At 59.4% G+C, this 56842-nt stretch carries 52 protein-coding genes and 3 pseudogenes; 32 read left to right on the top strand and 23 right to left on the bottom strand.

The features are described from left to right. Positions 1–18: 18 nt before the first annotated feature. The 3 genes from C8K58_RS31345 to C8K58_RS31335 form a co-directional block, all read right to left on the bottom strand. On the bottom strand, positions 19–1827 hold the full coding sequence (locus C8K58_RS31345; protein WP_098480080.1) for an aminopeptidase P family protein: 1809 nt from the start codon (positions 1825–1827) through the stop codon (positions 19–21). A gap of 39 nt (positions 1828–1866) precedes the next feature. Continuing rightward, positions 1867–3027, bottom strand: a complete 1161-nt coding sequence (locus C8K58_RS31340) for a cysteine desulfurase family protein (protein WP_108574874.1) — start codon at positions 3025–3027, stop codon at positions 1867–1869. A 234-nt stretch (positions 3028–3261) separates the two neighbouring features. Continuing rightward, positions 3262–3531 carry a hypothetical protein gene (locus tag C8K58_RS31335; RefSeq protein ID WP_027607135.1) on the bottom strand — a complete coding sequence of 90 codons (270 nt, stop codon included), beginning with the start codon at positions 3529–3531 and terminating at the stop codon, positions 3262–3264. 399 nt (positions 3532–3930) lie between these two features. Between C8K58_RS31335 and msuE the strand changes: the two genes are divergently transcribed. From msuE to C8K58_RS31315, 4 genes are read left to right on the top strand one after another with little or no spacing between them, the layout of a single operon-like run. Continuing rightward, positions 3931–4494 (top strand): FMN reductase, encoded by a 564-nt coding sequence (gene msuE / locus C8K58_RS31330; protein ID WP_027607134.1) that lies wholly within the window; start codon positions 3931–3933, stop codon positions 4492–4494. A gap of 9 nt (positions 4495–4503) precedes the next feature. Beyond that, entirely contained in the window at positions 4504–5643 is a 1140-nt protein-coding gene (ssuD, locus tag C8K58_RS31325; protein WP_027607133.1) for an FMNH2-dependent alkanesulfonate monooxygenase, read from the top strand. A 55-nt stretch (positions 5644–5698) separates the two neighbouring features. Next, complete coding sequence (locus C8K58_RS31320) at positions 5699–6886, top strand: acyl-CoA dehydrogenase family protein (RefSeq protein WP_065924542.1); 1188 nt, start codon at positions 5699–5701, stop codon at positions 6884–6886. A gap of 12 nt (positions 6887–6898) precedes the next feature. Next, entirely contained in the window at positions 6899–8002 is a 1104-nt protein-coding gene (locus tag C8K58_RS31315; protein WP_092358583.1) for a sigma-54-dependent Fis family transcriptional regulator, read from the top strand. On the opposite strand, the gene C8K58_RS31310 is transcribed toward C8K58_RS31315, so the two are convergent. After that, positions 7991–8356 carry an antibiotic biosynthesis monooxygenase gene (locus C8K58_RS31310; protein WP_065924540.1) on the bottom strand — a complete coding sequence of 122 codons (366 nt, stop codon included), beginning with the start codon at positions 8354–8356 and terminating at the stop codon, positions 7991–7993. The two genes, C8K58_RS31315 and C8K58_RS31310, sit on opposite strands and share 12 nt — an antisense overlap. Before the next feature lie 99 nt (positions 8357–8455). Here C8K58_RS31310 and soxR point away from each other — a divergent pair. The 10 genes and pseudogenes from soxR to C8K58_RS31260 form a co-directional block, all read left to right on the top strand. Then, a pseudogene (soxR, locus tag C8K58_RS31305) lies at positions 8456–8890 on the top strand (redox-sensitive transcriptional activator SoxR); the annotation flags it as partial. Positions 8891–8985: 95 nt separating this feature from the next. Then, the gene (locus tag C8K58_RS31300) at positions 8986–9444 is read left to right on the top strand and encodes a VOC family protein (protein ID WP_098480076.1); all 459 of its coding nucleotides are present in this window, start codon (positions 8986–8988) and stop codon (positions 9442–9444) included. A gap of 220 nt (positions 9445–9664) precedes the next feature. Continuing rightward, entirely contained in the window at positions 9665–10867 is a 1203-nt protein-coding gene (locus C8K58_RS31295) for a PepSY domain-containing protein (RefSeq protein ID WP_027607127.1), read from the top strand. Further along, the gene (locus C8K58_RS31290) at positions 10864–11403 is read left to right on the top strand and encodes a hypothetical protein (protein ID WP_027607126.1); all 540 of its coding nucleotides are present in this window, start codon (positions 10864–10866) and stop codon (positions 11401–11403) included. Before C8K58_RS31295 ends, C8K58_RS31290 begins: the two co-directional genes overlap by 4 nt. Further along, positions 11400–11723, top strand: a complete 324-nt coding sequence (locus C8K58_RS31285) for a hypothetical protein (protein WP_027607125.1) — start codon at positions 11400–11402, stop codon at positions 11721–11723. The genes C8K58_RS31290 and C8K58_RS31285 overlap by 4 nt, the downstream gene beginning before the upstream one ends. After that, positions 11720–12280, top strand: coding sequence for a DUF6162 family protein (locus tag C8K58_RS31280; protein ID WP_092358577.1), 561 nt, complete (start codon positions 11720–11722; stop codon positions 12278–12280). The genes C8K58_RS31285 and C8K58_RS31280 overlap by 4 nt, the downstream gene beginning before the upstream one ends. A gap of 19 nt (positions 12281–12299) precedes the next feature. Then, on the top strand, positions 12300–13220 hold the full coding sequence (locus C8K58_RS31275) for a metal ABC transporter substrate-binding protein (protein WP_027607123.1): 921 nt from the start codon (positions 12300–12302) through the stop codon (positions 13218–13220). Next, positions 13217–13963, top strand: coding sequence for a metal ABC transporter ATP-binding protein (locus C8K58_RS31270; RefSeq protein ID WP_027607122.1), 747 nt, complete (start codon positions 13217–13219; stop codon positions 13961–13963). Before C8K58_RS31275 ends, C8K58_RS31270 begins: the two co-directional genes overlap by 4 nt. Then, the gene (locus C8K58_RS31265; protein ID WP_092358575.1) at positions 13960–14859 is read left to right on the top strand and encodes a metal ABC transporter permease; all 900 of its coding nucleotides are present in this window, start codon (positions 13960–13962) and stop codon (positions 14857–14859) included. Before C8K58_RS31270 ends, C8K58_RS31265 begins: the two co-directional genes overlap by 4 nt. Beyond that, on the top strand, positions 14859–15779 hold the full coding sequence (locus C8K58_RS31260; RefSeq protein WP_092358573.1) for a metal ABC transporter solute-binding protein, Zn/Mn family: 921 nt from the start codon (positions 14859–14861) through the stop codon (positions 15777–15779). The genes C8K58_RS31265 and C8K58_RS31260 overlap by 1 nt, the downstream gene beginning before the upstream one ends. Before the next feature lie 19 nt (positions 15780–15798). Here C8K58_RS31260 and C8K58_RS31255 read toward each other — a convergent pair whose 3' ends face one another. After that, entirely contained in the window at positions 15799–16512 is a 714-nt protein-coding gene (locus tag C8K58_RS31255; RefSeq protein WP_092358571.1) for a UTRA domain-containing protein, read from the bottom strand. 347 nt (positions 16513–16859) lie between these two features. On the opposite strand from C8K58_RS31255, the gene C8K58_RS31250 reads away from it, so the two are divergent. The 6 genes from C8K58_RS31250 (at position 16860) to C8K58_RS31225 (ending at position 22231) form a co-directional block, all read left to right on the top strand. Beyond that, a complete protein-coding gene (locus C8K58_RS31250; RefSeq protein ID WP_027607118.1) occupies positions 16860–17936 on the top strand; it encodes an ABC transporter substrate-binding protein in 1077 nt (358 codons plus the stop codon). Between the two features lie 189 nt (positions 17937–18125). Beyond that, complete coding sequence (locus C8K58_RS31245; protein ID WP_027607117.1) at positions 18126–18932, top strand: alkaline phosphatase family protein; 807 nt, start codon at positions 18126–18128, stop codon at positions 18930–18932. After that, positions 18929–19774 (top strand): ABC transporter permease subunit, encoded by an 846-nt coding sequence (locus C8K58_RS31240; RefSeq protein WP_098480072.1) that lies wholly within the window; start codon positions 18929–18931, stop codon positions 19772–19774. The genes C8K58_RS31245 and C8K58_RS31240 overlap by 4 nt, the downstream gene beginning before the upstream one ends. Then, positions 19761–20561 (top strand): ABC transporter permease, encoded by an 801-nt coding sequence (locus tag C8K58_RS31235; protein WP_027607115.1) that lies wholly within the window; start codon positions 19761–19763, stop codon positions 20559–20561. The genes C8K58_RS31240 and C8K58_RS31235 overlap by 14 nt, the downstream gene beginning before the upstream one ends. After that, on the top strand, positions 20558–21547 hold the full coding sequence (locus C8K58_RS31230; protein ID WP_108574873.1) for an ABC transporter ATP-binding protein: 990 nt from the start codon (positions 20558–20560) through the stop codon (positions 21545–21547). Before C8K58_RS31235 ends, C8K58_RS31230 begins: the two co-directional genes overlap by 4 nt. A 30-nt stretch (positions 21548–21577) precedes the next feature. Continuing rightward, positions 21578–22231 carry an HAD family phosphatase gene (locus C8K58_RS31225; protein ID WP_108574872.1) on the top strand — a complete coding sequence of 218 codons (654 nt, stop codon included), beginning with the start codon at positions 21578–21580 and terminating at the stop codon, positions 22229–22231. Positions 22232–22327: 96 nt separating this feature from the next. Here the strand turns inward: C8K58_RS31225 and C8K58_RS31220 are convergent, their stop codons facing one another. Then, positions 22328–23290: a zinc-binding dehydrogenase gene (locus C8K58_RS31220; protein WP_027607112.1), complete on the bottom strand. Its 963-nt coding sequence runs from the start codon at positions 23288–23290 to the stop codon at positions 22328–22330. Between the two features lie 138 nt (positions 23291–23428). Between C8K58_RS31220 and C8K58_RS31215 the strand changes: the two genes are divergently transcribed. Further along, positions 23429–25510 carry a carboxy terminal-processing peptidase gene (locus C8K58_RS31215; protein WP_169898467.1) on the top strand — a complete coding sequence of 694 codons (2082 nt, stop codon included), beginning with the start codon at positions 23429–23431 and terminating at the stop codon, positions 25508–25510. Between the two features lie 118 nt (positions 25511–25628). After that, positions 25629–27398, top strand: coding sequence for a bifunctional diguanylate cyclase/phosphodiesterase (locus C8K58_RS31210; RefSeq protein WP_043293707.1), 1770 nt, complete (start codon positions 25629–25631; stop codon positions 27396–27398). Here the strand turns inward: C8K58_RS31210 and C8K58_RS31205 are convergent. From C8K58_RS31205 to C8K58_RS31190, 4 genes are all read right to left on the bottom strand, one after another. Beyond that, positions 27395–27766, bottom strand: coding sequence for a hypothetical protein (locus C8K58_RS31205; protein ID WP_005786715.1), 372 nt, complete (start codon positions 27764–27766; stop codon positions 27395–27397). The genes C8K58_RS31210 and C8K58_RS31205 overlap by 4 nt on opposite strands. Next, entirely contained in the window at positions 27763–28101 is a 339-nt protein-coding gene (locus tag C8K58_RS31200) for a helix-turn-helix transcriptional regulator (protein WP_027607109.1), read from the bottom strand. Before C8K58_RS31200 ends, C8K58_RS31205 begins: the two co-directional genes overlap by 4 nt. A gap of 93 nt (positions 28102–28194) precedes the next feature. Next, entirely contained in the window at positions 28195–28653 is a 459-nt protein-coding gene (locus tag C8K58_RS31195) for a YkvA family protein (protein WP_027607108.1), read from the bottom strand. 312 nt (positions 28654–28965) lie between these two features. Next, positions 28966–29697, bottom strand: coding sequence for an FKBP-type peptidyl-prolyl cis-trans isomerase (locus tag C8K58_RS31190; protein WP_012723274.1), 732 nt, complete (start codon positions 29695–29697; stop codon positions 28966–28968). 258 nt (positions 29698–29955) lie between these two features. Between C8K58_RS31190 and C8K58_RS31185 the strand changes: the two genes are divergently transcribed. Continuing rightward, a complete protein-coding gene (locus C8K58_RS31185; RefSeq protein ID WP_108574871.1) occupies positions 29956–31764 on the top strand; it encodes a di-heme-cytochrome C peroxidase in 1809 nt (602 codons plus the stop codon). Beyond that, the gene (locus C8K58_RS31180; protein ID WP_108574870.1) at positions 31761–32927 is read left to right on the top strand and encodes a catalase family protein; all 1167 of its coding nucleotides are present in this window, start codon (positions 31761–31763) and stop codon (positions 32925–32927) included. Before C8K58_RS31185 ends, C8K58_RS31180 begins: the two co-directional genes overlap by 4 nt. A 563-nt stretch (positions 32928–33490) precedes the next feature. On the opposite strand, the gene C8K58_RS31175 is transcribed toward C8K58_RS31180, so the two are convergent. After that, complete coding sequence (locus C8K58_RS31175; protein ID WP_108574869.1) at positions 33491–34390, bottom strand: LysR substrate-binding domain-containing protein; 900 nt, start codon at positions 34388–34390, stop codon at positions 33491–33493. 117 nt (positions 34391–34507) lie between these two features. Here C8K58_RS31175 and C8K58_RS31170 point away from each other — a divergent pair, with 117 nt between their 5' ends. After that, positions 34508–35380, top strand: coding sequence for a PhzF family phenazine biosynthesis protein (locus tag C8K58_RS31170; protein WP_108574868.1), 873 nt, complete (start codon positions 34508–34510; stop codon positions 35378–35380). Between the two features lie 291 nt (positions 35381–35671). On the opposite strand, the gene C8K58_RS31165 is transcribed toward C8K58_RS31170, so the two are convergent. The 9 genes from C8K58_RS31165 to C8K58_RS31125 form a co-directional block, all read right to left on the bottom strand. Further along, a complete protein-coding gene (locus tag C8K58_RS31165; RefSeq protein WP_108574867.1) occupies positions 35672–37816 on the bottom strand; it encodes a methyl-accepting chemotaxis protein in 2145 nt (714 codons plus the stop codon). 318 nt (positions 37817–38134) lie between these two features. Next, positions 38135–39559: a gamma-aminobutyraldehyde dehydrogenase gene (locus C8K58_RS31160; RefSeq protein ID WP_108574866.1), complete on the bottom strand. Its 1425-nt coding sequence runs from the start codon at positions 39557–39559 to the stop codon at positions 38135–38137. 129 nt (positions 39560–39688) lie between these two features. Further along, entirely contained in the window at positions 39689–40516 is an 828-nt protein-coding gene (locus C8K58_RS31155) for an ABC transporter permease (RefSeq protein ID WP_108574865.1), read from the bottom strand. Next, positions 40506–41453: an ABC transporter permease gene (locus tag C8K58_RS31150; RefSeq protein WP_108574864.1), complete on the bottom strand. Its 948-nt coding sequence runs from the start codon at positions 41451–41453 to the stop codon at positions 40506–40508. The genes C8K58_RS31155 and C8K58_RS31150 overlap by 11 nt, the downstream gene beginning before the upstream one ends. A 1-nt stretch (position 41454) precedes the next feature. Next, positions 41455–42492 (bottom strand): ABC transporter ATP-binding protein, encoded by a 1038-nt coding sequence (locus C8K58_RS31145; protein WP_108574863.1) that lies wholly within the window; start codon positions 42490–42492, stop codon positions 41455–41457. 158 nt (positions 42493–42650) lie between these two features. Beyond that, positions 42651–43802, bottom strand: coding sequence for a putative ABC transporter substrate-binding protein YdcS (gene ydcS, locus C8K58_RS31140; protein ID WP_108574862.1), 1152 nt, complete (start codon positions 43800–43802; stop codon positions 42651–42653). 86 nt (positions 43803–43888) lie between these two features. After that, on the bottom strand, positions 43889–45337 hold the full coding sequence (locus C8K58_RS31135; RefSeq protein ID WP_108574861.1) for a gamma-aminobutyraldehyde dehydrogenase: 1449 nt from the start codon (positions 45335–45337) through the stop codon (positions 43889–43891). Between the two features lie 131 nt (positions 45338–45468). Beyond that, positions 45469–46368, bottom strand: a complete 900-nt coding sequence (locus tag C8K58_RS31130; RefSeq protein ID WP_108574860.1) for a LysR family transcriptional regulator — start codon at positions 46366–46368, stop codon at positions 45469–45471. A 137-nt stretch (positions 46369–46505) separates the two neighbouring features. Further along, complete coding sequence (locus tag C8K58_RS31125) at positions 46506–47336, bottom strand: IclR family transcriptional regulator (protein WP_108574876.1); 831 nt, start codon at positions 47334–47336, stop codon at positions 46506–46508. A 517-nt stretch (positions 47337–47853) separates the two neighbouring features. Between C8K58_RS31125 and C8K58_RS31120 the strand changes: the two genes are divergently transcribed. The 7 genes and pseudogenes from C8K58_RS31120 to C8K58_RS32865 form a co-directional block, all read left to right on the top strand. Then, entirely contained in the window at positions 47854–48759 is a 906-nt protein-coding gene (locus C8K58_RS31120; RefSeq protein WP_218279015.1) for an ABC transporter substrate-binding protein, read from the top strand. Positions 48760–48772: 13 nt separating this feature from the next. After that, on the top strand, positions 48773–49699 hold the full coding sequence (locus C8K58_RS31115) for an amino acid ABC transporter permease (RefSeq protein WP_108574859.1): 927 nt from the start codon (positions 48773–48775) through the stop codon (positions 49697–49699). Beyond that, entirely contained in the window at positions 49696–50460 is a 765-nt protein-coding gene (locus C8K58_RS31110; RefSeq protein ID WP_108574858.1) for an amino acid ABC transporter ATP-binding protein, read from the top strand. The genes C8K58_RS31115 and C8K58_RS31110 overlap by 4 nt, the downstream gene beginning before the upstream one ends. A 143-nt stretch (positions 50461–50603) precedes the next feature. Further along, entirely contained in the window at positions 50604–51932 is a 1329-nt protein-coding gene (locus C8K58_RS31105; protein WP_108574857.1) for an FAD-binding oxidoreductase, read from the top strand. A gap of 98 nt (positions 51933–52030) precedes the next feature. Next, positions 52031–53380 (top strand): MmgE/PrpD family protein, encoded by a 1350-nt coding sequence (locus tag C8K58_RS31100; RefSeq protein ID WP_108574856.1) that lies wholly within the window; start codon positions 52031–52033, stop codon positions 53378–53380. A gap of 290 nt (positions 53381–53670) precedes the next feature. After that, a complete protein-coding gene (locus C8K58_RS32365) occupies positions 53671–53997 on the top strand; it encodes a hypothetical protein (protein WP_133822158.1) in 327 nt (108 codons plus the stop codon). After that, a pseudogene (locus tag C8K58_RS32865) lies at positions 53879–54169 on the top strand (DNA topoisomerase III); the annotation flags it as partial. The gene C8K58_RS32365 and the pseudogene C8K58_RS32865, both read left to right, overlap by 119 nt. Positions 54170–54251: 82 nt before the next feature. On the opposite strand, the gene istB reads toward C8K58_RS32865, so the two are convergent. From istB to C8K58_RS31070, 3 genes and pseudogenes are all read right to left on the bottom strand, one after another. After that, complete coding sequence (gene istB, locus C8K58_RS31080) at positions 54252–55007, bottom strand: IS21-like element ISPsy14 family helper ATPase IstB (RefSeq protein ID WP_108574854.1); 756 nt, start codon at positions 55005–55007, stop codon at positions 54252–54254. Between the two features lie 20 nt (positions 55008–55027). Next, positions 55028–56542: pseudogene (istA, locus tag C8K58_RS31075) on the bottom strand (IS21 family transposase). A gap of 144 nt (positions 56543–56686) precedes the next feature. Next, positions 56687–56842, bottom strand: coding sequence for a TauD/TfdA family dioxygenase (locus tag C8K58_RS31070; protein ID WP_371921661.1), 156 nt, complete (start codon positions 56840–56842; stop codon positions 56687–56689).

Raw genomic sequence — 56842 nt, 5'->3', positions numbered from 1 at the left:
CCTGATTTTTGCACCCGGTCAAATAGCCGTCGTACGCACCTGCAACCACGCCAACGCAGCACCGCTGAGCAGCGGGCTCAGGCGTTCACGCACCTCGGCGTGGTACGCATTGAACCATTCGCGCTCATCCGCGGTGAGCAGCGACGGCTCCAGGCAACGGGTGTCGATCGGGCACAAGGTCAGGGTTTCAAACGAGAGAAACTCACCAAACTCGGTCTTGCCTGCCTCGCGGTTCAATACCAGGTTCTCGATACGCACGCCCCAACGTCCAGGGCGGTAGGTGCCCGGCTCGATGGAGGTGATCATCCCTGGCTGCATCGCGGTTTGCGGCGCAGTGGCGGCCTGGTAGGCAATCACTTGTGGGCCTTCATGCACATTGAGGAAATAACCTACGCCGTGCCCGGTACCGTGGCCGTAGTCCACGCCTTCAGCCCAGATCGGCGCGCGGGCAATGGAATCCAGCAGCGGCGACAAAATCCCCTTGGGGAAATGCGCACGTGACAGTGCAATCACGCCCTTCAGCACACGGGTGCAGTCACGTTTCTGTTCGTCGCTCGGCGTACCGATAGGCACCATCCGCGTGATATCCGTGGTGCCACCCAAATACTGGCCACCCGAGTCGATCAGCAGCAAGCCATCGCCTTCGATCACCGCATGCTCTTCTTCGGTGGCGTGGTAATGCGGCATGGCCCCATTGGCATTGAACGCTGCGATGGTATTGAAACTCAGCGACACATAATCGGGGCGACGGGTGCGCGCAGCCGTCAGGTGTTCATCGATGGTCAATTCAGTGATGCGTTCACGTCCGAGTGCACTGTCCAGCCAGGCGAAGAATTCGCACAGCGCCGCGCCGTCCTGTTCCATGGCGCGGCGGATGTGCTCCGCGTCCGCCAGGCTTTTGCGGGATTTGGCCAGCGTGGTCGGGTTCAGCCCTTCGATCAGCTTGACGCCGGCATTCAGGTTTTCCAGCAGACCGGCAGTAACGCGGGCCGGGTCAACCTGCATGCTGGCGCCCGATGGCACCGCATGCAGTGCATCCGCCACGTCGCTGTAGTCGCGCAACGTCACACCATCCTGCGCAAGCACCGCGCGCAGGTCCGCGTCGACTTTACTCAGCGCCACAAACAACGTGGCCTGTTGTTGATTGATCAACGCAAACGACACAAACACCGGATTAAACGAAACATCGCCGCCACGCAGGTTGAACAGCCAGGCGATGTCATCCAGGGTGGCGATGAAGTGCCAGTCGGCGCCCTTCTCCTTCAAACTGGCGCGCAGCGCAGCAAGTTTATCGCCACGGCTCACGGTCGCTTGCGGTGGCAGATGCTGATAGATCGGCTGGCTCGGCAGGCTCGGACGGTCTTTCCAAACCACATCGAGTACGTCGATATCAGTCCGCAGGCGCGCGCCGCGCTCTGCCAGCCTCGCGCCCAAGGTGCGCGACGACGCGACAGCCATCACCGCACCGTCCACCGCCACCACACCGCCTTCCGGCGTCTGCTCAGCCAGCCACTCCAGCGGCCCGGGTTGGCCCGGTTGCAGCTTGACCAATTCAATGCCACTGCCCTTGAGCTCCTTGGTCGCCTGTTCCCAGTAACGGCTGTCGGCCCAGACACCGGCGAAATCCGCAGTGACAATCAGCGTGCCTACCGAACCATGGAACCCCGACAACCATTGGCGCCCCTGCCAGTAACCCGGCAGGTATTCGGACAAATGCGGATCAGCCGACGGCACCAGCAGGGCGTGAATGCCCTCGCGGCGCATCAGTTCGCGGGTGTGCGCCAGGCGCTGGGGAACCGTTCCATGGGTCAAGGGCTGCGTACTCATTGTGTCTCCTGCTAACCACTAATAATTGTTATGTGAAAATCAGACGGCCCAGAACGCCGGTGCACTGGCCAGTGCGGCCCTGATCAATTGCACGGCCTGGTCGATGTCCTGCTCGGTGGTAAACCGGCCCAGGCTCAAACGTATGGTGCGGCCGGCAGAACGTGCGTCAAGGCCCAACGCAAGCAGCACGTGGGAAGGCGCGTTGCTGGCGGAGTTGCATGCCGAGGTCGCCGAAAAGGCGATGCCCGCGCTCAACGCAGCAGCGTCGAATTCACCTTCGCTGAACGTAAGGCTGAGGGTGTGAGGAATGCGCTGCGCAGGGCTGCCATTGAGGCGCACGCCACCGAGCGTATCCAACTGCTCCAGCAGGCGCTGACGCAAGGTCATAATGACAGCCTTCTCCTGCGCAAAAGACGCCGCCGCCAGAGCGAACGCCGCGCCCATGCCCGCAATCTGATGGGTAGCCAGGGTACCGGAGCGCAAGCCCCCCTCGTGGCCGCCACCATGAATCTGTGCCGACACTTTCTGTTGCGCCCGAGGGCCGACATACAGCGCGCCAATCCCCTTGGGGCCATACAGCTTGTGCGCGGAAAACGACATCAAATCCACCGGCCACTGCGCCAGGTCGATCGCCACCTTGCCCGCGCCCTGCGCCGCGTCGACATGCAACAACGCGCCATGCTCACGCACACGTGCGCCGATGGCGGGGATGTCATTGAGGGTGCCCAGTTCGTTATTCACCAGCATCAGCGATACCAGAAAGGTATCTTCACGCAATGCTTCGCTGACGGCCTCGGCGCTGATCAATCCGTCGGCGTCCGGCACCAGGTAAGTCACGGCCACACCGGCTTCCTGAAGCTGTCGCGCGGTGTCCAGCGTGGCCTTGTGTTCAATCTGGCTGGTGATGATATGCCCGCCCGCCACGCCACGCGCCTGGGCAACGCCCTTGATCGCGAGGTTATTGGACTCAGTAGCGCCGGAGGTCCAGACGATCTGTTCAGGCTCTGCGCCGACCAGTTCGGCCACCTGGCGACGCGCCTGTTCAACCGTTTGCCGGGCCGCCTGGCCGAACGCATGGGAACTGGACGCGGGGTTACCGAAATTGGCATTGAAGCCCAGACACTCGACCATCACCTGGATGACGCGTTCGTCCACCGGGGTGGTAGCGGCGTAGTCGAAATACAGCGGACGTTTATTCATGACAGTCAAGACTCGCAGAGCAGGTTCCCGAGAGCAGCGTCTCAGGGGCATCGGCCGGAACAGAGGTCGTCAGGTTTACCGGATCGAATGCCATTAAAGAAGGACAACTTTAAGTAAATGTGCGTAGGAACGCTCCTGAAATTCAGCTTAACAGGCTGAAGTCGTGCCATGGCAAACAAAAAGCCCGAGGTTCCTTCAAGGGAAGCCTCGGGCTTTTTGCTGCGCAGTGCCAATTCAACTGGGACGACCATGCAAAACCACGTTGCGCTCGGCGTTCATTTCGCCCTGGCGATCAAATCCGAACGGCTTCTGTGGCTGGCCGGTCAGTGCGGCGCGCTGCTGTTGATATTCATCAAACGACAAGCCACGACGGCTCAGCGCTTCCAGGGCCAGTTGCTTGCTCTCTTCGGCCGTGTAGGGACGCAATTCCGGCGATGGATGGTTCGCACACCCGGCGAGTACGGCGCTGACAATCACTAAGCAAACAGCAAGAAATCGGTTCATGGAGGTAGCCCTGGAAAGAAGGTTTCGAGTCAATGAACACAGGCTACTCCCGAGCTCACAGAGGGAAAAATCACCGTCCGTGATAGTCGCTATCAACCGCCAAAGCCCCCTCGATAGCCACCCCCTTATATTTCCTTATGTTCTATAAATATGGAAATACGTTCATTTACGGAATAAATGCAACGTTCTATAAAGGACTTGCACCGCAACTGCACTGTTCGCCACGCAACTGTTTGCCAGGCAACAGCCATTCAACAAATCACCAGTCAGACAACAGCAGCATTTTTCAGCAGTGAACCTGCAACCCACGCCAATCAAGGCCTGCCCCCGTTGGTACAGCTCTTGCTCAACAGGTTGCACTCCACCTGCTATGAACCACTGTTGATAAAGGAACTGTTCATGACCCGTCCCCTGAATGTCGTTGCCCTCTCCGGCGGAACCTGGCGCCCGTCCCGGACCCTCGTGCTGACCCAAGCCGTACTGGCTGAATTGGCGACCTTGCTGCCGATCCAGACCACCCTGATCGAGCTGGGCGACATTGCCCGGCCACTCGGTGGTGCGCTGTCACGGGATGAGTTGCCCGCCGAGGTCGAAGCCCAACTGGTGGCCATCGAACAGGCCGACCTGCTGATCGTCGCCGCACCGGTCTATCGCGGTTCCTACCCTGGCCTGCTCAAGCATCTGTTTGACCTGGTTGGCCTCAACGCCCTGATCGACACACCGGTATTACTCGCAGCCACCGGCGGCAGCGAGCGCCACGCGCTGGTTCTCGATCACCAACTGCGGCCGCTGTTCAGCTTCTTCCAGGCCCTGACCCTGCCGATCGGGGTGTACGCCACCGAGGCCGACTTCACCGATTACCAAATAACCAGTGAGCCCTTGAAGGGCCGTATACGCCTTGCGGCAGAACGCGCAGCGCCGTTGTTTGCAGCGCACTCCCCCTCTCTGCTGAAAATCGCTTAAGGATTGGTCATGGATGTTTTCTGGTTTCTGCCAACACATGGCGACGGTCATTACCTGGGCACCACCCAAGGTGCACGGCCGGTCACCCTCAATTATCTGAAGCAAGTCGCGCAGGCGGCTGACAGCCTGGGTTACCACGGCGTGTTGATTCCTACCGGCCGCTCGTGCGAAGACTCCTGGGTCATCGCCTCGGCACTGGTGCCGCTGACCGAGCGCCTGCGTTACCTGGTGGCGATTCGCCCGGGCATCATCTCGCCGACCGTTTCTGCGCGCATGGCGGCGACCCTGGATCGCCTGTCCAACGGTCGCTTGCTGATCAATGTGGTCACCGGCGGTGATCCCGACGAGAACCGCGGCGACGGCAGCTTCCTCGACCACAGCGAACGCTACGAAGTCTCCGACGAATTCCTGCAAATTTGGCGCCGCGTATTGCAGGGCGAATCAGTGGACTTCGAAGGCAAACACCTGCGCGTACAGAACGCCAAGGCGCTTTACCCACCGGTGCAAAAGCCTTATCCACCGTTGTATTTCGGCGGTTCCTCGGATGCCGCCCACGACCTCGCCGCCGAACAGGTGGATGTGTACCTGACCTGGGGCGAACCGCCCGCCGCCGTCGCCGAAAAACTCGCGGATGTGCGTGAACGCGCTGCCCGCCATGGGCGTACGGTGAAGTTCGGCATTCGTCTGCACGTGATCGTGCGCGAGACCGAAGAGGACGCGTGGAAAGCCGCCGACAAGCTGATCGAGCACATCAGCGACGAAACCATTGCCGCCGCACAAAAATCCTTCTCGCGCTTCGACTCCGAAGGCCAGCGCCGCATGGCCGCCCTGCATGACGGGCGCCGCGACAACCTGGAAATCGCCCCCAACCTATGGGCCGGTGTCGGCCTGGTACGCGGCGGTGCCGGTACCGCGCTGGTGGGCAACCCCCGGCAAGTGGCCGAACGCATCAAGGAATACGCCGACCTGGGCATCGAAAGCTTCATCTTCTCCGGCTACCCGCACCTGGAAGAAGCCTATCGCTTTGCCGAGCTGGTGTTCCCGCTGCTGCCGGAACCCTATGCCAGCCTGGCCGGACGCGGCATCACCAACCTCACTGGCCCGTTCGGCGAAATGATTGCCAACGATGTTCTGCCAGCCAAGGCCTGATCGGCGCAGCGGCGGGAGCGGCATTGGTCGTTCCCGCTTATAAAGAGGAAACCCTGTGACAGCCAAACCCCATAGCGTCCTGCCATCACCGTTGCAGACCGCCAGACTGCTGGCCGCCGAATTCGCCCTCACTGCCGTCGAGCGCGACGAGCGCGGTGGCACCCCCAAGACCGAACGTGACGCCCTGCGCCAAAGCGGCCTGCTGGCCCTGAGCATTCCCACCCAATACGGCGGCCTCGGCGCCCGCTGGAGTGACACCCTGGCCATCGTGCGCGAGTTCGCCAAGGTCGACAGCTCCATTGCCCACGTCTTCGGCTTCCACCACCTGATGCTGGCCACCGTGCGCCTGTTCTCGCGGCCGGACCAATGGCAACCCTGGTTCGAACAGACCGCGCGCAAAAACTGGTTCTGGGGTAACGCCCTCAACCCATTGGACACACGCACCGTGGTCAAGGACTTCGGCGGCTGGCGCGAGTTCTCCGGCAAGAAGAGCTTCTGCTCCGGCGCCAGCGACTCGGAAATGCTGATTGCCTCGGCGGTGGATGAAAGCGCCGGCGGCAAGCTGCTGATCGCCGCCATTCCCAGCGGGCGCAGCGGCATCACCCTGCACAACGACTGGAACAATATCGGCCAGCGCCAGACCGACAGCGGCAGCGCCAGCTTCGAACGGGTGCGCGTCGAGGAGTCGGAATTGCTGCTCGACCCGGGCCCGCTGAGCACGCCTTTTGCCTGCCTGCGCCCGCTGATCGCCCAGTTGACCTTCACCCATATGTTCCTCGGCATCGCCGAAGGTGCCTTCGAAGAAGCGCGCAACTACACGCTCACCGAGACCCGTTCCTGGCACAAGTCCTCAACCGAAGACGTGCGCCAGGACCCTTACGTACTGCATCACTACGGCGAATTCTGGGTGGCCCTGGAGGGTGTGCGCCTGTTGGTGGAACGCGCTGCCGAGCTGCTCGACCAGGCATGGGCAAAAGGCCCCAACCTCAGCGAAAACGAACGCGGTCAACTGGCGATTGCCATTGCGACCGCCAAGGTCGCCGCCACCCGCCAAGGCCTGGACCTGTGCAGCCGCCTGTTTGAAGTCACCGGCGCGCGCTCCACCCACGCATCCCTGCGCCTGGATCGTCATTGGCGCAACCTGCGCACGCAAACCCTGCACGACCCGGTGGATTACAAGCTCCACGAACTGGGGGACTGGGCGTTGAACCAATCCCTGCCGATTCCGACGTTCTACTCATAAAAAGAGGTGCCCATGCAGCTTCTAACCTTACCGCCCTCGCCCGCCCTTGCGACGTCGATCCGCGCCACGGCCCAGGTCTTCGAAGACCCGAAATCCAAGGCGCTGCTCGACCACATCCAGCAAGTGGCACCCAGCGAAGCCAGCGTGCTGATCATCGGCGAGACCGGCACCGGTAAAGAGCTGGTGGCGCGCCACATCCACAACCTCAGCGCGCGGCGCAACCGGCCGTTCGTGGCGGTGAACTGCGGGGCGTTCTCCGAATCCCTGGTGGAAGCCGAGTTGTTCGGCCATGAAAAAGGCGCGTTTACCGGCGCCCTCAGCGCCAAGGCCGGCTGGTTCGAAGAGGCCGATGGTGGCACCTTGTTCCTCGATGAAATCGGCGATTTGCCGATGCCCATCCAGGTCAAGCTGCTGCGCGTCCTACAGGAGCGCGAAGTGGTGCGCCTGGGCTCGCGCAAGAGCATTCCGATCGATGTGCGGGTACTGGCTGCGACCAACGTGCAACTGGAAAAGGCCATCAACGCCGGACATTTCCGCGAAGACCTCTACTACCGCCTCGACGTCGTCAGCCTCGAGCTCAGCCCGCTGCGCGAGCGCCCCGGCGATATCCTGCCGCTGACCCGGCATTTTATCGAAGCCTACAGCCAGCGCCTGGGCTACGGCCCGATCACCATCAGCCGCGAGGCCGAACACAAGCTAAAGAGCTACAGCTGGCCGGGCAACATCCGCGAATTGGAAAACGTGATTCACCACACCCTGCTGATCTGCCGTAACGGCGTGATCGAACGCGACGACCTGCGCCTGTCGAACATGCGCATCGAGCGCCAGGACGACAGCCAGCACGGCACCGACAACAGCGCCGAAGCCTTGCTGGAGCGCGCGTTTCAAAAGCTCTTCGAAGAACAGGCCGGTGCCCTGCACGAAAAGGTTGAAGACGCGCTATTGCGCGCCGCCTACCGCTTCAGCCATTACAACCAGGTGCACACCGCCAACTTGCTGGGCCTGAGCCGCAACGTCACGCGCACGCGCCTGATCAAGATCGGCGAGTTGGCGGTGAACAAGCGTCGCCCTGGAGAAAACGTGCAGGGCGAGCGCATGCTGCACCTATCCATTTAGGCGACAGTGCAACGCGTTGTCATGGCTGCGTTCGAAACTGCGCAGTACCTGGAACGAACCAAAGGTCACGGCCGTGGCCTGATGGGCGCGAATCAGCGTCCAGAAATCTTCCTCGCCGTGCTCAAAGCATTGGAACGCCGCTTCGCCGTCCTCGCGGGAGCGCCATTGCAGGTAATTGAGCACCCGCCGCCCGTCTTCGCTGACCTGCACACTCGCGTTGATAAAGCCGCCATGGCCCTGGGCCAGGCGTTCACTTTGGGTGGACAAGGCCGCCACCAGCGCCACTTGTTGCTGGGGCTCGATGTGAAACTCGATCAGTTGAGTGAAACTGCGATTTTTCTCTGATACCTGCATGAACACTCCCCTTTCTCTGTAGGCAGAATCTTGTGATTCGATACCACGCAGGGTAAAACCTCTAGTTAAGTCAAGGTCAAGCGCTTAATTGGAGTATTCATGGTTACCAAAGAGCTCACCGTCGGCCAACTGGCAGCCCGTAGCGGTGTAGCTGTTACGGCCCTGCACTTCTACGAAACCAAGGGGCTGATCAAGAGTCATCGCAATGCCGGCAATCAACGACGCTATCCACGGGATGTACTGCGCCGGGTGGTGGTGATCAAGATCGCCCAACGCCTGGGAATTCCACTGGCAACGATTGGCGAGGCGTTGCAGACGTTGCCGGAAGGACGCACGCCCAACGCTCAGGATTGGGAGCGGTTGTCCGCGCTGTGGCGGGAAGACCTCGATGAGCGCATCCATAAGCTGATGCTGCTGCGGGACAAACTCACCGGCTGTATTGGGTGTGGATGCTTGTCGCTGGACGCGTGCCCGTTGCGCAACCCGGATGACCAGCTCGGTGGGCGCGGGCCGGGGGCGCAATTGCTGGAGCCCGGCTGCCCCCCCTCGTCGGGGCCCTCGGAGCCCTTGATGGGCGTGGCCTATAGTGAAGAGGCCGTGCCTCCACAACCACAATCAAGGAGAACGAAATGAGCGTTAAACCCATTCCCGAGGGTTATCACAGTGTCACGCCCTATATGGGCATCGACAAAGCCTCAGAGGCTATCGAGTTTTACAAAAAGGCCTTCGGCGCCACCCAGATCATGCGCCTGGACATGCCCGATGGCAGGGTCGGCCATGCCGAGCTGCGCATTGGTGACTCGGCGATCATGCTGGGCACGCCCTGCGATCAGATGTCCCTGAGCAATCCGGCTGAAAGCACCAGTGTCGCCTTGCATCTGTACGTGAACGACGTAGACGCACAGTTCAAACAAGCCGTCGCAGCGGGCGCCAGCGTGGTGTCCGAACCCGAGAACCGATTCTATGGCGACCGTTCGGGCAGCGTGAAGGATCCATACGGTCATCTTTGGTACCTCGCCACCCGCAAGGAAGACCTCAGCGAAGAACAGATCCGTCAGCGCGCCATGGAAATGTTCAAGCAAGGCTGAGCACCGGGGCCGGTCCGCCGGCTCCAACCCCACTTCATGAATACCCCCACGCTGTAAAAAACCGCTGGATGTGAACCTGAAACATTTTCTTTCATATCCACCTTGGGGATTTCTCATTCTCATCCGTCTTAACTTAGATACAGCCAGTCGCGTCAGCAAAAGCTACGACTGGCCTTTTCCGGGCCTCCCTCGCCCTCTCCTGATCAAGACCCTCTTTCACATGTCGAAGAAGTCACGCTCAAAACTCTGGTTTCTCGTCCATAGCTGGCTGGCCTTGCCCATCTGGTTCTTTGTACTGATTGTCTGCGTCACCGGCACCCTGGCGGTGGTCAGCCAGGAAATCGTGTGGCTGGCCAATCCGGACATCCGTGCGAGCAAGCCGTCGGATGATGCCGAGCCGCTGAGCTACGACCAGGTGATCAGCGCCATCAAGCGGGCCGAACCCCAGGTCATCGTGCAGTCTCTCAGTCGTCCGGATGAATCGCACTTTGCCCTGAGTGTCGACCTCAGCTACCCGGACGGGCGCTCGGTAGAGGTCTACGTCAATCCGTACACCGGGGCGATCCAAGGCATCAGCCCGTCGTTCAACTTCCGTCAGTTCACCCGCGCCCTGCACGGCTGGTGGCTGGTGCCGTTTACCAATGGCTTCAGCTGGGGCTGGTACCTGGTGTCGCTGCTCGGCTTGCCGTTGCTGGCCTCACTGGTCACCGGCCTGGTGGTGTACAAGCGCTTCTGGAAAGGCTTTTTCAAGCCGACCCTGCGTATCCGCCACGGTGCGCGGATTTTCTGGGGCGACTTCCACCGCCTGAGCGGTATCTGGTCGATCTGGTTTATTGCGGTGATTTCCATCACTGGCACTTGGTTCCTGATCCAGGCAATCCTGGGTGACAACCAGATCTCCATCTCCAGCGAGCCCATCGTCCCGGTGATCGCCCGCGAAAAAGTCCCAACCTCAGCCCCCGGCGTGCCTGCGCCGATGATTCCGGTGGATGAGGCGATCGCGATCGCCACCCAACGGATCCCGGGGCTGGAGGCGAGTTTCGTGAGCCTGCCGCTCAATGCCTACAGCCACCTGCAAATCGGCGGGCGGGGCTGGTACCCGCTGATGTTCCAGACCGCTCAGATCAACCCGTATGACGGTGAAATCGCCTCGTCGCACCTGCTGTCCGACCGCACCAAGCTGGAGTTCGTCACCGAGTCCATGCGCCCCCTGCACACCGGCGACTTCGGTGGCCTCTGGATCAAGCTGATCTGGGCGTTCTTCGGCCTGGTGCTGAGCATGATGGTCTTGAGCGGCCTGTTGATCTGGACCAAGCGCACGGCCCTGGCCACCCTCAACGCTCTCAAGCGCGAAGCCAAGACACAACGTGCGCCGGCACCCACTCCGGCCATGCAGGCTGAAACCTCGGAGGCCAACCCATGAGCAAGTCCGCCAACGCTACCCCGCCTTCACCGTTGCGGGCCTTCTGGCTGAAATGGCGTTTTCACATCAATGTCCTGCTGTTGCTGGTACCGCTGGGTTTCATGCCCAAGTACTTCGCCGATGCCGCGCTGTTTCGCGGCGACACCGGCATCGGCGAGCGGGTGGCCGGCGACGTACAGGTCGGACCCTGGAGCCTCACGCTGGCCGAATTCCGCAACGAAGGCCCACGCCCCGACCCGGCCGGCCCGATGAAGTTCTTCAACGCCGCCCTCTGCGCCACCTGCGCCGACCAGGTCAAGGCCACCTACCTGCGCATCGGCAAGCCGCGCAGCCTGCGCGCCGCCGGGGTGATCTTCTTCGGCACCCCGTACCGCATGGGTGCCGGCCTGCCCGTGCCGGAACGTACCCCCGTCGATGCCGAACTGTGGGTCACCATGGAAGGCTGGGACGGCACCATGCACCAGGGTTCCATCCCGCTGAGCCAGGCCTCGCCTGCCACCATTGCCTGGCTGAACAAGCAAGGAGTCAAACCATGACGTTCAAGCGCCTGTCCCGCGCCGCGCTGTTGCTGTGCGCCGCTTTCAGTACCACCGTCCTTGCCCACAACCCGATGTGCGAATGCAAGGAAATCCCCGGCGAGCAGATCCAGTGCAAAGGCGGTTTCTCCGACGGCAGCGGTGCCCCCGGCGTGACACTGGATGTGATCGGCTATGACGAAACCATCCTGGTGCCCGGCAAGCTCGGCCAGGACTCCACCCTGACCTTCAAGAAGCCGTCCGCCGAGTTCTACGTGCTGTTTGATGCAGGCCCCGGTCACGTGGTGGAAATCGACCAAGCGGATATCCAGCCTCAATGAGTACGACACAGGTTGTTCGCCCCGCCGGTGCCGGCCACGAAACCCTCTACGTCCTGCTGCTGTGCCTGATCATCCTCGCGGTGGCGGGAACCGTGGTGGCGCTGCACGGTGAAACCCAAGCAGTCGCGGCGCTGCCCCGCCATCAACTGGATGCCCGTCGCGACCTGAGCGCCGCCGAACAAGGCATCTACGCCGACCTGCGGGTCACGCTGGATGAAATCCACTTGCTGCAGCAGGAGCAAAGCGCCCTGCCCACCCCCGAGCAACTGGCCGAAGAAGGCTTCGCGCCGTTTGCCCAGGACGCCAGTTCGGTCAGCCGCGGCGACCATCGCTGGCAGTTGTTGGCGAATTCGGCCTACTTGGGACTGAGCCAGACCCCGACCACCAGCGGTTCACTGCTGATGCGCGTGCAGGGCAGCGAGCCGGATATCTGGCTCAACCGCAGCACACACCTGGCCGCCCCCTCCGACCTCACTGACCAGGCGCTGATCGCAGCCGGCTGGCAGCAGGTGGTCGCGCAATTCGATGCCGGCGTCACCCGCCAGCACCGTCACTGAACGAGAAGACCGATTGCCCATGTCTATTTCATCGCCCCTGTTGCGCGTGTTTCTGGTTGGCCTGTTCAGCCTGATACTCGCTCCCCTCGCGAATGCCGAAGCGGCCAAGCGCCTGCGTATCGGCATCACCCTGCACCCTTATTACAGCTACGTGGCCAATATCGTCGGCGACAAAGCCGACGTCGTGCCGCTGATCCCGGCCGGCTTCAATCCCCACGCCTACGAGCCACGTGCCGAAGACATCAAGCGCATCGGCACCCTGGATGTGATCGTGCTCAACGGCGTCGGCCATGACGATTTCGCCGACCGCATGATCGCCACCAGCGAGCGCCCGGACATCCCGGTGATCGAAGCCAACGCCAACGTGCCGCTGCTGGCGGCCACCGGCAACGCCGCGCGCGGTGCCGGCAAGGTGGTCAACCCGCACACCTTCCTGTCGATCAGTGCGTCGATTGCCCAGGTCAACAACATCGCCCGCGAACTGGGCAAGCTCGACCCGGACAACGCCAAGACCTACACCCAGAACGCCCGCGCCTACGGCAAACGCCTGCGGCAGATGCGTGCCGATGCCCTGGCCAAGTTGACCGGCGCCCCCAACCCGGACCTGCGTGTCGCCACCGTGCACGCGGCCTACGATTACCTGCTGCGCGAGTTCGGCCTGGAAGTCACGGCCGTGGTCGAGCCGGCCCACGGGATCGAGCCGAGCCCCAGCCAGCTGAAGAAGACCATCGACGAACTGCGCGCCCTGGACGTCAAGGTGATCTTCTCGGAGATGGATTTCCCGTCCACTTACGTCGACACCATCCAGCGTGAATCCGGGGTCAAGCTGTACCCGCTGTCGCATATTTCCTACGGCGAATACAGCGCTGAAAAATACGAAGTGGAAATGACCGGCAACCTCAACACCGTGGTACGGGCGATTCAGGAGTCGGGGGCATGACCGCAGCGCAGCAACTTAAGGTCGCGAGCGTCGGCCCGACCCTCGACTTCGACCAGGTGTCCCTCACCCTGGGCCGCACCGTGATCCTCGACGGCGTGAGCTTCCAGGTGCAGCCGGGCAGCATCCATGCGCTGGTGGGGCCGAATGGCGGCGGCAAAAGCTCGCTGATCAAGACCCTGCTGGGGCAAACACCGCACCAGGGGCAACTGAGCCTGCAGTGGCCGGGCACGCCCGGCACCATCGGTTATGTGCCCCAGGCGCTGGAGTTCGACCGGGGCCTGCCGATGACGGTCGACGATTTCATGGCCGCCATGTGCCAGCGGCGCCCGGCGTTCCTGGGGTTGTCCAAACATTACGCCGCCGCGATTGGCGAGGCGCTGGAACGGGTCGGCATGCAGGACAAGCGCAAGCGGCGAATGGGCGCGCTGTCCGGCGGTGAGCGCCAGCGGGTGTTGTTGGCCCAGGGACTGATCCCGGCGCCGCAGTTGCTGGTACTGGATGAACCGATGTCGGCCCTCGATGAAGCGGGTATCCAGGTGTTCGAACGCCTGCTCAATGACTGGCGCCTGGCCGGGATCACCGTGCTGTGGATCGAGCACGACCTGGAAGCCGTGGGCCGCCTGGCCGACCGCGTCACCGGCCTGAACCGCCGCCTGCTGTTTGACGCCACGCCGAAAGAGGCGCTGACCCCGGAGCGCCTGCTGACCCTGTTCTCTACCCACCCTCGGAGCCCGGCGCCATGAGTTATGAAGCGTTTCGCCTGATGGTCCAGGGCTGGGCCTCATCCGGTTACCTGCCGGAGGCACTGGCCTATGGTTTTGTGGTCAACGCCCTGCTCGCCGGTCTGCTGATCGGCCCGGTACTGGGCGGGCTGGGCACGCTGGTGGTGGTCAAGCGCTTTGCGTTTTTCTCCGAAGCGGTCGGCCATGCCGCACTGACCGGCGTGGCCGTGGGCATCCTGCTGGGTGAGCCCTACACCGGGCCCTATGGCAGCCTGTTCGGTTACTGCCTGTTGTTCGGCATCCTGCTCAACTACCTGCGCAACAGTACGGGCCTGGCGCCGGATACCTTGATCGGCGTGTTCCTGTCGGTGTCCCTGGCATTGGGCGCCAGCCTGCTGCTGATCCTGGCGGGCAAGATCAACGTGCACATCCTCGAAAACGTGCTGTTCGGTTCGGTGCTCACGGTCAACGGCAACGACCTGCTGGTACTGGCGATTGTCGGCGCCCTGGTGATGGCCCTGGCGCTGCCGCTGTACAACCGCATCATGCTCGCCAGCTTCAACCCGCAATTGGCGGCAGTGCGTGGTGTGGCGGTGAAGACCCTGGACTACCTGTTCGTGATCCTGGTGACGCTGATCACCGTGGCGGCAGTCAAGGTCATCGGCGCCATCCTGGTGGGCGCGCTGCTGGTGATTCCGGCGGCGGCGGCACGCTTGCTGAGCCAGTCGCTCAAAGGCTTCTTCTGGATCTCGGTGGTGATCGCCACCGTCAGCACCCTGTGCGGGATCCTGTTGCCGATCATCTTCGACCTGCCCATCCCCTCCGGTGCCGCGATCATCCTGATGGCCGGTATCGCTTTCGCCCTTGCCGCCGTCGCGCGGGGCACCGTGCCCAGCCTTAAAGGGAACCTTGGATAATGCGCTCCGTTCTTCAACCTCTGGCCCTGGCCATCGCTTGCCTGATCACCACGCCGCTGATGGCGGCCGACGTGGGCAAACCTGCTGCTCACGCGGCCAAACCGGTGAAAGTCCTGGCCTCGCTGCCGATCACCTATGGCCTGGCGCAGGTGCTGCTCAAGGGCACCGATGTGCAGCTCGAGCGCGCGGCGCCGGCCAACCTGCCGGGCTCGCGGCAGGTGTCGTACTTCACCGGCCGTGGCGCGCCGGCACTGAACACCCTGGCCCAGGACGCCGACGCCGCCATCGGCGTGCGCTCGCTGTGGGCCGATGACCCGCTCTACCCCGTGGCACGGCGCAGCAATATCCGCATCGTCGAAATCGATGCGGCACGCCCGGTGGATGGCGGCCTGCCGGGCATCGCCGTGCAACCTGGCGTCGCCGATGGCTTGAACAGCCAGCCGTGGCAATCGAGCAACAACCTGGGGCGCATGGCCGATGTCCTGGCCGCCGACCTGAGCCGCCTGGCACCGGGCGCCAAGGCGAAGATCGACGCCAACCTGGCCGCCCTCAAGCAACGCCTGCTCAAGCTCAGCGCCGACAGCGAGGCGCGACTGGCCAAGGCGGACAACCTGAGTGTGGTCAGTTTGAGCGATCACTTTGCCTATCTGATCAGCAGTTTGAATCTGGAACTGCTCAGCACCGATGCCCGGCCCGACGCCGATTGGACACCTGAGGCGTTACAGAAGCTCAGTGCCGAGCTGAAGGACAACGACGTGGCCGTGGTGCTGCATCATCGCCAGCCGAGTGACGCAGTGAAAGCCGCCATCACGGCAGGCGGTTCAACGCTGCTGGTGTTGAACGTCGACGGCGCGGACCCGGTATCGGAGCTGGAGAGTAATGTGGACCAGGTGATCAAGGCACTCACGCCGGATAGCTGAGTGACAGAGCCTTGGTGGGTTAAACCACATCCACGCCGACATGAATCGCATCATGCCGCCAGAATTCCAGGTCGCAGTCGATCAAGCGCTGGTGCTGGTCATAATTGACCCGGGCGATCCGCAAGCCCGGGCTGCCCACCGACACGCGCAATGCCGCCGCCGCTTCCACCGGCAATGAGGTCGGCACGATCTCGAAGCGCACCCGCCCGTAGTGCAAGTCGTACTTGCGCGCATACAACTCGGTCATCGACTGATTCAGGTCGCACTCGAGAATCCCCGGGAAATACTGCGGGTTCAGGTAGTGCTCCACATACAACACCAGCCGCCCGTCAATCCGCCGCCCCCGACAGATCTGGATCACCCTGGACAACGCCGGCAGCTGCAACCACGCACACACTGCAGCCGAAGCCGGCTGCAGCCGCGCACTGATCACTTCGGTGGATGCCACCCGCCCCTGGTCGTTGACCATCGCGTGAAAGTGGCTGCGCTGCATCAGGTTGTAGGCCAGCCGAGGCGGCGAGACAAACCAGCCACGACGCTCCTCGCGATAAATCTGCCCTTGGGCCTCCAGTTGTAACAAGGCTTCCCGCACGGTAATTCGAGTGGTACCAAACAACTCGCTGAGCTTGCGCTCGGCGGGCAGCTTGCTTGCAGGCGCCAACAGGCCGTGGTCGATCTGCTCTTGCAGCGCCAGGCCGATGGATGTCACCGCCTTGATTGCCTCATCACGCATCAACGTTACCTATCTGGACTAGACCAGCACTGTTCAGGTGCACAAACCGCTGCATAAATGGGCTTGCACGACTGCTTGCCAGCCTAGGCACTCCTGATGACCGACAGATGACAGTCCCTGCCGCGTCCCTGCACCACACCCTGCAATACATCGGCCAAGTCCAGTCTCTGCGGGCACTTGAGCATGGTCTACGCTAAGTCTGCGCCGAGCGACATCAAGGCTATGAAAACGACATCGACATGAAACTGTCATCCATCGCGTCTAGATTGGCTCAGGTATTGCTCTGACCTAGACCAACAACACCGTAGAAAACACCGCCGCGTTGAAAACGCCCAAAGGAGCTTCGGATGAAACAGCTTTTCCTGGCATCACTGTTAGGCTCGACCATTGCCATGTGCACCGCCGCCATGGCCGCTGATACCGATCTAAAAACCTTGGAGGCCGCCGCGAAGGCGGAAGGTGCCGTCAACAGCGTCGGCATGCCCGATGACTGGGCCAACTGGAAAGGCACCTGGGAAGACCTGGCCAAGACCTACGGCCTCAAGCACATCGACACCGACATGAGCTCGGCCCAGGAAATCGCCAAGTTCAAGGCCGAAAAAGACAACGCCAGCGCCGACATCGGCGACGTAGGCGCCGCCTTCGGCCCGATCGCGGTGAAGCAGGAAGTCACCCAGCCGTACAAGCCGTCCAACTGGGCTTCGGTGCCGGATTGGGCGAAAGACAAGGACGGTCACTGGGCCCTGGCCTACACCGGCACCATCGCGTTCATCGTCAACAAGAAGCTGCTGCACGGCTCCGAAGTCCCTACCAGTTGGGCTGACCTGCAAACCGGCAAATACAAAGTCTCGGTGGGTGACGTGAGCACTGCGGCCCAGGCCTCCAACGCCGTACTCGCCGCCGCCATCGCCAATAAAGGCGATGAAAAGAACATCGCCCCGGGCCTGCAATTCTTCACCAAGATCGCCCAGCAAGGTCGCCTCGGCCTGTCCAACCCGACCATCGCCACCATGGAAAAAGGCGAAGTCGAAGTGGGTATCGTCTGGGATTTCAACGGCCTGAGCTACAAAGCCAAGATGGCCAACCCGGATGACTACGTGGTGCTGATCCCATCGGACGGTTCGGTGAAATCCGGCTACACCACCATCATCAACAAATACGCCAAGCACCCGAACGCCGCCAAGCTGACCCGCGAATACATCTTCAGCGACGCCGGCCAACTCAACCTGGCGCGTGGCAACGCACGTCCGATCCGTGCCGAAACCGACCTGAAACTGCCGGCCGACATCGCCAAGAACCTGATCCCGGGCGAGCAGTACACCAAGGCCAACCCGCAGCCGATCAAGGATGCCGATGCCTGGGAAGCGACCTCCAAGAAGCTGCCGCAACTGTGGAACGAGCAGGTCATCGTAGAGATGAAGTAAGGGTTTATCCCACATTGGAGCTCCAGTGGAGATCCAATGTGGGAGGGGGCTTGCCCCCGATGACGGTGGATCAGCTAACAAATTCGTTGAATGACACACCGCTATCGGGGGCAAGCCCCTTCCCACATTTTTGACCCCGTTCCTCCAGAGGAATTGAGCCAAGTCAATCATTGCGGAGCGTCGCCCCCCATGAAGCACCCCGTCATCCTTGTCGTGCTCGACGGCCTTAACTTCGAGGTTGCCCGGCACGCCATGGGACACTTGCAGGCCTATGTCGGCGCAGGACGCGCAGCCCTCTACAAGCTGGAATGTGAACTGCCCGCCCTGTCCCGCCCGCTGTACGAATGCATCCTTACCGGTGTGCCACCGATCCACAGCGGCATCGTCCACAACAACGTCTCGCGCCTGTCCAACCAGCGCAGCATTTTCCATTACGCCACCGACGCCGGCCTTACCACCGCAGCGGCGGCTTACCATTGGGTCAGCGAGTTGTATAACCGCACGCCCTTTCTCGCCGCACGGGATCGTCATACCGACGACAAGACGCTGGCGATCCAGCACGGGCATTTCTACTGGAATGACCACTACCCCGATTCCCACCTGTTCGCCGACGCCGACAGCCTGCGGCTCAAGCACGCGCCGGACTTCATGGTGGTGCACCCGATGAACATCGACGACGCCGGCCACAAGCACGGCCTCGACACACCGCAGTACCGCAACAGTGCACGCTCGGCCGACATCATCCTGGCCGACTACCTGCAAGCCTGGCTCGATGCCGGTTACCAGGTGCTGGTGACCGCCGACCACGGCATGAACAACGACCGCTCCCACAACGGCCTGCTGCCGGAAGAACGGGAGGTGCCGCTGTTCGTCCTCGGCGATGCCTTCAGCCTGGACACCCACGCCGCACCGAAACAGACCGAGCTGTGCGGCACCGTCTGCGAACTGCTGGGCGTACCCCACGACAAACCTGTGTGCCGGGAGTTACTGAAGTGAGTTCAATATCCCGCGGCAAATGGCTGGCACTCCTGTGCCTGGTGCCTTTCGCGCTGTTCTTTATCGTGTTCGAAATCGCCCCGCTGGTATGGGTGCTGATCAATAGCCTGCAGACCGAAGACACCGGCTGGGGGTTGGACAACTTCACGCGCATCTTCAGTTCGAAGTTCTACCTGCAGGCCATCCAGTTCAGCCTGGAGATCAGCTTCTACTCGAGCATCTTCGGCATCATCATCGCCACGCTGGGCAGTTACTCCCTGCGCCGGGTGGATTCGCCGCTGCGCAACTTCGTCACCGCCTTCGCCAACATGACCAGCAACTTTGCCGGCGTGCCCCTGGCCTTCGCGTTCATCATCCTGCTGGGGTTCAACGGCAGCATCACCATCATGCTCAAGCAAGCCGGGATCATCCAGGACTTCAACCTGTACTCCAAGACCGGCCTGATCATCCTCTATACCTACTTCCAGATCCCCCTCGGCGTGCTGCTGCTCTACCCAGCCTTCGACGCACTGCGTGAAGACTGGCGCGAGTCCGCTGCGTTACTGGGCGCCAATAGCTGGCAGTTCTGGCGGCACATCGGCCTGCCGGTGCTCACGCCGGCGCTGCTGGGCACGTTCGTGATCCTGCTGGCCAATGCCCTGGGTGCCTACGCGACGGTCTACGCCCTGACCACCGGGAACTTCAACGTGCTGCCGATTCGTATCGCCGGCCTGGTGTCGGGGGATGTGTCCCTCGATCCAAACATGGCCAGCGCCCTGGCCGTGGTGCTGGTGGCGCTGATGACCGTGGTCACCGTGGTCCATCAACTGCTGCTCAAGAGGAGCTACCATGTCTCGCGCTGAAGCCGGCCCGGCCTCCCTCTACCACCGCGTGGTGGTGTACCTGTTGTTCGCGATCCTGGTGCTGCCGCTGATTGGCACCTTCGTCTACTCCATTGCCAGCAGTTGGTCAGCAACCATTCTGCCGGCGGGCTTCACGGTGAAGTGGTATGTGCAGCTGTGGAGCGACCCACGCTTCCTGATGGCCTTCGGGCAATCCTTGCTGGTGTGCGTGGGTGCGTTGATCCTGTCGGTGGTGTTGATTCTGCCGCTGTTGTTCGTGGTGCATTACCACTTTCCCAGGCTCGACGCCTTGATGAACATCCTGATCCTGCTGCCCTTCGCGGTACCGCCGGTGGTGTCGTCGGTGGGCCTGCTGCAACTGTACGGCTCCGGGCCGTTGGCGATGGTGGGCACGCCGTGGATCCTGATCGGCTGCTATTTCACCGTGGCGCTGCCATTCATGTACCGGGCGATCACCAACAACCTGCAAGCCATCAACCTGCGCGACTTGATGGACGCCTCGCAACTGCTTGGCGCCAGCACCTGGCAGGCCGCGATCTTCGTGGTGCTGCCCAACCTGCGCAAAGGCCTGATGGTGGCGCTGCTGCTGTCGTTCTCGTTCCTGTTCGGTGAGTTCGTGTTCGCCAATATCCTCGTGGGCACCCGCTACGAAACCCTGCAGGTGTACCTGAACAACATGCGCAACAGTAGCGGCCACTTCACCAGCGCCGTCGTGATTTCCTATTTCTTCTTTGTGCTGGTGCTGACCTGGGCCGCCAATATCTTGAACAAGGACAAAAGCCAATGAGCTTCGTCAGCGTCCAACACCTGCAAAAAGGCTACGCCGGCACCCCGGTGTTCAGTGATATCAACTGCGAAATCGCCAAGGGTGAGTTCGTCACCCTGCTCGGCCCATCCGGTTGCGGCAAGTCCACCCTGCTGCGCTGCATCGCCGGCCTGACCGCGGTGGACAGTGGGAAAATCCTGCTGGACGGCCAGGACATCGTTCCGCTGAGCCCACAGAAACGCAACATCGGCATGGTGTTCCAGAGCTATGCGCTGTTCCCCAACATGACCGTGGAACAGAACGTCGCCTTCGGCCTGCGCATGCAAAAGGTCAACGCCGATGACAGCCACAAGCGCGTGCAGGAAGTGCTGCAACTGGTGGAACTCAAGGACCTGGCCGGCCGCTACCCGCACCAGATGTCCGGCGGCCAGTGCCAGCGGGTGGCCCTGGCCCGCTCCCTGGTCACCCGCCCGCGCCTGTTGCTGCTGGATGAGCCGCTGTCGGCGCTGGATGCACGGATTCGCAAGCACCTGCGCGAACAGATCCGCCAGATCCAGCGCGAACTGGGCCTGACCACGATTTTCGTAACCCATGACCAGGAAGAAGCCCTGACCATGTCGGACCGGATCTTCCTGATGAACCAGGGCAAGATCGTGCAAAGCGGCGATGCCGAGACCCTCTACACCGCACCGGTGGATGTATTCGCTGCCGGTTTCATCGGCAACTACAACCTGCTGGACGCCGACAAGGCCAGCCAACTGTTGCAACGTCCGATCAGCGGGCGCATCGCGATTCGCCCGGAGGCCATCGAGCTGAGCCGCCACGGCGAACTCGACGCGCTGGTACGTAGCCACAGCCTGCTGGGCAACGTGATTCGCTACCGCATCGAAGCCCGTGGCGTGGAATTGGTGGTGGACGTGCTCAACCGCTCGGCGGACGATCTGCACCCGGACGGCCAGCGCCTGGCACTTTCCATCGACCCCAGTGCGCTATGTGAAGTAGCCTGAGCCGCAGTGAATCTTGAGAGAGCGTAACGGATGGCATTGGTAATTTTTGATTTGGACGACACCCTGATCCACGGCGACTGCGCCACCCTCTGGAGCGAACAGATGGGCCGCCTGGGCTGGGTCGACCCGACGTCGTTCATGGGCAGGAACAACGAGCTGATGGACGCCTACAGCCGGGGCGAGCTGGCCATGGAAGACTTCATGGACTTCAGCCTGGAACCGATGATCGGCCGCACCCCGGAGGAAATCGAGCATTTGGTGGAGCCATGGGTCGAGGACGTGATTGAACCGCTGATCTACAGCGACGCCACCAGGACCATCGCCCGCCACCGCGCCAACGGCGACCGGATCCTGGTGATCTCCGCCTCGGGGACTCACCTGGTGAAACCGATCGCCGCGCGCATCGGTATCGATGAAGTGCTGGGGATTGAGCTGGAGGTCAGCCATGGCGTGTACAGCGGCCGTACCGTCGGTGTACTGACCTACCGCGAAGGCAAGATCACACGCTTGCTGGAATGGCTGGAACAGGAAGGTGAATCGCTGGACGGCGCGTATTTCTATTCGGATTCGCGCAATGACTTGCCGTTGTTGCTGAAGGTGGAACACCCGCAGGTGGTGAACCCCGACCCGGTATTGCGCGCCCACGCCGAAAAATCCGGCTGGCCAATCCACCACTGGGTCTGACACCGCCTATCCCGACTTGAAATCCAATCAAAGGTGGGAGGGGTAAGTCGAAGCGTCGCACCGCCCCTCCCACATCGACCCTATTCCAATCCGGGATCAGGTCAGGCTTTCGTCAATCACCAACACCAGCTTCCCGGCAATCTGGTTAGTCGCCAACTCGGCAAACGCCGCCTCGGCATCCTTGATCGGGAACGTCCTGGCCAATTGCGGGCTCAGGCGACCTTCGGCAAACAACGGCCATACATGCTGGCTCAGCTCGCTGAACAGGTCGGCCTTGAACTGATCGTCACGGCTGCGCAGGGTCGAACCCAGCAGTTGCACACGCTTAGCCAGCACCTGGGCCAGGTCCAGTTGCGCCTCGCGGCCGCCCATCAAGCCGATCAACACCCAGCGACCGTCCAGCGCCAGCAGCTTGAGGTCCAGCGCGGCGTAGTTGCCGCCGACCGGATCGAGGATCACATCGAATGGCCCGAAATCCCGCAGCCCTTCGATACCGTCAGTGCGTACTACGCCGCCCTGGGCGCCCAGGTCTTCACAGTAGGCCAGGCGCTGCGCCGAGCCGACGCTGACCCAGCACGGGCTGCCAAATGCCTTGCACAGCTGGATGGCCGCCGAGCCCACGCCACTGGCGCCGGCGTGCAGCAACACTTTCTCACCGGGCTTGAGGCCCGCCAGTTGGAACAGATTGAGCCACGCGGTGCTGTACACCTCCGGCAGCGCCGCCGCTTCGACCAGCGACAGACCTTCCGGTACCGGCAGCACATGACGTGCATCCACCACCACTTCTTCGGCCATGCCGCCACCGGCCAGCAGTGCACAGACGCGATCGCCCACCTGCCAGGACGAACCCGGGCCCACTTCGCTGATCACCCCGGAACACTCCAGGCCCAGCACAGCACTGGCGCCAGGCGGTGGCGGATAGAGCCCTGCACGCTGCAATAAATCGGCGCGATTAAGGCCCGCAGCCGCCACGCGAATGCGAACTTGGCCTACATCACATGTAGGACTGGGTTCGTCCAACCACGCCACATGACCTTCAACGCCTTGCAATGCTTTCACAGTGCCTCCATAGTGAGTCTGGACTGAGCCCGTAGCAGTAGCGCCGGGCTTTTTGCATTATGCGACCGGCCCCTATGGAACCGGCAACTTCAAAGACGGCCTAATATGCGTTATCAATTGCCCCCGCGTCGAATCAGCATGAAGCATCTGTTCCCCAGCACCGCCCTCGCTCTTTTCATTGGTATCGGCTTCGCGTCGATGTCGACCAATACGCTCGCAGCCAACAGCTGGGACAACCTTCAGCCGGACCGCGATGAGGTGATTGCCAGCCTTAACGTCGTCGAGTTGCTCAAGCGTCATCACTACAGCAAGCCGCCGCTGGACGACGCGCGCTCGGTGATCATCTACGACAGCTACCTCAAGCTGCTGGATCCGTCGCGCAGCTACTTCCTGGCCAGCGATATCGCTGAGTTCGACAAGTGGAAGACGCAGTTCGACGACTTCCTCAAGAGCGGCGACCTGCAGCCCGGCTTCACCATCTACAAGCGCTATCTGGATCGCGTGAAAGCGCGTCTGGACTTCGCCTTGGGTGAGTTGGACAAGGGTGTCGACAAGCTCGACTTCACCCAGAAGGAAACCCTTCTGGTGGACCGCAAGGACGCGCCTTGGCTGACCAGCACCGCCGCCCTCGACGACCTCTGGCGCAAACGCGTCAAGGACGAAGTGCTGCGCCTGAAGATCGCCGGCAAAGAGCCCAAGGCCATCCAGGAGCTGTTGACCAAGCGCTACAAGAATCAACTGGCGCGCCTGGACCAGACCCGTGCCGAAGATATCTTCCAGGCCTACATCAACACCTTTGCGATGTCCTACGATCCGCACACCAATTATCTGTCTCCAGATAACGCGGAAAATTTCGATATCAACATGAGTCTGTCCCTGGAAGGCATCGGTGCCGTCCTGCAAAGCGACAATGACCAGGTGAAGATCGTGCGTCTGGTGCCGGCCGGTCCGGCAGACAAGACCAAGCAGGTGGCGCCTGCCGACAAGATCATCGGTGTGGCCCAGGCCGACAAAGAGATGGTCGATGTGGTCGGCTGGCGCCTGGACGAAGTGGTCAAGCTGATCCGCGGGCCGAAAGGCAGCGTGGTGCGCCTGGAAGTGATTCCGCACACCAATGCACCGAACGACCAGACCAGCAAGATCGTGTCCATCACCCGTGAAGCGGTGAAGCTCGAAGACCAGGCCGTGCAGAAGAAAGTCCTCAACCTCAAGCAGGATGGCAAGGACTACAAGCTGGGCGTGATTGAAATCCCGGCCTTCTACCTGGACTTCAAGGCCTTCCGTGCCGGTGACCCGGACTACAAGTCCACCACCCGCGACGTGAAGAAAATCCTTACCGAGCTGCAGAAGGAAAAAGTCGACGGCGTGGTCATCGACCTGCGCAACAACGGCGGCGGTTCCCTGCAGGAAGCCACCGAGCTGACCAGCCTGTTTATCGACAAGGGCCCGACCGTGTTGGTACGCAACGCTGACGGCCGTGTCGACGTGCTCGAAGACGAGAACCCGGGTGCCTTCTACAAAGGCCCGATGGCGTTGCTGGTCAACCGCCTGTCGGCTTCGGCTTCGGAGATTTTCGCCGGCGCCATGCAGGACTATCACCGTGCATTGATCATCGGCGGCCAGACCTTCGGCAAAGGCACCGTGCAGACCATCCAGCCGCTGAACCATGGCGAGCTCAAGCTGACGCTGGCCAAGTTCTACCGGGTGTCCGGGCAGAGCACCCAGCATCAGGGCGTACTGCCGGACATCGATTTCCCGTCGATCATCGACACCAAGGAAATCGGCGAAAGCGCCCTGCCGGAAGCCATGCCGTGGGACACCATCCGTCCTGCAATCAAGCCGGCCTCGGACCCGTTCAAGCCATTCCTCGCGCAGTTGAAGGCTGACCACGATACCCGCTCCGCCAAGGATGCCGAGTTTGTGTTCATCCGCGACAAGCTGGCCCTGGCCAAGAAGTTGATGGAAGAAAAAACCGTCAGCCTCAATGAAGTGGACCGTCGTGCACAGCACTCCGACATCGAAAACAAGCAACTCGCCTTGGAAAACATCCGCCGCAAGGCCAAGGGCGAAGAACCCCTCAAGGAGCTGAAGAAAGAAGACGAGGATGCGCTGCCGACCGAAGCGGATAAAACCAAGCCGGAAGACGACGCTTACCTGGCCGAGAGCGGCCGGATCCTGCTGGACTACCTGAAAATCACCAAACAGGTGGCCAAGCAGTAAATGATGGCGATTTAATGTGATCGCTCCCTGGAGTGTCATCATATAGACATCATTCTGTCGTGAAATGAAGGACCGTCGGCGTAACGCCCACGGTCCTTTTTTTTCGATCGAGATCGCCATGACCATGACCGAACAGCTGAGTGCATTGGGCTCTATCCTGGCTCAAGGCAGTTTGCACAGCCTGTTCCAACCGATCATCTGTCTGTCGGAACGGCGCATCCTCGGCTACGAGGCCCTCAGCCGCGGCCCGTCGAACAGCCCGCTGCACTCCCCCATCGCGCTGTTCTCGGTGGCGCGCCATGCCGGACGCCTCAGCGAACTGGAAATGGCCTGCCGCGAAAGCGCATGCCGCCGCTTCAGCGAGCAAAAGCTGCCGGGCAAGCTGTTCCTGAATGTCTCGCCCGAATCCTTGATGGAGACCGCTCATCAACCGGGCCGCACCCTGCAATTGCTGCGCGACTTCGGCATTCCGCCGAGCCAGGTGGTGATCGAACTCACCGAGCAGACCCCCACCGACGATTTCGACCTGCTGCAAACCGCCCTGCACCATTACCGCAACATGGGCTTTTCGATTGCCTTGGATGACTTGGGTGCCGGCTATTCCAGCCTGCGCTTGTGGTCGGAGCTGCGCCCGGATTACGTGAAGATCGACCGGCACTTTATCGACGGTATCCATCAGGATGCGCTCAAGCGTGAGTTTGTCGGCTCTATCCTGCAGATCGCCAGGGCCTCACGGGCCCAGGTGATCGCCGAGGGCATCGAATTGCCGGAAGAGCTGGCGGTATTGACCGAGATGGGCGTCGACCTGGTCCAGGGTTACCTGCTCTGCCGTCCACAGGAGCAGCCGCCACAGGAAGCGCGCCAGATGCTGCCCAAGCCCGACCAGGCCAATGTGGCCCTCAGCGAAGAAGCCGGCGACCTCAGCGCCCTGCTCAGCGAACAACCGGCGGTCGATCAGGACACCGCCACCGCCCAGGTGTTGGAGGCGTTCCGCCGCCAGGCTAACCTTAACTCCCTGGCGGTGCTGGATGGACGCGGCCACCCGGTAGGGATCGTGCACCGGCATTCACTCTCCGATGCGCTGCTCAAGCCGTTTGCCACCGACCTGTTTGCGCGCAAGCCCATCAGCCGGCTGATGAGTACGGATTTTCTGGCGGTGGAGTTGAGCCAGTCGCTGCAACAGGTCAGCCGCCTGCTGACCAGCCGCGCACGGCAACGTATCGAAGAAGATTTCATCATCACCCTCAATGGCGATTACCTCGGCCTGGGCCGGGTAATCGATGTACTCAAGCTGATCACCGAACTGAAAATCCAGCAGGCGCGCTATGCCAACCCGCTGACCCTGCTGCCCGGCAACGTGCCGATCCAGCAGTGCCTGACGCGACTGTTGCAGCAACAGCGGGAATCGGTGATTTGCTACGTGGATATCGACAGCTTCAAGCCGTTCAACGACATCTACGGCTACGGACGTGGGGATGAGGTGTTGCTGTGCCTGGCGCAGTGCCTGAACGACCGGGTCGACCCCAGCCGCGACTTTGTCGGGCACATCGGTGGCGATGACTTCCTGCTGGTATTGGGGCCACAGGATTGGCGCAAGCGGCTCAACCAGCTGCTGGACGATTTCCATACCCAGTGCCGGCGCTTCTACCGCGCCGAGCACCTCGACGCCGGCTGCTTCGTGGCGCTGAACCGCCAGGGCGTACGCCAGGAGTTTGCGTTGCTGTCATTGTCGATCGGGGTGGTGCATTTGTATCCACAGGCCTGTGGACAACTCGATGCCAGCCAGTTGGCGGAACTGGCCTCGCAGGCCAAGCACCATGCCAAGGATATGACCGGCTACAGTATCCACGTGATCGACAGCATGGACATGTTGCCCCAGGCACTTTAAGCCTCGGCAGACTCCGGATACTCGTATTCGAACACCCGCACCACTTCCGAGGCATGCCAGGAGGCGGCGGCCACACCATCGGACGGCCCGCTGAAACGCCCCAGGCGCTCCACACATTCAAAGAACCCGGTACGCGGCAGGCGACTGGCGCCCTGGCTGATCACCAGGGAGCTGCGCAACGGTTGCTCGGCCTTGGCGTCCAGCGCCGCCAGGTGCTCCAGGGCAGCGGCCAGGGTTTGCATCGCCGGCGTCGGAAACTGCAGGCGCTCCAACAGTGCCCGGTAGGTCAGCAGATGGCGCTGGCGGCGCGCCTGGTCCAGTTCGTTAAGTAACCCATCCCAATGTTGACGACTGATACGTAGGCTCAAGATTCATCCCTCCACCCTGTAACGCCCAATTCCCAGGCCAGGCTGCGGCGGATTGCGGCATCCGGCTGACGTTCACCACTTTCGATCAATCCGAGATACGAGGGGCTGATGCCCACGGTGCGGGCCAACGCTTCAATCGCCAGGCCCTTGGCTTCACGCAAGCCGCGCAGGTCTGCGAGCGGGCGCAAATCCTGGTCAGGTGCGGCGTGTGCAGTAGGAGAAGGCGTCGGTGAAGGCTGTTGCTGACCGGCGGCTTTTAGCAGCGCCTGGTACTGATCCCATGGCAACACCGCGTACTCGGGTTCGCCATTGCGTGAAATTATCTGAATATCCATGACCGCCCCGTAGGATAACTGCACTTACTGAGTAAGCTCTTTCCTTAGGAGTGTAATCCTAACAGCCACAAAGGTCGCAGGGGGATAGCCACGTCATCCGTTTTTTTGCGGGTTTTCCTTGGCCAGCAAGGCCGGGGTGGCAGGCAAACGCTCAACCACCGCGAGTTTTTCCGGGCGCTGTGCGTCACGCCAGGCGCGAAACGCGCTCAGTTCGCCTTCCAGGGTCTTCATGACCCACGCCAGTACCGCGATGTCGTCGAGCATGCCGAACATGGGGATAAAGTCCGGGATCGCATCAATCGGGCTGAGGAAATACATCAACCCCGCCACCACAGAGATCAGTGCCTTGGGGCTGATGGCCCGGTACTCGCCACGCCAGTAGGCCAGGCACAGGGATTGAAGCAACTTGAGATCATCCTTGAGCTTACCCAGGCGGTTGCCCTGGCTGGAGCCTTTGGCGGCGACAGCGAACAGCAGGGTCGGCAAACGTCCACGGCCCAGCAAGCGTGCAGCCATGGGCAGGAAACGGGTGAAATTGAAGGGTGGTTTCATCTGTCACTCCAGTTCCATCAAACAGAAAGGTTATCCACACAAATTGTGGATAACCTTGTGAACAGAGCCTGTTTTACCGGCTGAAAGCCACGTTCTACAAGGCTTCCAGTCAGATCGGGCGTTTTTTGCGCACATCAAAAAAACCCAAGAATTCATTGACTTGGCGCAGATGTGCCGATACCCGTACTCGAGCCTTACATCAGACTGTTACAGCGTACGGGCGTTCGATCGGATGTCTACAGGTACTGATTTTGAAAACCCCGAAAACAACAACGCCCCGTCAAGACGGGGCGTTGTGTGTTCAAGCGCCGATTACTTCTTGGCGGCAGGTGCAGCAGGGGCTTCAGCCTTGGCTGGGTCCTTGATGGCCAGCAGTTCCAGGTCGAATACCAGCACGGAGTTGGCCGGGATTGCCGGGCTCGGGCTCTGGGCGCCATAGGCCAGGTCGGACGGGATGTACAACTCGACCTTCTCGCCTACGTGCATCAGTTGCAGGCCTTCGACCCAGCCAGGAATCACGCCGCTGACCGGCAGGTCAATCGGGCTGCCGCGATCCACGGAGCTGTCAAAGGTGGTGCCGTTGGTGAGCTTGCCGGTGTAGTGAACAGTCACCACGTCAGTCGGCTTAGGCTGTGGGCCGTCGGCTTTCTTGGTGATCTTGTACTGCAGGCCGGAAGCGGTGGTGACTACGCCGTCTTTCTTGGCGTTGTCTTCGAGGAATTTCTTGCCGGCGGCTGCCGACTCTTCGCTCATTTTGGTCATGCGTTCTTCAGCACGCTTCTGCAGTGCGGCAAACGCTTCAACCAGTTCGTCGTCTTTGAGCTTCTGCTCTTTCTTGCCGACGGCATCTTCGATGCCCTGGGCTACCGCTTTGGAATCCAGGTCATCCATGCCTTCCTGGGCAAGGCTTTTGCCCATGTTCAGGCCGATGCCGTAGGAAGCTTTCTGCGCCGGGGTTTTCAGCTCTACGCTGGTCTGCGAATCACAACCCGCAAGTACCAGGCTAACCAGGGCCACCGCCGCCGCCAACCGATGCTGTTTCATGCTATTTCCTTGTTCATGCGCCAAAAGGGCATTCGAATAAAGTCGCGAGCTTATCAGGCGGCCACGACCAATGGCTACCGGCATGTGAGCAGGAAACTTCCGATAAGTTCACGTGTTTAAAAGCATTTTCATTCATTATGGGAGCCCGCGACGGATCGCGGGACCGCCTCTCATCTGACTCATGGCCACTTGCCGCACCCGTGGCGTAGTGGCATAACAACGCGACCACTCGACAAGGCCGAGACAAGGATAGCCATCTTGCGCATTTTTTCCCGTGTTTTACTGCTGATACTCATCGCGCTGGGCCTGATCCTGGCCGTGGTGCTGTACTACACCGTCAACCCCAGGCTGCCCGACTACGTGCCGGTGGAACAGGTGCACTACCAGGACCAATGGAGCGCCGCCGACCGCCAGACCTATTACTTCACGCCCCAGGGCACCCAAGTAAAAGGCCTGCACTACAACTGGTTCACCGCCCTGGAACTGCCGTTCTCCGAGCGGCGTTTTGCCACGCCGGAGTACCTGGCGCGCTTCGGTTTCCTGGTGGACCCCAAGCAGGTACCCACCACGCAAAACCCCGGCAACCTGCCCGTGGGCTTCGCCCGGCACAAAAACGCCGACAGCAACGTCGAGTACCTGGATATTACCTGTGCCGCCTGCCATACCGGCGAATTGCACTTCAAGGGCCAGGCCCTGCGTATCGACGGCGGCTCGGCCCAACACGTACTGCCTTCCAGCGTACCCACCTTGCGCGGTGGCAGTTTCGGCCAGGCCCTGGTCGCCAGCCTCGCCGCCACCTACTACAACCCCTGGAAATTCGAGCGGTTTGCCCGCCAGGTGCTGGGGGATCGCTACGACGCCGAGCACAGCCAGTTGCGCGAGGACTTCAAACAGTCGCTGAACCAGTTCCTCAAGGTCGCCTGGAACGACACCCACCGCGGCCTCTACCCCACCGAAGAAGGCCCGGGCCGCACCGACGCCTTTGGCCGGATCGCCAATGCCAGCTTTGGCGATGCCATTTCGCCAGACAACTACCGCGTCGCCAATGCGCCGGTGGACTACCCGCAGCTGTGGGACATCTGGACCTTCGACTGGGTGCAATGGAACGGCTCGGCCCAGCAACCCATGGCGCGTAATATCGGTGAAGCCCTCGGTGTAGGCGCGACGTTGAGCTTTTTCGACGCCGCCGGCCAACCGCTTCAGGGCGATGCGCGCTACCCGTCGAGCGTCAGGGTGCGTGACCTCAACCGGATCGAAGAAACCCTGCAACGCCTCAAACCACCGACCTGGCCCGAGGACTTGTTCGGCCCCGTCGACAAGCCCCTCGCCGCCCAGGGCCGCGCGCTGTTCGCCGAGAACTGCGCCGGCTGCCATGTGCCGGCCGTCACCGAGGAAAATGGCCGCCCGGTGCAGCAGCTGAAAATGCTGCCGGTGGCGTACATCGGCACCGACCCCGGTACCGCCAGCAACATTGCCGACCAGCGCTATGACCTCAGCGCCCTGCAGTGGGACCCGGCGGAACTGGCCAAGCTCAATGTCGAACTGCACCCCACCCCCACCGAGCCGCTGGACCTGAAGAAAATGTCCGTGGCCAAGGGCCTGGCCTACGTCACCGCCTTCGTCGAAGACCACGCCTACCGCGCCGCCGGCGTCACCCCGGCCGAGCGCCCGCGCCTGGATGGCTACGGCCTGCCCATTGGCGTGCGCGAGTTGCGTGCCTACAAGGCCCGCCCGCTGGCCGGTGTGTGGGCGACCCCGCCGTTCCTGCACAACGGCTCGGTGCCGACGATCTACCAGTTGCTCTCGCCTCAGGATGAACGCAGCACCACCTTCTATAAAGGCACCTTCAACTACGACCCGCGTCACCTGGGCTTTGAGACCGCAGCGTTCAAGAATGCCTTCCTGTTCGATACCAAACTCACCGGCAACCACAACAGCGGCCACGAATTCCGTGCAGGCAAGCGTGGCAATGGCGTTATCGGCCGCAGCTTGCTGCCGCAGGAACGCTGGGCACTGCTGGAATACCTCAAAGTGCTGGGCGGCCCGCTGGAGCAACAACTGCCATGATGATCCGATCTCGATACGACCAACCTTCCCTGCTCGCCCGCCTGTGGCTGCGCCTTGGCCGGTTTCTCGGCAAGACCCTGTTGTGGCTGGTGGGCCTGGGCCTGCTCGGCTGGCTGGCGAGCACGGCGTGGTTTGCCTGGCAGCACAGCGGACCGGTGTCGCCGGACGAGCAGATCCCTGCGGGTGAAGCGGCAATGACCCAGGGCATTATCCAGACCGCCGTGCGCATCGTTGACCAGCATCGCGAAGGCACGCGCTACCTGCGCGATGCCCACGCCAAGGCCCATGGTTGCGTGAAAGCGGAAGTCAGTGTGCTGGCCGATCTCGACCCGGCGTTGCGCCAGGGTGTATTTGCCGAACCAGGCAAGACCTGGCAGGCCATGATGCGCTTGTCCAACGGCAACGCCTACCCGCAGTTCGACAGCATCCGCGATGCCCGGGGCATGGCGCTCAAGTTGCTGGACGTGCCGGGCAAACAATTGCTCGCCGACCAGCAGGCCCGCACGGAACAGGACTTCGTGATGTTCAGCCACCCGAATTTCTTTGTCAGCGATGTGGCGGAGTACGCGCAGAACATCGGCGCCCAGGCGGATGGCAAGAAAGTCCTGGCGTTCTTCCCCAAGGCCGACCCGCGCAGCTGGCAGGTGCGTCACCTGTTTATCGCCCTGGCAACCCTGGCACCCGCACCGGCCAGCCCGACGCAGACCACCTATTTTTCGGTATCGCCCTACAAGTTCGGCGCGGCCAATGCCAAGTTCCGTGTGGCGCCCGACCCACAGGGCTGCCCGGAATACGCCCTGCCCAAGCAGAACCAGGACCTGCCGAACTTCCTGCGCAGCGCCTTGAGCCAGCAGCTGTCCACCGACCGCGTGCCGGCATGTTTCGTGTTGCAGATCCAGCGGCAGAACCCGCAGAAATTCATGCCGATCGAAGACACCAGCATCGAGTGGAAGGAGAGCGATGCGCCCTACGAGAGCGTAGCCAAGGTGCGGATCCCGGCCCAGGATTTCGATACGCCCGAGCAGAACCTGGCGTGCGACAACCAGTCGTTCAACCCATGGTTTGGCGTAGCCGAGCATCGGCCCATCGGTGGCATCAATCGCTTGCGCAAGGCGGTGTATGAAGCGGTCAGCGATTACCGCCACAGCCGCAACGCCCCGTAAAGACTGCGTAACAACGGGCCCGGCGTCGTAAGGATTGCGTCGGGTCTATTGAGGCGCTTTCGTCGTAACTCTACCGTGGACGCCTACTCCATCACGTAGGAAGCCCATCGTGGAAAGCTCAACCCTAGGCATGATCGTCCTGACCATAATCGCCGTGTTCGGCACTGCGTCTTTTTGCTTCGAGCACTTGGCCACGCGCCAGCCACGCAAGAAAAAGGTCAGGTAGCGTCAGCGCAAAGGCAAGGCGTAGAAAGATCAAATCGCAGGCCAAAAAAAGCCCGCTCAATGAGCGGGCTTTCTGTGGTGACCTGGCGTTCAGTGGGCCAGGTGACCGAATATGGCGCAGCGGACGGGATCATGACTCATCCTCTAACCAGTTGATTTGAAGCAGCTTCAAGCTGAAAAACCATAACATGTGTACTTGAATATGTACTTATTTTCCTTGGCTGACAAGCGCCATTATTCATCGGTTCGAGTCGCTATGGAAGACGGTTTGATCAGGCCAAGCAGTCAGATCAATCGCCTGACCCAGTCGTTTTAAAACGTTTCGTCAATGATCAGATCTAGGTTAGACCATTTGAGCCAAGAGCCGTCTGGAACCACTCTCGAATAGTAGCGATGTCAGCGCGCATCTCGACGCCTACCGCACAGACGAAATGGTAGGCGTCGCCCGCGAGTTGCTCGGAAAATGGCGCTACTAACAAGCCGGCAGCCAGTGCATCGGCTAACAGCACTCGGCTCGCAATAACCACACCCTGTCCCGCAATGGCTGCCTGAACAGCCAATAGGCTATCGGGAAACCGAGGGCCGGCATTGGTATTGATACCCGCTAGCCCAGCTCGCGCACACCATTGGGACCAATCTGGTTCAGGGGTCGGCCGATTGAGTCCCTCGATATGAATGAGGTTCGCATGCTGCAAATCATCAAGGAGAGAAAGGCCTAACCTCGGACTACAAACCGGCATCATCACATCGGCGCAAAGAAATGTAGTGACGACGCCTGGAAAGGGACCACGTCCGTAACGTATAGCAGCCTCGATGCCACCCGGCCGCAAGTCTTCCGTGATATTCGAGGTATGCAGCCGTAAATCGATCATCGGAATAGCTCGACGCATTGTGTCCAGTCGCGGCACCAGCCAATGGCTCAAAAATGCGGTCGTGGACGAGAGAGTAACCGTCCTAGGGGCCATATCCGCCAGTAGCCGCGCGGCAACCCTTTCGATCTCTCCGAAACCAGCGGCTACGGCTTCGTAGAGAGCCTTGCCCTGCGGCGTTAACGCCACCGCTCTGGGAGACCGGTCGAGAACACGCAGCCCCATATATGCCTCAAGTAGCTTTATCTGGTGGCTGATAGCTGTCGGCGTCACTGACAGATCTTCCGCCGCCGCCTTGAAGCTCGCCCGCCGGGCCACAGCTTCGAACGCCCGAAGAGCGGACAGAGGTGGTAAACGCGAACGACTCATGCTGAATCCTTCTCATCTTTAAGCTTAGAATTTAGAATTTTTCCCTTTAAAAAAAGGGGAATAGAATATTTCGACACGACCCTATCAAGATAAACTCATTTAGGTCAGGTGGGAAAAATGGTCGAGCTAGCAGCAGGCCTCATAGACGTATTTGCAGACTCAGCCTTGACGGGCAATCCGCTGGCCGTGGTGCAGGGCGCTGATGACCTGAGTGATGATGAAATGCGGCGTATCGCTGGTGAATTTAATCAGGCAGAAACCACTTTCATAATCCGCAGTACTTGCGCCGATTGGAAATTGCGGTCATTCACCGCTAGCGGCGCTGAGGTGTTTGGTGCCGGGCACAATGCGCTTGGCGCCTGGCTCTGGCTTGGAGAGCTTGGGAAGCTTGGCTCACTGGCAATCGCGCGAACTTTTCAGCAGGAAATTGGCCAGGAGGTTCTGCCGATTGAGCTTGAGCTAATCGAAGGTCGTGTCCATGGCCGTATGCGGCAGACGTCATTGCGCTTGTCAGACGCGCTGATTGATGTCGCTCCTCTAGCCGACGCGCTTGGACTCCTTCTCAACGACATCCTGTGTGAGCCACCTCCGCGTCCCGCTGACACAGGCGCAGCCCATCTTATGGTGCGCGTGCGTAATCCCGCTACGGTCGATGCAGCGCTCCCAGACGCTGGCAAGCTGCTTGCTGTTCTGGGGAAAACAGTGGCCGAAGGGTGCTACGTCTACGCCTTCGAGGCTGACACACCAAGTGTAGCCTACGCTCGATTTTTCAATCCCACCGTAGGCTTGTGGGAAGATTCTGCAACTGGAACTGCTGCTGGACCGCTGGCAGCTTATCTCGCAGCCACAGGAAATCTGCAGAACAATGAACTCGCGATTGAACAGGGGACAAAGATGGGCCGGCGCAGTTTTTTGCACATCCGATTGACACCCGAGCCGGAACTTTCTGGGGCAGGGATCATAGTTTTGCGTGGCGTGATCCGGCTTTGACACTGATCACGAGGACGCTGCAAGGGGTTCTTCAGCGACCGCGATAGCGCGGCGAGTTTCAACCGCCCCCATCTTGGAAAAGTACCAATGACTTCATCCGTGACAGGGTTGTGCATCTTGATGGTCTATCCGCTATCTGCAGCGATTCACTCTCCGTCAACGTACGCCTCATTGCGGAGCAACGAAGTCGCTTTAAGCTGCATTTTTGTTCCCCTTATTTGCTCCAATGATATTCTGAACCAATCGCTCTCTAGGCATATGAAAAAAATTATCGACAACGAACGCATCAGCTCAAACTCGGAACTGATCGATCAACTTCATTTGTTGTGACGACAGGGCGTTGAGCTGACTGCTCACCTGGGCCGACTCGGCTGCTTGTCCTGTCAGGGTTTCAGTGACGCTACGGATTGCTGAGACATTGCGGTTGACCTCCTCGGCCACTGTGCTTTGTTGCTCGGCGGCACTGGCGATCTGCAGGTTCATGTCACTAATAACCGTGATCGCGTCGCTGATGCGGTCCAGTGCCTGCACGGCATGATTGATCTGCCCAGCATTTTCCTGCGCCTTGCCGTGACTGGAATGCATCGTCGTAACCACGCCACGGGTATTGCTCTGTATGCAGTCGATGACTTGGCGAATTTCCTCAACTGAGTCCTGGGTACGTCGGGCGAGGTTGCGTACTTCGTCTGCAACCACCGCGAAACCGCGACCACTTTCGCCGGCACGGGCCGCTTCGATGGCAGCGTTAAGGGCTAACAGATTGGTCTGTTCGGCAATGCTTCGGATCACTTCCAACACCGAACCAATCTGCTCGCTGTTGACCGCTAGAGCTTCGACTTCACCAACAGCCTTACTCACCTCTTCAGCTAGCGAGTTGATATCCCGAGTACTGCGCTGAATGATGGCCATTCCGTCCCTGGCCGACTGGCCCGCACCACGGGCTGCTCTGGCGGCGCTCGACGCATTGTTCGCAACATCGTGGGCCGTGGCGCTCATTTCGTTAGACGCTGTGGCGACCTGGTCGATTTCGCGGAACTGGATCTGCATACCCTCACTGGTCTGGCGGGCAATTGCCGACGACTGGTCGGCGGTAGCCCGTGCTTCAGTGATGCTTTGCTTGATCTGAGCGATGATTGGCTGCAGCTTGTCTAGGAAGCGGTTAAACCAACTGACCAGTTCGCCCAGCTCATCCTGCTTGTGGTACTTCAGACGCTGGGTCAAGTCGCCATCGCCACTCGCGATATCCTTGAGCATGGCGGCAACCTGGTTGATCGGGCGAGTGACGCTAGAGGCCGCCAACCACATCAAAAGCAGCCCACCCAGCCCAGCAAGGCTTGCGACTAGAAGGGCCTTGAGGGCTCCAGTGTTCTTCGCGTCATCCAGAATGACCTGCAGTTTTTCAGAGTCGGCCAGCAGTACCTGCTCCGGCAAGTCGATGATCACTGCCCAAGGTTTAGCATCGGGAATCGGTGCGACAGGAAAGACCGCGCGTATTATGTGCCCTTGTTGGAGCACCTGCGATTCTCCGGTGGCAAGCTGCTGTTTCACCTGGCGAGCATCGTCGCCCAAGGCTTCATCAAGGTTTTTGCCAATCATGGCAGCGTCATTACTGTGGGCCGCAAGTAAGCCAGCATGGGAGGCGATTAGCATGTGGCCGGCGCCCTTGAACAGCTCGCGCTGGGACTCTGCTGCCGAAGCCTGCAATGAGTCCAGCGCGACGTCGACCCCCAGCACACCAAGCACCTTGCCCTCGACCGTGACTGGGACGGTGACAGTAGTCATCATCACCATCTGTTTGCTGGTACCCACAGTGTCGGAATACGGCTCTAGCAAACAGGTGCGCCCACTGTCTTTCGTACAGGTATACCAAATGTTGTTCGGCGTCCCGCTGAGGTTAAGATCAGTTCTCTTCAACGATTTTTCAGCAATGAGGGTGTGTACCGCCGGCCCATTGGCGCGACTCCAATAGCTTGAGAATCGTCCACTGTCATTACCACCACGTGCTAGATCGTTAACGAAGTCGCTATCTCTGCCATCCAGCGCATTGGGCTCGAAGGACAGCCAAATGCCGAAAGCCTTAGTGTTACGATCAAAGGTAGTTTTCAGAGCCCGGTCGATTTCTTCACGTATGCTAGCGGCATTCATCGAGCGTGCCTGGCCCATGCTCCGTAGATCCCGAACCTGGTCGTTCAACGCATTGAGCACCAATAAGCTTTCGCCAAAGTTCTTCTGTATTGATATGGCTTTTTCGACGGCAATGGCCCGCAGCAGGTTTTGCACACTCTGAGTCAGCATGCGTGAGCTGGCATCGCCGACCACCTGATTACTCTGGCGCGATTGATACAGGTTCATGCCAACAACTATCGCCACTACAGCGAGCAGGCACAGCCCGGACAACAGGACAATTTTCAGACGAATTGAAAGCTTGTCGAACATGAGGATTCTCGCGAAAGATGACAAATTTTGGACACCAGGGGCATCACACGTAGAGGGAGGACTAAAGATCTTCCAGATAACGACTCAACTCACGTGAGGCTTGATTGCGCCGCCGATTGCGGTCGATAAGCAGCAGAGACTCACTGGCACCTGCTAGGCCTAGGTGGTCACCACAAGCCTCATCGCCCACATCCGTTGCGCAATATCATTCAGTGCCTCATCCCATAAAATGGGTGCTGCCCTTTTTGGGTTCGTCCGACACATAAGCTGTCAAGTCAGCCCGGGTGATCGACCGGTTCTGCGACCTTCTTCAATAGCTTAGTGCTTGAACATCACATGCCGAACGACGGTGTAGTCCTCCAACCCGTACATGGACATGTCCTTGCCATACCCGGACAGTTTCTGACCTCCGTGGGGCATTTCGCTGACCAGCATGAAGTGCGTATTCACCCACGTGCAGCCGTACTGCAAACGTGCGGACAAGCGATGCGCGCGACCGACGTCCGACGTCCAGACCGAAGAGGCCAGGCCGTAGTCCGAATCGTTGGCCCAACCCAGCACCTGCGCTTCATCGGTGAATTGGGTCACCGAGACCACCGGCCCGAACACCTCACGACGAACAATCTCGTCGTCCTGCTGAGCGTCGGCCAACACCGTCGGTTCGAAGAAGAAGCCTTTGCCTTCCACGGCCTTGCCGCCAGTGATCAAACGGATGTGCGATTGCGCCACGGCACGCTCGACTAACCCGGCCACGCGGTCGCGGTGTTGCGCGGTGATCAACGGACCGAGCTCGGTCGACGGATCATCCTGCAAGCCGTATTTGATGCTGCTGACCGCTTTGCCGAGTTTCTCGACGAACCTGTCGTAGATGCCTTCCTGCGCGTAGATGCGACATGCGGCAGTGCAATCTTGCCCGGCGTTGTAGAAGCCGAACGTGCGAATGCCTTCCACGGCGGCGTCGATGTCGGCGTCATCGAAGATGATCACCGGGGCCTTGCCGCCCAGTTCCATGTGCATGCGTTTGACGCTGTCGGCGGTGCTGGAAATGATGTTCGAACCGGTGGCGATCGAACCAGTCAACGAAACCATGCGCACTTTCGGGTGCGTGACCAGCGGGCTGCCGACGCTAGGACCACGGCCGAATACCAGGTTGAGCACACCAGCCGGGAATATCTCCGACGCCAACTCAGCCAGACGCAGCGCGGTCAGCGGAGTTTGTTCCGACGGCTTGAGCACCACGGTATTACCGGCAGCCAATGCTGGGGCGATTTTCCAGGCGACCATCATTAGCGGGTAGTTCCACGGCGCGATGGAGGCGATCACGCCGACCGGGTCGCGCCGGATCATCGAGGTGTGGCCGTGCAGGTATTCACCACCCGCCGAGCCGCTCATGCAACGGCTGGCGCCGGCGAAGAAACGGAACACGTCGGCAATCGCCGGGATCTCGTCGTTCAGCGCAGCGTTGTAAGGCTTGCCGCAGTTGTCCGACTCCAGTTTGGCCAGCCCTTCGCCATGGGCTTCGATGGCGTCGGCGAGTTTGAGCAGCAGCAGCGAGCGTTCTTTCGGGGTGGTTTGCGACCAGCTTTCAAAGGCGCTATCGGCGGCGCGCACCGCCGCATCTACCTGGGCTTCGCTGGCTTCGTTGATTTCCGTTAAGACACGTCCCAGCGCAGGGTTGAACACTGGTTGGGCGGGGCCTTCGCCGTCGACCAATTGGCCGTTGATCAAGAGTTTGGTTTGCATGGCTTTATCCTCATCGACGCAATTCTTGTTTTCCGCGCGGGCGTGCTTGCCCGCGATGGCGTCTCTGAAAACGCCAAACGCATCGCAAGCAAGCTCGCACAAAGGGGATAGTTGTTATCAGTTACTGTTCTATTTACCGCCACTACCCGCAACACTTTCGCCGCCACGGGTCAGGTAATAGGCGCCGAGAATCGGCAACATGGTCACCATCATCACCAGCATCGCGACGACGTTGGTCACCGGCACGTCGCGTGGGCGGCTGAGCTGGTTGAGCAGCCACAGTGGCAGGGTACGTTCGTGGCCAGCGGTGAAGGTGGTGACGATGATCTCGTCGAACGAAAGCGCAAACGCCAGCATGCCGCCGGCCAGCAAGGCCGAACCAAGACTCGGCAGGACGATGTAGCGGAAAGTCTGCCAACCGTCGGCACCGAGGTCCATCGAGGCTTCGATCAAACTGTGCGAGGTGCGACGCAACCGGGCGATGACGTTGTTGTAAACGATCACCACACAAAAGGTCGCGTGGCCGACGATGATGGTGAACATCCCGGGCTCGATCCCCAGTGTCTTAAAGGTCGCCAGCAACGCGATCCCGGTAATGATCCCCGGCAGGGCAATTGGCAAAATCAGCATCAGCGAGATGCCTTGCTTGCCGAAGAACTCCCGACGGTACAACGCCGCCGATGCGAGTGTGCCGAGGACCATCGCAATCAATGTCGCAATGGCGGCGATTTGCGCCGAGAGCTTGATCGCCTCCAGTACATCGGGGCGCGAAAACGCCACGCTGAACCAGTGCAGGGTGAAGCCCTTGGGCGGAAAGCTGAACGCCGCTTCTTCGGTGTTGAAGGCGTAGAGGAAGATGATCAGGATCGGGAAGTGCAGAAACACCAACCCGCCCCACGCGGCGATTTTTAGGCCCAGGGAGGCCTGGTCGCCCTGTTTGATTGGCTTAGAGCGCATCGAAGGCCCCCATGCGTTTAACGATGGTCAGGTAAATGGCGATCAGCACAATCGGCACCAGCGTGAACGCGGCGGCCATCGGCATGTTGCCGATCGCGCCTTGCTGGGCGTAGACCATGCTGCCGACGAAGTAGCCCGGCGGGCCCACCAGTTGCGGCACGATGAAGTCGCCCAAGGTCAGCGAGAACGTGAAGATCGAACCGGCCGCAATGCCCGGTATCGACAGCGGCAAAATCACCTGCATAAACGTCTGGCGCGGCTTGGCGCCCAAGTCGGCCGAGGCTTGCAACAGCGACGGCGGCAGACGTTCCAGCGAGGCCTGGATCGGCAGGATCATGAACGGAAGCCAGATGTAGACGAACACCATGAACCTGCCCAGGTGCGAGGTCGACAAGGTGCTACCACCCACGCCTGGAATGCCAAGGACAAATTGCAGCACAGGCTCCAGTCCCAAGTGCTGAACGAACCACTGCGCCACGCCACCCTTGGCCAGCAGTAAGGTCCAGGCATACGCCTTGACGATGTAACTGGCCCACATCGGCATCATCACCGCGATGTAGAAAAAAGCCTTGGTCTTGCCAGTGGTGTAACGCGCCATGTAGTAGGCAATCGGGAACGCGACGATGGCGCTGGCGATCGACACGACAATCGCCATGCTAAGCGTGCGCAGGATGATGTCGAAGTTCGAAGGCTGAAACAGTGCGGCGAAGTTCGCCAGGGTCAGGTCAGGGGTGACCGCCATGGTGAAGTCATCGAAGGTGTAGAAACCTTGCCACAACAATACCAACAACGAGCCGAGGTAGATCGCGCCGAACCACAACAGCGGCGGCACCAGCAGCAGCGACAAATAGAAGTTGGGCCGGCGATACAGCAGGTTGGAAAACCGGCGCAACGGCGAGCCGATGGCTGACGATTGAGAGATAGCCAAGGTGTTCATGTCACACCCCGCCTGCAACATTGTCGTGCAGCGGGATCATCGCCTCGCGCGCCCAGCGTGCGCTGATGCGCTGCCCGGTCTGATGCTGGGCGCTGGTGTCCAACCACTGACTGTTAGCCTGGCTGATGCTCAGGGTCTGGCCGTTTTCCAGTTTCACTTCATAGCGCGTGGCGCTGCCTTGGTATTGGATGTCATGCAGCAAGCCGCTGACTTCGATCTCATGGCTGGCCAACGAACCTTCGGCGAAACGCACGTGTTCCGGGCGAATCGAAAACGGCTGAGGATTGCCGCTCAACTGCTTCGCCAGATCGCCGCGAATCACGTTGGAGGTGCCGACGAACTCGGCAACAAACGTGGTCGCTGGCTTCATGTACAGGTTGCGCGGGGTGTCGACCTGTTCGATTCGACCCTTATTGAACACCGCCACACGGTCGGACATCGACAGCGCTTCGGTCTGGTCGTGGGTCACGAAGATAAAGGTGATGCCGAGTTGGCGTTGCAGCTTTTTCAGCTCACTTTGCATCTGCTCGCGCAGCTTCAGGTCCAGTGCGCCGAGGGGTTCGTCGAGCAGCAGTACACGTGGACGGTTGACCAAGGCGCGGGCCAAGGCCACACGCTGGCGCTGACCGCCGGAGAGTTGCACTGGCTTGCGCTCGCCATAGCCGCCGAGGGCGACCATGTCTAGGGCTTCTTCGGCGCGCTTCAGGCGTTCAGCCTTGCCGACGCCTTTGACTTTCAAACCGTAGGCGACGTTGTCGCGAACGTTCATGTGCGGGAACAGCGCGTAATCCTGGAACACGGTGTTCACGTCACGTTGATACGGCGGCAGCCCGGCGGCTTCTTCGCCATGAATGCGGATCGAGCCTGCACTCGGTTGTTCAAAACCGGCGATCAGACGCAGACAGGTGGTTTTGCCCGAGCCGGAAGGGCCGAGCATGGAAAAAAACTCACCGTCCTGGATGTCGATGGAAACCCGGTCAACGGCTTTCACTTCGCCGAACTGACGGGAAACGTGAGTGAATTGGACTGCAAGCGTCATGGTGCGGTGCTCCAAAAAGGCGCGGGCCGTCGCAGCGGCCCTGCCTGGACTTCTGAAAAATCTGTAATCGAGATCGTGTATGTGTGGCTGGAATACTTATTGTGGCGAGGAGGATTTCCCCCTCAGGACAAAAGCTCCTTTGCCACAGAGACTCTGTGTTAACGACCGCCCATAATCGCGATGTAGTCCTTAGTCCAGCGGCTGTACGGCACGAAATTGCCGCCTTCTGCCTGCGGGGTTTTCCAGAAGGCGATTTTTTCGAACTGGTCGAAACCGTTGGTCTTGCAGCCTTCGGCGCCAAGCAGTTCGCTCTCCTTGCACGCCGCCGGAACCGCTGGCAACGAGCCGAACCATGCGGCGACGTCACCCTGGACTTTCGGTTGCAGTGACCAATCCATCCACTTGTAAGCGCAGTTCGGGTGCTTGGCCTCAGCGTGCAGCATGGTGGTGTCAGCCCAGCCGGTGGCACCCTCTTTCGGGATGGTCGAAGCGATCGGTTGCTTCTCGTTCATCAGGCCGTTTACCTGATACGGCCAGGCGCTGGACGCGACCACGCCTTCGTTTTTGAAGTCACTCATCTGCACGGTGGTGTCGTGCCAGTAGCGGTGAATCAGCGGCTGCTGGGCGCGTAACAGATCGAGCACGGCCTTGTATTGGGTTTCGGTCAGCTCGTACGGGCTCTGGATGCCCAATTCCGGCTTAGTAGTTTTCAGGTAAAGCGCGGCGTCAGCGATGTAGATCGGACCGTCATACGCCTGCACGCGCCCCTTGTTCGGCTTGCCGTCCGACAGGTTTTGCGCGTCGAACACCACGTTCCAGCTGGTCGGCGCGGTTTTGAACACGTTGGTGTTATACATCAGCACGTTCGGCCCCCATTGATACGGGGTGCCGTAAGTCTGTTTGTTGACCACGTACCACGGCGCATCTTTGAGCCGCGGGTCGATGCTTTTCCAGTTCGGGATCAACGCGGTATTGATCGGCTGAACACGCTTGCCGACGATCAATCGTAACGACGCATCGCCCGACGCGGTGACCAAATCGTACCCACCCTTGGCCATCAGGCTGACCATTTCATCGGAGGTGGCGGCGGTTTTCACGTTGACCTTGCAGCCGGTTTCTTTCTCGAAACCGGTCACCCAGTCATAGGCCTTGTCGCTCTCGCCACGTTCGATGTAGCCCGGCCAGGCGACGATATCCAACTGGCCTTCGCCGGCACCGACGGCTTTCAGCGGTTCGGCGGCCTGGATACTGGCACTGGCCAGCAGCGCGGTGGTGATTGCACTGAACAGTGCAGTTTTGTGCACAAACATGGTTTTCCCTCTTCTTTAATTATGGTCGGGGCAGTTTTTGAACATGGCGAAGCTGGCCTTGTCGGCTTGTTGTTAGGGTATTGCGGTTATTTCAGGTCGTTGCCGTGGCGGGCCATGATGTGCCGTACCACGCTGTAGTCTTGGAGCGAATCACTGGATAAATCTTTGCCGTAACCTGAGCGCTTTAAGCCGCCGTGGGGCATCTCGCTGACCAGCATGAAATGGCTGTTGATCCAGGTGCAGCCGTACTGCAGCCGCGCTGCCACCTGCATCGCCTTGTCCAGGTTCTGGGTCCACACGGACGACGCTAGGCCGTACTCCGAGTCATTGGCCCAGCCCACCGCTTGCTCTAGCTCGTCGAAGCGGGTCACGGTGACCACCGGCCCGAATACTTCGCGCTGAACGATTTCATCGCTCTGCTTGCACCCGGCCAGCAGGGTCGGCTGGTAATAGAAGCCGGCACCGGAGTGAGCTGCCGCACCAGTGATGCGTTCGATGTGCGGTTCGGCCAAGGCACGCTCAACAAAACTGGCCACACGATCCCTCTGGCGAGTGCTGATCAGCGGCCCCATTTCATTATCGACATCGCGCTTACCGGCAAAGCGCAAGCTACTGACCGCCGCACCGAGGTCAGCCACCAGATTGTCGTGAATGCCGGCCTGGGCATAGATCCGACAAGCAGCGGTGCAGTCCTGCCCAGCATTGTAGTAACCATAGTTGCGTACCCCCTCGATCACGGCTTGAAGGTCCGCGTCATTGCAGACAATCACCGGAGCCTTGCCGCCGAGTTCGAGATGGGTGCGCTTGAGGGTTTTTGCAGCGGCTTGCAGGATTTTCTGTCCCGTGACGATGTCACCAGTCAGGGAAACCATGCGCACTTTCGGGTGACAGACCAAATGACTCCCGACGTCCTCACCGCCCCCGCAGATAACGTTGATCACGCCCCGCGGCAACAACTCAGCCAGCACTGGGGCTAAGGCTAAAATCGATAATGGCGTATGTTCTGAAGGCTTAAACAACAGGGTATTGCCGGCGGCCAGGGCCGGGGCGATTTTCCATGCGGCCATCATGATTGGGTAATTCCACGGCGCAATGGATGCCACAACACCAATCGGATCGCGTCGGACCATGCTCGTGTAGCCCGGCAAGTATTCGCCACTGAGCTGACCAGTCTGGCAACGCACGGCGCCTGCGAAAAAGCGGAATACATCAATGGTGGCGCTTAAATCGTCCTGCCGCGCCAGGTGTAATGGCTTTCCACAGTTCAGGGACTCCAGCCTTGCCAGACCATCAGCCTGCGTTTCAATGGCATCGGCAATCGCCAATAACACACTGGCCCGTTGTTGCGGCGTGGTTCGCGACCAACTGGAGAAAGCCCGGTATGCGGCGAAGATAGCCGATTCGACCTGCTCAGTGCTTGCGCCAGCGATATGAGTCAACACCTCGCCGGTCGCTGGATTGACGATGGGTTCGACGAAGCCTTCTCCTGCGACTAACTGGCCGTCAATTAACAAGGTGGTAATTAGTGGCGCCATCACTGGAAGACCTCATAAGTTACCGCTCCGCTCGAGGCTTGGTGAGCGCGGTTATGAAGAGCGAGGGTATGGAAATCGTTCCCTCTTGCCTAATTCGAAATACACAAGGGTGCCTTCTGGAAAACTGATAGCTAACGTCCGTAAGGCTTCTCCCGAACGACCTCTAGGAACAAATCGACTAACTCTGATCGAGCACTGCCTCGACGCCAGGCAAGGCCGACATCTAAAGTCTGGGTCAAGTCTGCCAATGGACGGCCTTCAACAATGTCCCCTTCCAGCGACCAGGGGCGATAGGTCATGTCCGGCTGAATGGCAACTCCGAGGCCCGCTGCCACTAGGTTTCTTACAGCTTCAGTCGAAGCCGTACGCAGGGTTACGAGAGGCTGCAGTTGGGCGCTCGACCACATGCGCCTGGCATTTATCTCCATCTCGTCAATGCACAGCTGAATCAACGGCTCCTTGGCGACATCGGCCATATGGAGGCTATCGCGCTCGAGGAGCGGGTGCCGGGGGGGGAGCCATAAACGGAAGGGCGATTGCGTGAGCACCTCGCACTGCAGCGCCTGGCGATCTTCGAGATTCGACACAATGAGGACCCCAACGTCGACCTCACCGCTGACTAATAGATGCTCAATGTAAGGCCTCTCATCTTCCATGACGCTGATACCAACGTTGGGGAAGGCGCGCTGAAAACGGGTGAGAAGATCTGCCAGGTAGTAGCCTGCTACTAAGCTGGTCACGCCAATGATCAAGTGCCCCCCGACTTGTTCGGTGCTTTGCTGCAGGCTGCGTTTGGCATTTTCCACTGTGGCAAGAATAAGGTGCGACTGACGCAAAAATTGATGCCCCTGATGGGTCAGCGTCATACCTTTGGCATGACGGCTAAATAGGCTTACGCCTATTTCCTCTTCAAGTTTTTGCACCGCGAGCGTAAGAGTGGATTGAGAGATGAATACTGCTTGGGCTGCTGCGGAAATCGAACCCGTCTCCGCGACGGCGATGAAATACCGAATCTGCCGCAAACTCATCATAGGCAAGCCTCAACCAAAGGTAGTTCAACGAAACCTATCCCCCTGCTATAGATTTTCTCTAGGGCACATAGGAACTTGCTCAACGCGCGCAAACTTTCGATAGGTTGGCCGTGAGTCTCGAAGGTAAGGCCCCAATCTCATCTGAGCATCTGGGATGGGTTTCGGGAGACCGGATCAAAGGGGCTAATTCGAGAGCCGACTTGCTCTGCCTCGCGCTTGAGGATCTCAACCACTGCCGGTAGTCGATCCGGTCCAAGACGATCACTAATGGTCGATGCACTTATGGCCGCCACAACCCGCCCGCTACGATCAAAGATCGGCACCCCTACCGCCGCCATCCCGGGTAATGCTCCAGTCAGGCGTGAGGCGTATCCCGCCCTACGCACATTCTCAATCTCAGATCGCAAAAAGACCTCGTCGTAATGATGAAAATCCTTGAGCCGAGGCATGTTGTAACTGATCACGGCATCGCGCTCCTCATCCGGAAGAAACGCAAGAATCGCCAAGCTACCCTGGCCCACGCCCAATGCCACGCGACCACCAATATCTCCGGTAAAGGTGCGTATCGGGTAAGGACCGTCTGTGCGATCGAGGCATATGGCGTCAAATCCAGACCGAGCCAAAAGAATTAGCGATTCCCCCAGCGTCGCCGACAGCCTCAGCAATGCAGGACGGACTAAATCGCGCAGATTCCCGGCGTTCTGCGCTCGTGCGGCCAGAGCAAATAGATCTAGGCTTAGGCGATAGCGTTTAGTGTTTACGTCCTGCTCCACCATGCCCTCATCGATAAGACTCCTTAGCAATCGGTGCGTAGTGGGTTGAGACAAACCAATGCGGACGGCCAGTTGAGTGACCCGCTCCCCTCCCTCTGGCGTATCAGCGAGTGCACGCAGAACCGCAAACAATCTCGAAGCAGCCGTCAAGCCTGCTTCTGGAGACTGATTATTCTGATGAATGGAATTGCTCATGAATACGTCAGCCATATATTTCACTCAGTGAATAAATCTAAAAGTAATTAATATTTAAGCGGAATATACCATCAAAACCCAATAGGATGGATTTTAATCAGCCACCTGGGTGGAGATGGATAGCGAAACGTCCCCATCCGTACGCACCCCGGCACTGAGAGTTTTTTACAGACGTTGATGACCGAGCTGTCGAGGGGATCGAACGATCTCAGCTGACAGGCCGCCTGACGCGACAAGGAACCCAAGACACCACTCTCCGATCAGTGGGGAAAAACCGTTGAGGGGTAGATACCAGATGAAAAACAGCTATTGATTAATGCGAAGGCTACTTTCTCAATTTGGTATTTGTTGGACGTGGGACTGATTAGTAGGCTTAAACGGCGACTCCGCGATAGCGGACGCAAGGGCATAGACCCAACAAAATAAATAGATCCTCAGCCGTACATGCTCGGCTTCTTCGCTCCCTGGGAGCTACCCAGGACGTACTGCCGCCTATGTACAAAATGGAGACTTACAGATGAATATCCGCCTCAGCGTTTTCCGGAAACTTCGTACACATCAGATAGCGATGGCCGGAATGATGGCTACTTCGTTACTTCTAATCGGTATCCCTTCGACCCAGGCAGCCGAATCAGCCGCGCCCAAGCTTGCTGTGAACCAAGAGGCGATCAATCTGCTCCCAGACTCGGTCAAAGCTCAGAAAGTGCTTCGAATAGCTATGCCTACCAACGAGCCTCCTACTCAGTACTACGAGCCTGGTACCGAGCGCATGACCGGGATCAACCCTGACATTGCCCGCTTGATCGGCCAAGCATTGGGAATGGAAGTAGAAATCAAAGTGGCGACGTTTGATACCCTCATACCAGGGTTGGCAGCTGGCAAATACGATATGGCGGTAGCGTCGATGACTCCGACTGCCACTCGAATGAAAGTTCTAGATTTCGTTGATTACCTGCTGGTCGGAGAAGATATTGTAGTTCCAAAAGGTAATCCTCAAGCAATTAGCCATACGACTCTATGCGGAAAAAGGGTCGCTGTTCTTACTGGAGGCTACCAGCTTACTGTTGAGGTCCCACAATTCAACAAAAAATGCGTAGCTGATGGCAAAGACGAAATCAAAGTCAGCACGTTCCAAGAAACCAGGCAAGCCATTGGGGCGCTTACTAGCGGCCGACAAGACGCTGTCTGGGCTGATGCCCCTATTCTCGACTTGGCCGTTAAACAAATCCCCGAGATTGAAGTTGGTGACGCATTCAACTTCGAACCTGTCGGTGTTGGCATGTCGAAGGATTCAGGTTTGCTGAAAGCAACCGCAGCAGCAGTCGCTCATGTAATTAAAAGCCCAGAGTACATGGCAGTACTCGATAAGTATGGCGTCAAGTCAAGCGCGATCACCGATGCTCGTGTTAACTTCGCTCAGTAAGTAGGTCACTCAAATGCCATCAATCGACGTTCGTAACGCTGCAGGTGATCAGGCCTCAACTTCAACCAGGGATGAACCATCCGTTGTTCCCCTGAAGCACCCAGTCCGGTTAGCCTTTGGCGTTTTACTGGTCCTGGTGGCATTTGGGGTCACCTGGAATGTAACTACAAACCCGCGTTTTCATTGGGATGTGGTTATTGACTACATCTTTGCTCCGCAAATACTTAGAGGGGCGGTTCTAACAATAATTCTTACCTTCGTATCTATGGTGATCGGAATTATCCTCGGGACAATTCTTGCTGTCATGCGGCTGTCCGATAATCCGGTCGTTAGTGCTACGAGCAGATTATATATTTGGTTTTTCCGTGGTACTCCGCTGTTGGTCCAACTGATCTTTTGGTACAACATCGCGGCGCTGTATCCAGTTCTCTCTATTGGTCTTCCCTTCGGTGGTCCGACGTGGCTGCTCGGCTCTGCGAACGATTTCATTTCCCCGCTAGGTGCGGCTCTTCTGGGTCTAGCGCTTAACGAGGCGGCTTATATGGCAGAAATCATACGGGGAGGTATCGCGTCCGTCGACAAGGGGCAACATGAGGCTGCGAGAGCTCTCGGAATGAATGGAGGCAAGGCTTTACGAAGAATCATCCTTCCTCAAGCGATGCGTGTTGTGATACCGCCTACCGGTAATCAAATTATCGGGATGTTGAAAGGCACTTCCTTGGTAAGTGTTCTGGCGATTTCGGATCTTTTGTATTCAGCACAGATTATTTACTCCTCTAACTATCAGACTATACCGCTGCTTATTGTGGCAAGCGGATGGTACTTGGTTATGACATCGGTATTGAACGTATTCCAAAACAAGCTGGAGCGACGCTACGGTCGTGGCTTTGACAATTCCACTCAGTCTGCTGACCGTAGCCTGGCGGGGGACGCGCAATGAATAATTTAATGGTTGAAGCTCGAGGTGTGAAAAAAAGCTTTGGTTCCCTGGAGATCCTGAAGGGCATTGACCTACAGGTCGAGCGGGGCTCCGTCACGTGCCTTATCGGACCCTCCGGGTCAGGCAAGACGACCTTCCTGCGATGCATTAATCACCTCGAAAAAATCAATGCTGGGCGCCTCTATGTGGCCGGGAAACTGGTTGGTTATGAAGAGCGTAACGGACGTCTTTATGAAATGAGGGAGCGGGATACTGCTCGCTCGCGACTGGCGGCAGGGATGGTCTTCCAACGTTTCAATCTTTTTCCGCATATGACAGTACTAGAGAATATCATTGAGGCTCCAATCCAAGTGCTGCGCAGACCTCGAAAAGAGGTGATTGAAGAAGCCAGAGCACTTCTGGATCGAGTAGGACTGGGCCATAAGGGAGGGGCATTTCCCTCGGAGCTGTCGGGCGGTCAGCAGCAGCGGGTGGCTATCGCCCGAGCTTTAGCAATGAAGCCAAAGCTTATGCTGTTTGACGAACCGACCTCGGCGCTCGATCCAGAGCTTGTCGGTGAGGTGCTGGATGTCATGCAGAAGCTAGCCGAGCAGGGCATGACTATGGTCGTAGTTACCCACGAGCTTGGCTTCGCCCGCCAAGTAAGTGACCAGGTTGTATTTATGGACCAAGGCGTGGTGGTTGAGAATGGGCCACCAGCGCAAGTTCTTGGCGCGCCAAGGCACGAAAGGACCCAGGCTTTTCTCTCAAAAGTGCTTTAACTGATTTATCGCGGAACTCAGACAGTCGTCCGTTCTGCCAGAATAACTCAGCGGGGTGTTGTCACTTTTCTGCGGCCTAGAAATGGGCCGCCTAGCACCTGGCACTAGTATGCCGGGCGATAGTAGCCTTCAGGAAGTTGTTTATGAACCAGAACCTCGATACGGTGATGGACGATATTGTTTTGCCCGAAAAAGTGGATGTAGTTGTGATCGGGGGCGGGATCATCGGCGCCTCTACGGCTCTATCGTTAAGCCTCAAGGGCTTGACTGTCGCACTGTGCGAAAAAGGGCTGATTGCAGGTGAACAATCCAGCCGCAACTGGGGTTGGTGCCGGATAACTAAGCGAGACCCCCGGGAACTTGAACTAAGCATCAAAAGCGTAGAAATGTGGCGTGAATTCGAAGCGATTTACGGAATCGATACCGGTTTCCGTCAGTGCGGGATTCTGTATGCGGCGGAAACTGACGCAGCTATGGAAGCTCATACAAGTTGGCTAGAGCGCGCTAGAAGAGTTGCTGGAGATACTTTTGACACGCGCGTTCTAAGCTCAGACCAAGTCGCAAGGGTCTTACCAACAGCTTCGCGTCGATTCAAAGGTGGTATTTATACTCCGACAGACGGCCGAGCCGAACCCGAAAAAGCCGTGACAGCACTGGTTGCGCTATTACGGTCCCGCGGCGTCAAGGTTCTCACTCCATGTGCTGCGCGAGGAGTAGAAACAAGTGCAGGGCGGGTTAGTGCTGTTGTTACAGAGCATGGCGTAATCCGGTGCCAAAGTGTCGTCGTAGCAGGCGGAGCCTGGTCCCGCCATTTCTGCGGAAATCTTGGGATTAACGTACCTCAACTCCTGTTAAGAGCTTCGGTCGTCCAGACTACCCCAATTGAAGGTGGGCCGGATGTCTGTACGAGTACGGGCCCATTTGCGTTTCGCAAGCGTGTCGATGGGGGCTATACGATAGCTAATGGATTCAGCTCAATCAGCGAACTGACACCGGATAGTTTTCGGCTGTTTTTCCTGTACCTCAAAGCACTTAAAACCGAGTCGGGCCAGCTAAAGATAAGATTTGGTAAGCGATTCTTTGAAGAACTGTTGCGCCGCCGAAGCTGGCCGCTCGGCGAGAAAACAGTTTTCGAAAAAGTTCGCACGCTCGACCCCGAGCCAGCTGGGTCGGATGCGGATACCGCATTCGAGCAGTTCATCGAACTCTTCCCGCAGCTTAAAACCGCGCGTATCGCTCAGCGCTGGGGCGGGTACATGGACGTTACTCCGGATGCTTTGCCGGTGATTTCAGGTGTCGAGAGCATTCCAGGATTTTTTATTGGCACAGGCTTCTCCGGTCACGGATTTGGAATCGGTCCTGCCGCAGGTCGACTTTTAGCAGACTTGGTAACGAACGATCAGCCGCTGGTGAACCCACACGTATTTAGGCTTGGTCGATTCTTCGACGGATCAGAAATCATACTTGATTAACTTACTGGTCTGACCGACCGTCCCATTATGAATATTGTTACGCGGTAATGCGGAGAAGGCTAGTTGTCAGTCCAAGCGAGCCCCGCTGGAGTACTTCAATGAATTTAGATAGCACGCATGTGATAAATGAACTCGCAGCCTTTGCTAGCGAGTACCCCGAGGGCACATTGAGTGACCAAGCGCGCAAGACCTGTGCGTTACTCGTCGCAGATTTGCTGAGTGCTACTGCAGCGGGATTTGATTCGAAGCTGGCTGTCGCTGCCCGCATCACTGCGGAAAAAATGTATGGCACGGGAAACTCAGGCTTATGGCTCAGTGATAAAAAGCTCAGTATTGCAGGAGCCGCGATGGCTAACTCGGCAGTCGCAAGCGCTTTAGATCTTGACGACGGGCACCGAGGCGCTGCGGGCCATCCTGGGGCCGGTATTATTGCAGCGGTGTTTTCTGTGGCGCAGGACGTCTGTGCTACAGACGACTGCATCTTTGACGCTATTGCCATCGGTTATGATATTGGATTGCGGGTGGCTACAGCACGTCCGCCATCAACCGTCGATACCTATGCCAGCGGTCGTTGGGTCAGTTACGGCGTGGCTGCTGCCGTTGGACGGCTGCTGAAACTGAATGCATTGGAAATGGCCCATGCCATGGGTATTGCGGGCGCGGAAGGCCCCATCGGGTTCGTGAGTTCGATCTATGAAGGAAGCACGGTTAAGGAGTTCATTCCGCCTGCAGTCATTGCAGGATTGACAGGAGCTTATAGGGCTCAAGCCGGCGCTACGGGCATTCTCGATCTTCTGGATGATGAACGACTGTTCAGCCGTCAGGTCATTCTCGGACAGCTGGGAGAGCACTGGTGGATGGAGGACTGCTACCTGAAACCCTATGCATGCTGCCGGTATATGCACGCGGCTATCGATGCGATTTCGGTCTTACGCCGTCCTGGGCTTCCAATTCTGAGTCTTCGAATTGAGACATTCCCGGATGGACTTAAGCTTCCTAATGAACGGACTCCTAGGACGCTGGAAGGCGGCCAATACAGTTACTATTTCAACGCCGCTTTGGCTGCACTTCGCGGTGTAGCTGCCCTGCAACCAGTAGATCCTGCCTCATTAGAGGACAGAGAGGTCTTGGCTTTGGCAGGAATCATTGAACTCGTTGCTCACGATGATTTTGTAGATTCTTTTCCAAAGGGTACGCCTTGTCGAGTAACTTTGGATCAGGGAAATGGCCCCGAAAGCTTGACGGTCCTTTACCCCTTGGGCGACGTAGAAAATCCGATGAGTTGGGAGCAGGTGATCGAAAAATTCCACCGACTTTCGGCGGGGATTATTTCCTCTGATGAGCAGTCCAAGGTTGTACTAGCAGTTGAGCAAATAGCGACCAATGGTTTTAGTCCACTTTTTGAGGCGATTAATGTGCGGCTACGAGATGAAACTTTTAGCTCGTGACTGCTTCTCCTGCCTCAGAAGTGTGGTTTAGCGAGACATGCGAGGTAGTCGCGCATTGGCGTAGCGGTGTCCATAAGCTCGGAAAATAAACGCTCTCATTGACACCGGACTGCTCGTAAGTTTCTAAATCAATGGGCAGCAACATCGCAACGAGTGGTACTGCCCTACGTAGGGGGCGGTGAGGCGTCAATAGCGAGACCGTTGAAGCCTATTACGACAAGCTCGGTGTTTAGAAAACAGTTAAACACGCGACAAAGATAGACAACCGGCGGTTACGACACGGAGTCTTCATGGAAGAAAATATTCCTAAACACCTTGGCACTAAGATATTTTACCGCCCTATCGAAGTAGCGGTGCGCTGGTGTGGCCTTGAAGAATTTGAATCTAAAATACTGCGCGAGGCGTCCTCCTCTGTTTATCAGCCAGAGAAGCATGTAGTCCCCGCATGCATCCAGGAAAAACTTGATATTCTCTGGGATGCCATCCTTCATGGAGAACTATTTACTGAAGAAAAAACGCGCGTTAATAGCTACGGCGGCGGCCCATACCCTGATCGAGGCGGTACCCGCTGCAGTTGCGGATCCTGGCATGACCGCGATCTGGGAGCAGGCGCTTGACGAAATCGAAGCGGGGCGCCTGTCCTTGGAGGCGTTCGTTGCCAAGCAGGCGAACTGGATTGCTAAGTTGGTCGAACACTATGGAGCGCTCAACTTGTCGATACCGGTCGAAGCCGGCCCGGCCTGCCCCATTTGCAATGCCTCAATGATTGCGGATTCCACGCCATCCGGCCACCCAGCCCACCAACATCCGGCCACCTGTTCCACGGTCATCCGGCCGGGCAGTCGGAGCGCAGCGACGCAGGTTTGCATTGTTAGTCTGAAGTCCCTGCCGTCGTCAATTTCGTTGCGCGTCTGCGCATCGATTCGCCCTTCAGTTCGATCCGATAAGCGTTGTGCACCAGCCGGTCGAGGATCGCGTCGCCCAAGGTCGGATCGCCGATCAGCGCATGCCATTTGTCCACCGGCATCTGGCTGGTCACCAGCGTCGAGCGGTTGCCGTAGCGGTCGTCCAGCAGCTCAAGCATGTCGCGCCGTTGCGCGGCGGTAAAAGGCGCCAGGCCCCAGTCGTCCAGGATCAGTAAGTCGGTCTTGGCATAACCAGCCATCAGTTTGGCGAAGCGGCCGTCGCCGTGGGCCAGGCCCAGTTCCTCCAACAAGCGTGGCAGGCGCAGGTAGCGCACGCTGTAGCCGTCGCGGCAGGCCTTGTGGGCCAGCGCGCAGGCGAGCCAGGTTTTGCCTACGCCGGTTGGGCCGCCGATGATCAGGTTCAGGCCGTCGCGCAGCCACTGGCCGCTGCCCAGTTGCAGGATCAGCGCCTTGTCCAGCCCGCGCGGGCTGCGGTAATCGATGTCTTCCAGGCAGGCGTTATGGCGCAGTCGTGCGGCTTTGAGGCGAGTCGTCAGGCGTGCATCTTCGCGCTCGGTCAGCTCGCGGTCGACCATCAGGCCGAGGCGTTCGTCGAAGCTGAGATCGTTGATGTCAGGCGTTGCGTGTTGTTCGCCAAGCGCCTTGATCATGCCGTGCAGGCGTAGGGTTTGTAGCTTGTCGAGTGTCGGATTTGGCAGCATGTTCGTGCTCCTTTTTCAGGTCAGTGGTAGTAGCCGGGGCCACGCAGGTTGATGTGCTCGTCGGGCAGTAACGGCAGGTTTTGCTGGGCCAGCGGTAGCCGTTCCAGTCCTTGGCGCAGTATCGATTCGAGGCTTTTGTAGCTACATGCACCCAGTGCCAGCGCACGCTGGCAAGCGGCTTCCAGCCGCTCTTCGCCGTGCTGTTTGCTCAGGCGCAGGATGCCCAGGCAGGCGCGGAAGCCGTGCTGCGGATGGATTCGGCGTTCGAGGATGTAGGCGATAACGCCAGCGGTGTTCGGCCCTGTCTGCTCGGCCCAGCGGATCAGCCGTTGCGGCGTCCACTCGGCATGTTCGCGGTGGCTCTTGGGCATGTGCTCGATCTGGGTGGTGTGGCGGCCTTTATGTGGCGAGCGCAGATGGCTGGCCACACGTTGGTTGGCGTGGAAGCACTCGACGGTCTGCGCGGTCAGGCGTACTTCGAGTTGGTGTTTCACCAGTTGGTACGGCACGGAGTAAAAATGGCCGTCGACTTCGACGTGGTAGTCGATGTGCACCCGTACCTTTTTCCACTCGGCGTAGACGTAAGGGTGTTCCGGCAGCGCTTGCAGCGCCGGTTGGTCGATGCTCTCGAAGGCTGACCGGCGTGAGCCGGGCAGTTTCTTGAAGGGCTTCTGATTGAGGCGATCCAGCAGCAGCGCGATGGCTGTGTTGAGTTCGCCCAACGAGAAGAACTGGCGGTTGCGCAGCACCGCCAGGATCCACCGCTCGACCACTTGCACGCCGACTTCAACCTTGGATTTGTCCTTGGGTTTGCGCGAGCGAGCGGGCAGCACGGCCACGCCGTAATGCTCGGCCAGATCGCGGTAACTGGGGTTGATGTCGGGCTCGTAGCGATGTGCCTTGGTCACGCCGCTGCGCAGATTATCCGGCACCAGGATCTATGCGGTGCCGCCGAAAAAAGCAAAACAGCGGGCGTGTGAGCCCAGCCAGTCGGGCAGTTTCTGCGACCAGGTGGCTTCGGCGAAGGTGTAGCTGGAGGCGCCGAGGACGGCGACGAAAATCTGGGCCTGGCGGATCTCTGCGGTTCGCCGGTCGATGATCGGCACGGTCTGACCCGCGTAATCGACGAACAGTTTTTCGCCGGCGCGATGCTCCTGGCGCATGACCACGTCGACCTTGGCCGCCCAGAGGCGGTAGTGCTCGCAGAACCAGCTGTATTGGAAGCCTTGCGGATGGGTGAGCCGATACTCTTGCCAAAGCAGGGCCAGGGTTACGCCGGGACGGCGTAGCTCGGCGTGGACATGAACCCAGTCCGGTACCGGACGTTCATCACTGGGGACAGCGGGCGGCGGCGGAAAAAGATGCCGTTGCAACTCGGCGTCAGTCAGCGCAGACGGCCAGGTAAGACCGCTGGCAGCAAAGCGATTGAGGTACTCACCGACGCTAGCTCGACCTACTTGCAAGCTGATAGCGACCTGGCGGGCAGATAGGCCGACCTCGAATTTGAGACGTAGCACTTCTCGAATCTTACGCATGGATAACCGCTCCACGACGACCTCTCTGCTTCGATAAAAGAGGTCGATGGTAGTGAATTAATCCTGCGTTGCTGCCTGCCTTAAGGGTGGCCGGATGACCGTGGAATGGGTGGCCGGATCATCGTGGAATCAGTGGCCGGATGTTCATGGAATAGGTGGCCGGATGGCTGTGGAATCCGCAGATAACCAGTAAGTATCACCGCCGGTTGGTGGAACCTCAACCGCCCGCAAAAGGGCACCAGCTGGGGGACGTTCATAGAACCAGGTATCCGTATGCCAACCCGCTTCACTGTTCCCCAT

Origin of the sequence: Pseudomonas sp. GV047 (assembly GCF_003058245.1) — a bacterium.
GTDB classification, from domain to species: domain Bacteria; phylum Pseudomonadota; class Gammaproteobacteria; order Pseudomonadales; family Pseudomonadaceae; genus Aquipseudomonas; species Aquipseudomonas marginalis.
Note: the sequence above shows the minus strand (reverse complement) of the source record. Positions and strands in the feature narration are given on the sequence as shown.

Bases quoted from the DNA above. Each gene is read 5' to 3' on its own strand.
- C8K58_RS31345 (WP_098480080.1), bottom strand. From the start codon at position 1,827: ATGAGTACGCAGCCCTTGACCCATGGAACGGTTCCCCAGCGCCTGGCG.
- C8K58_RS31340 (WP_108574874.1), bottom strand. From the start codon at position 3,027: ATGAATAAACGTCCGCTGTATTTCGACTACGCCGCTACCACCCCGGTG.
- C8K58_RS31335 (WP_027607135.1), bottom strand. From the start codon at position 3,531: ATGAACCGATTTCTTGCTGTTTGCTTAGTGATTGTCAGCGCCGTACTC.
- msuE (WP_027607134.1), top strand. From the start codon at position 3,931: ATGACCCGTCCCCTGAATGTCGTTGCCCTCTCCGGCGGAACCTGGCGC.
- ssuD (WP_027607133.1), top strand. From the start codon at position 4,504: ATGGATGTTTTCTGGTTTCTGCCAACACATGGCGACGGTCATTACCTG.
- C8K58_RS31315 (WP_092358583.1), top strand. From the start codon at position 6,899: ATGCAGCTTCTAACCTTACCGCCCTCGCCCGCCCTTGCGACGTCGATC.
- C8K58_RS31310 (WP_065924540.1), bottom strand. From the start codon at position 8,356: ATGCAGGTATCAGAGAAAAATCGCAGTTTCACTCAACTGATCGAGTTT.
- C8K58_RS31300 (WP_098480076.1), top strand. From the start codon at position 8,986: ATGAGCGTTAAACCCATTCCCGAGGGTTATCACAGTGTCACGCCCTAT.
- C8K58_RS31295 (WP_027607127.1), top strand. From the start codon at position 9,665: ATGTCGAAGAAGTCACGCTCAAAACTCTGGTTTCTCGTCCATAGCTGG.
- C8K58_RS31290 (WP_027607126.1), top strand. From the start codon at position 10,864: ATGAGCAAGTCCGCCAACGCTACCCCGCCTTCACCGTTGCGGGCCTTC.
- C8K58_RS31285 (WP_027607125.1), top strand. From the start codon at position 11,400: ATGACGTTCAAGCGCCTGTCCCGCGCCGCGCTGTTGCTGTGCGCCGCT.
- C8K58_RS31280 (WP_092358577.1), top strand. From the start codon at position 11,720: ATGAGTACGACACAGGTTGTTCGCCCCGCCGGTGCCGGCCACGAAACC.
- C8K58_RS31275 (WP_027607123.1), top strand. From the start codon at position 12,300: ATGTCTATTTCATCGCCCCTGTTGCGCGTGTTTCTGGTTGGCCTGTTC.
- C8K58_RS31270 (WP_027607122.1), top strand. From the start codon at position 13,217: ATGACCGCAGCGCAGCAACTTAAGGTCGCGAGCGTCGGCCCGACCCTC.
- C8K58_RS31265 (WP_092358575.1), top strand. From the start codon at position 13,960: ATGAGTTATGAAGCGTTTCGCCTGATGGTCCAGGGCTGGGCCTCATCC.
- C8K58_RS31260 (WP_092358573.1), top strand. From the start codon at position 14,859: ATGCGCTCCGTTCTTCAACCTCTGGCCCTGGCCATCGCTTGCCTGATC.
- C8K58_RS31255 (WP_092358571.1), bottom strand. From the start codon at position 16,512: ATGCGTGATGAGGCAATCAAGGCGGTGACATCCATCGGCCTGGCGCTG.
- C8K58_RS31250 (WP_027607118.1), top strand. From the start codon at position 16,860: ATGAAACAGCTTTTCCTGGCATCACTGTTAGGCTCGACCATTGCCATG.
- C8K58_RS31245 (WP_027607117.1), top strand. From the start codon at position 18,126: ATGAAGCACCCCGTCATCCTTGTCGTGCTCGACGGCCTTAACTTCGAG.
- C8K58_RS31235 (WP_027607115.1), top strand. From the start codon at position 19,761: ATGTCTCGCGCTGAAGCCGGCCCGGCCTCCCTCTACCACCGCGTGGTG.
- C8K58_RS31230 (WP_108574873.1), top strand. From the start codon at position 20,558: ATGAGCTTCGTCAGCGTCCAACACCTGCAAAAAGGCTACGCCGGCACC.
- C8K58_RS31225 (WP_108574872.1), top strand. From the start codon at position 21,578: ATGGCATTGGTAATTTTTGATTTGGACGACACCCTGATCCACGGCGAC.
- C8K58_RS31215 (WP_169898467.1), top strand. From the start codon at position 23,429: ATGAAGCATCTGTTCCCCAGCACCGCCCTCGCTCTTTTCATTGGTATC.
- C8K58_RS31210 (WP_043293707.1), top strand. From the start codon at position 25,629: ATGACCATGACCGAACAGCTGAGTGCATTGGGCTCTATCCTGGCTCAA.
- C8K58_RS31200 (WP_027607109.1), bottom strand. From the start codon at position 28,101: ATGGATATTCAGATAATTTCACGCAATGGCGAACCCGAGTACGCGGTG.
- C8K58_RS31195 (WP_027607108.1), bottom strand. From the start codon at position 28,653: ATGAAACCACCCTTCAATTTCACCCGTTTCCTGCCCATGGCTGCACGC.
- C8K58_RS31190 (WP_012723274.1), bottom strand. From the start codon at position 29,697: ATGAAACAGCATCGGTTGGCGGCGGCGGTGGCCCTGGTTAGCCTGGTA.
- C8K58_RS31180 (WP_108574870.1), top strand. From the start codon at position 31,761: ATGATGATCCGATCTCGATACGACCAACCTTCCCTGCTCGCCCGCCTG.
- C8K58_RS31175 (WP_108574869.1), bottom strand. From the start codon at position 34,390: ATGAGTCGTTCGCGTTTACCACCTCTGTCCGCTCTTCGGGCGTTCGAA.
- C8K58_RS31170 (WP_108574868.1), top strand. From the start codon at position 34,508: ATGGTCGAGCTAGCAGCAGGCCTCATAGACGTATTTGCAGACTCAGCC.
- C8K58_RS31165 (WP_108574867.1), bottom strand. From the start codon at position 37,816: ATGTTCGACAAGCTTTCAATTCGTCTGAAAATTGTCCTGTTGTCCGGG.
- C8K58_RS31160 (WP_108574866.1), bottom strand. From the start codon at position 39,559: ATGCAAACCAAACTCTTGATCAACGGCCAATTGGTCGACGGCGAAGGC.
- C8K58_RS31155 (WP_108574865.1), bottom strand. From the start codon at position 40,516: ATGCGCTCTAAGCCAATCAAACAGGGCGACCAGGCCTCCCTGGGCCTA.
- C8K58_RS31150 (WP_108574864.1), bottom strand. From the start codon at position 41,453: ATGAACACCTTGGCTATCTCTCAATCGTCAGCCATCGGCTCGCCGTTG.
- C8K58_RS31145 (WP_108574863.1), bottom strand. From the start codon at position 42,492: ATGACGCTTGCAGTCCAATTCACTCACGTTTCCCGTCAGTTCGGCGAA.
- ydcS (WP_108574862.1), bottom strand. From the start codon at position 43,802: ATGTTTGTGCACAAAACTGCACTGTTCAGTGCAATCACCACCGCGCTG.
- C8K58_RS31135 (WP_108574861.1), bottom strand. From the start codon at position 45,337: ATGGCGCCACTAATTACCACCTTGTTAATTGACGGCCAGTTAGTCGCA.
- C8K58_RS31130 (WP_108574860.1), bottom strand. From the start codon at position 46,368: ATGATGAGTTTGCGGCAGATTCGGTATTTCATCGCCGTCGCGGAGACG.
- C8K58_RS31125 (WP_108574876.1), bottom strand. From the start codon at position 47,336: ATGAGCAATTCCATTCATCAGAATAATCAGTCTCCAGAAGCAGGCTTG.
- C8K58_RS31120 (WP_218279015.1), top strand. From the start codon at position 47,854: ATGAATATCCGCCTCAGCGTTTTCCGGAAACTTCGTACACATCAGATA.
- C8K58_RS31115 (WP_108574859.1), top strand. From the start codon at position 48,773: ATGCCATCAATCGACGTTCGTAACGCTGCAGGTGATCAGGCCTCAACT.
- C8K58_RS31110 (WP_108574858.1), top strand. From the start codon at position 49,696: ATGAATAATTTAATGGTTGAAGCTCGAGGTGTGAAAAAAAGCTTTGGT.
- C8K58_RS31105 (WP_108574857.1), top strand. From the start codon at position 50,604: ATGAACCAGAACCTCGATACGGTGATGGACGATATTGTTTTGCCCGAA.
- C8K58_RS31100 (WP_108574856.1), top strand. From the start codon at position 52,031: ATGAATTTAGATAGCACGCATGTGATAAATGAACTCGCAGCCTTTGCT.
- C8K58_RS32365 (WP_133822158.1), top strand. From the start codon at position 53,671: ATGGAAGAAAATATTCCTAAACACCTTGGCACTAAGATATTTTACCGC.
- istB (WP_108574854.1), bottom strand. From the start codon at position 55,007: ATGCTGCCAAATCCGACACTCGACAAGCTACAAACCCTACGCCTGCAC.
- C8K58_RS31070 (WP_371921661.1), bottom strand. From the start codon at position 56,842: ATGGGGAACAGTGAAGCGGGTTGGCATACGGATACCTGGTTCTATGAA.